Source organism: Streptococcus loxodontisalivarius (genome assembly GCF_016908645.1).
Taxonomy (GTDB): Bacteria; Bacillota; Bacilli; order Lactobacillales; family Streptococcaceae; genus Streptococcus; species Streptococcus loxodontisalivarius.
Map to the genome: position 1 here is coordinate 1 of NZ_JAFBEH010000001.1, position 57,671 is coordinate 57,671.

General features: G+C 39.8%; 55 protein-coding genes and 1 other annotated feature (1 of these 56 running past the window's edge). Of the genes, 50 read left to right on the forward strand and 5 right to left on the reverse strand.

All coding sequences use genetic code 11. The annotated features are described in order from the left end of the window. The first annotated feature begins 38 nt into the window (after window positions 1–38). The 11 genes from JOC28_RS10900 (at window position 39) to JOC28_RS00055 (ending at window position 11,782) form a co-directional block, all read left to right on the forward strand. Window positions 39–134 carry an IS3 family transposase gene (locus JOC28_RS10900; RefSeq protein ID WP_476715125.1) on the forward strand — a complete coding sequence of 32 codons (96 nt, stop codon included), beginning with the start codon at window positions 39–41 and terminating at the stop codon, window positions 132–134. Window positions 135–700: 566 nt separating this feature from the next. Continuing rightward, on the forward strand, window positions 701–1,702 hold the full coding sequence (gene trpX, locus JOC28_RS00010) for a tryptophan ABC transporter substrate-binding protein (RefSeq protein WP_205008599.1): 1,002 nt from the start codon (window positions 701–703) through the stop codon (window positions 1,700–1,702). A gap of 14 nt (window positions 1,703–1,716) precedes the next feature. Further along, the gene (locus JOC28_RS00015; RefSeq protein WP_205008600.1) at window positions 1,717–2,586 is read left to right on the forward strand and encodes an ABC transporter permease; all 870 of its coding nucleotides are present in this window, start codon (window positions 1,717–1,719) and stop codon (window positions 2,584–2,586) included. Further along, window positions 2,583–3,341, forward strand: coding sequence for an ABC transporter ATP-binding protein (locus JOC28_RS00020; protein ID WP_205008601.1), 759 nt, complete (start codon window positions 2,583–2,585; stop codon window positions 3,339–3,341). The genes JOC28_RS00015 and JOC28_RS00020 overlap by 4 nt, the downstream gene beginning before the upstream one ends. A gap of 210 nt (window positions 3,342–3,551) precedes the next feature. Beyond that, window positions 3,552–5,213: a ribonuclease J gene (locus JOC28_RS00025; protein WP_205008602.1), complete on the forward strand. Its 1,662-nt coding sequence runs from the start codon at window positions 3,552–3,554 to the stop codon at window positions 5,211–5,213. 321 nt (window positions 5,214–5,534) lie between these two features. Then, entirely contained in the window at window positions 5,535–6,317 is a 783-nt protein-coding gene (locus JOC28_RS00030; RefSeq protein WP_205008603.1) for an alpha/beta hydrolase, read from the forward strand. Window positions 6,318–6,827: 510 nt separating this feature from the next. Beyond that, complete coding sequence (locus JOC28_RS00035) at window positions 6,828–7,556, forward strand: matrixin family metalloprotease (RefSeq protein ID WP_205008604.1); 729 nt, start codon at window positions 6,828–6,830, stop codon at window positions 7,554–7,556. Between the two features lie 29 nt (window positions 7,557–7,585). Beyond that, a complete protein-coding gene (locus JOC28_RS00040; protein ID WP_205008605.1) occupies window positions 7,586–7,954 on the forward strand; it encodes a hypothetical protein in 369 nt (122 codons plus the stop codon). Between the two features lie 81 nt (window positions 7,955–8,035). Next, complete coding sequence (locus JOC28_RS00045; RefSeq protein WP_205008606.1) at window positions 8,036–9,946, forward strand: ABC-F family ATP-binding cassette domain-containing protein; 1,911 nt, start codon at window positions 8,036–8,038, stop codon at window positions 9,944–9,946. Between the two features lie 9 nt (window positions 9,947–9,955). Continuing rightward, on the forward strand, window positions 9,956–11,182 hold the full coding sequence (gene pepT / locus JOC28_RS00050) for a peptidase T (RefSeq protein WP_205008607.1): 1,227 nt from the start codon (window positions 9,956–9,958) through the stop codon (window positions 11,180–11,182). Between the two features lie 108 nt (window positions 11,183–11,290). Continuing rightward, a complete protein-coding gene (locus tag JOC28_RS00055; protein WP_205008608.1) occupies window positions 11,291–11,782 on the forward strand; it encodes an EbsA family protein in 492 nt (163 codons plus the stop codon). Here JOC28_RS00055 and JOC28_RS00060 read toward each other — a convergent pair. Further along, the gene (locus JOC28_RS00060; RefSeq protein ID WP_205008609.1) at window positions 11,769–11,966 is read right to left on the reverse strand and encodes a ferredoxin; all 198 of its coding nucleotides are present in this window, start codon (window positions 11,964–11,966) and stop codon (window positions 11,769–11,771) included. The genes JOC28_RS00055 and JOC28_RS00060 overlap by 14 nt on opposite strands. 47 nt (window positions 11,967–12,013) lie before the next feature. Here JOC28_RS00060 and JOC28_RS00065 point away from each other — a divergent pair, with 47 nt between their 5' ends. The 5 genes from JOC28_RS00065 to rplT all read left to right on the forward strand — a co-directional run bounded on the left by JOC28_RS00065 (window position 12,014) and on the right by rplT (window position 14,547). Next, the gene (locus tag JOC28_RS00065) at window positions 12,014–12,490 is read left to right on the forward strand and encodes an SAG1386/EF1546 family surface-associated protein (RefSeq protein WP_205008610.1); all 477 of its coding nucleotides are present in this window, start codon (window positions 12,014–12,016) and stop codon (window positions 12,488–12,490) included. 26 nt (window positions 12,491–12,516) lie between these two features. After that, window positions 12,517–13,197 (forward strand): (d)CMP kinase, encoded by a 681-nt coding sequence (gene cmk, locus JOC28_RS00070; RefSeq protein WP_205008611.1) that lies wholly within the window; start codon window positions 12,517–12,519, stop codon window positions 13,195–13,197. Between the two features lie 23 nt (window positions 13,198–13,220). Further along, window positions 13,221–13,344: a sequence feature (ribosomal protein L20 leader region), on the forward strand. A gap of 14 nt (window positions 13,345–13,358) precedes the next feature. Continuing rightward, a complete protein-coding gene (gene infC / locus JOC28_RS00075) occupies window positions 13,359–13,889 on the forward strand; it encodes a translation initiation factor IF-3 (protein WP_205008612.1) in 531 nt (176 codons plus the stop codon). Window positions 13,890–13,926: 37 nt separating this feature from the next. Continuing rightward, complete coding sequence (rpmI, locus tag JOC28_RS00080) at window positions 13,927–14,127, forward strand: 50S ribosomal protein L35 (RefSeq protein ID WP_205008613.1); 201 nt, start codon at window positions 13,927–13,929, stop codon at window positions 14,125–14,127. Window positions 14,128–14,187: 60 nt separating this feature from the next. Next, a complete protein-coding gene (gene rplT / locus JOC28_RS00085) occupies window positions 14,188–14,547 on the forward strand; it encodes a 50S ribosomal protein L20 (protein WP_000124839.1) in 360 nt (119 codons plus the stop codon). Between the two features lie 603 nt (window positions 14,548–15,150). On the opposite strand, the gene JOC28_RS00090 is transcribed toward rplT, so the two are convergent. Further along, a complete protein-coding gene (locus JOC28_RS00090) occupies window positions 15,151–17,307 on the reverse strand; it encodes an LTA synthase family protein (protein WP_205008614.1) in 2,157 nt (718 codons plus the stop codon). 266 nt (window positions 17,308–17,573) lie between these two features. Here JOC28_RS00090 and JOC28_RS00095 point away from each other — a divergent pair, with 266 nt between their 5' ends. The 13 genes from JOC28_RS00095 to JOC28_RS00155 all read left to right on the forward strand — a co-directional run bounded on the left by JOC28_RS00095 (window position 17,574) and on the right by JOC28_RS00155 (window position 30,091). Continuing rightward, on the forward strand, window positions 17,574–18,740 hold the full coding sequence (locus JOC28_RS00095; RefSeq protein ID WP_205008615.1) for a class I SAM-dependent rRNA methyltransferase: 1,167 nt from the start codon (window positions 17,574–17,576) through the stop codon (window positions 18,738–18,740). After that, window positions 18,737–19,414: a type I 3-dehydroquinate dehydratase gene (aroD, locus tag JOC28_RS00100; protein ID WP_205008616.1), complete on the forward strand. Its 678-nt coding sequence runs from the start codon at window positions 18,737–18,739 to the stop codon at window positions 19,412–19,414. The genes JOC28_RS00095 and aroD overlap by 4 nt, the downstream gene beginning before the upstream one ends. Beyond that, a complete protein-coding gene (locus tag JOC28_RS00105) occupies window positions 19,404–20,273 on the forward strand; it encodes a shikimate dehydrogenase (protein WP_205008617.1) in 870 nt (289 codons plus the stop codon). The genes aroD and JOC28_RS00105 overlap by 11 nt, the downstream gene beginning before the upstream one ends. Before the next feature lie 10 nt (window positions 20,274–20,283). Continuing rightward, window positions 20,284–21,351 (forward strand): 3-dehydroquinate synthase, encoded by a 1,068-nt coding sequence (gene aroB, locus JOC28_RS00110; RefSeq protein ID WP_205008618.1) that lies wholly within the window; start codon window positions 20,284–20,286, stop codon window positions 21,349–21,351. Continuing rightward, entirely contained in the window at window positions 21,352–22,518 is a 1,167-nt protein-coding gene (aroC, locus tag JOC28_RS00115) for a chorismate synthase (protein ID WP_205008619.1), read from the forward strand. A 69-nt stretch (window positions 22,519–22,587) separates the two neighbouring features. Continuing rightward, window positions 22,588–23,694 carry a prephenate dehydrogenase gene (locus tag JOC28_RS00120; RefSeq protein WP_205008620.1) on the forward strand — a complete coding sequence of 369 codons (1,107 nt, stop codon included), beginning with the start codon at window positions 22,588–22,590 and terminating at the stop codon, window positions 23,692–23,694. A 50-nt stretch (window positions 23,695–23,744) separates the two neighbouring features. Beyond that, window positions 23,745–24,089 carry a YlbF/YmcA family competence regulator gene (locus JOC28_RS00125; RefSeq protein ID WP_205008735.1) on the forward strand — a complete coding sequence of 115 codons (345 nt, stop codon included), beginning with the start codon at window positions 23,745–23,747 and terminating at the stop codon, window positions 24,087–24,089. A gap of 51 nt (window positions 24,090–24,140) precedes the next feature. After that, the gene (locus JOC28_RS00130; RefSeq protein ID WP_205008621.1) at window positions 24,141–25,061 is read left to right on the forward strand and encodes an L-lactate dehydrogenase; all 921 of its coding nucleotides are present in this window, start codon (window positions 24,141–24,143) and stop codon (window positions 25,059–25,061) included. A gap of 200 nt (window positions 25,062–25,261) precedes the next feature. After that, a complete protein-coding gene (gene aroA, locus JOC28_RS00135; RefSeq protein WP_205008622.1) occupies window positions 25,262–26,545 on the forward strand; it encodes a 3-phosphoshikimate 1-carboxyvinyltransferase in 1,284 nt (427 codons plus the stop codon). Then, complete coding sequence (locus tag JOC28_RS00140) at window positions 26,538–27,014, forward strand: shikimate kinase (protein ID WP_205008623.1); 477 nt, start codon at window positions 26,538–26,540, stop codon at window positions 27,012–27,014. The genes aroA and JOC28_RS00140 overlap by 8 nt, the downstream gene beginning before the upstream one ends. Next, window positions 27,011–27,835, forward strand: a complete 825-nt coding sequence (gene pheA / locus JOC28_RS00145) for a prephenate dehydratase (protein ID WP_205008624.1) — start codon at window positions 27,011–27,013, stop codon at window positions 27,833–27,835. Before JOC28_RS00140 ends, pheA begins: the two co-directional genes overlap by 4 nt. Before the next feature lie 94 nt (window positions 27,836–27,929). Beyond that, complete coding sequence (locus tag JOC28_RS00150; RefSeq protein ID WP_205008625.1) at window positions 27,930–29,348, forward strand: LCP family protein; 1,419 nt, start codon at window positions 27,930–27,932, stop codon at window positions 29,346–29,348. Between the two features lie 149 nt (window positions 29,349–29,497). Continuing rightward, window positions 29,498–30,091, forward strand: a complete 594-nt coding sequence (locus JOC28_RS00155) for a uracil-DNA glycosylase family protein (RefSeq protein WP_205008626.1) — start codon at window positions 29,498–29,500, stop codon at window positions 30,089–30,091. Window positions 30,092–30,128: 37 nt separating this feature from the next. On the opposite strand, the gene mnmE is transcribed toward JOC28_RS00155, so the two are convergent. After that, window positions 30,129–31,496 carry a tRNA uridine-5-carboxymethylaminomethyl(34) synthesis GTPase MnmE gene (mnmE, locus tag JOC28_RS00160; RefSeq protein WP_205008627.1) on the reverse strand — a complete coding sequence of 456 codons (1,368 nt, stop codon included), beginning with the start codon at window positions 31,494–31,496 and terminating at the stop codon, window positions 30,129–30,131. 51 nt (window positions 31,497–31,547) lie between these two features. Continuing rightward, entirely contained in the window at window positions 31,548–32,270 is a 723-nt protein-coding gene (locus JOC28_RS00165; protein WP_205008628.1) for a LexA family transcriptional regulator, read from the reverse strand. 182 nt (window positions 32,271–32,452) lie between these two features. Here JOC28_RS00165 and rpiA point away from each other — a divergent pair, with 182 nt between their 5' ends. The 15 genes from rpiA to JOC28_RS00240 all read left to right on the forward strand — a co-directional run bounded on the left by rpiA (window position 32,453) and on the right by JOC28_RS00240 (window position 49,732). After that, entirely contained in the window at window positions 32,453–33,124 is a 672-nt protein-coding gene (rpiA, locus tag JOC28_RS00170) for a ribose-5-phosphate isomerase RpiA (RefSeq protein ID WP_205008629.1), read from the forward strand. 56 nt (window positions 33,125–33,180) lie between these two features. Beyond that, window positions 33,181–34,392: a phosphopentomutase gene (locus JOC28_RS00175; RefSeq protein ID WP_205008630.1), complete on the forward strand. Its 1,212-nt coding sequence runs from the start codon at window positions 33,181–33,183 to the stop codon at window positions 34,390–34,392. Between the two features lie 11 nt (window positions 34,393–34,403). Continuing rightward, a complete protein-coding gene (locus tag JOC28_RS00180) occupies window positions 34,404–35,213 on the forward strand; it encodes a purine-nucleoside phosphorylase (RefSeq protein ID WP_205008631.1) in 810 nt (269 codons plus the stop codon). A 169-nt stretch (window positions 35,214–35,382) separates the two neighbouring features. Next, window positions 35,383–36,102 (forward strand): glutamine amidotransferase-related protein, encoded by a 720-nt coding sequence (locus JOC28_RS00185; protein ID WP_205008632.1) that lies wholly within the window; start codon window positions 35,383–35,385, stop codon window positions 36,100–36,102. 241 nt (window positions 36,103–36,343) lie between these two features. Further along, entirely contained in the window at window positions 36,344–37,060 is a 717-nt protein-coding gene (gene deoD, locus JOC28_RS00190) for a purine-nucleoside phosphorylase (RefSeq protein WP_205008633.1), read from the forward strand. Continuing rightward, window positions 37,050–37,811 carry a LytR family transcriptional regulator gene (locus JOC28_RS00195; RefSeq protein WP_205008736.1) on the forward strand — a complete coding sequence of 254 codons (762 nt, stop codon included), beginning with the start codon at window positions 37,050–37,052 and terminating at the stop codon, window positions 37,809–37,811. The genes deoD and JOC28_RS00195 overlap by 11 nt, the downstream gene beginning before the upstream one ends. A gap of 641 nt (window positions 37,812–38,452) precedes the next feature. After that, entirely contained in the window at window positions 38,453–39,910 is a 1,458-nt protein-coding gene (locus JOC28_RS00200; protein ID WP_205008634.1) for a flippase, read from the forward strand. A 3-nt stretch (window positions 39,911–39,913) separates the two neighbouring features. Continuing rightward, window positions 39,914–41,023, forward strand: coding sequence for a UDP-galactopyranose mutase (gene glf, locus JOC28_RS00205; RefSeq protein ID WP_205008635.1), 1,110 nt, complete (start codon window positions 39,914–39,916; stop codon window positions 41,021–41,023). Window positions 41,024–41,102: 79 nt separating this feature from the next. Next, window positions 41,103–41,498 (forward strand): glycerol-3-phosphate cytidylyltransferase, encoded by a 396-nt coding sequence (gene tagD / locus JOC28_RS00210; RefSeq protein WP_205008636.1) that lies wholly within the window; start codon window positions 41,103–41,105, stop codon window positions 41,496–41,498. Window positions 41,499–41,502: 4 nt separating this feature from the next. Continuing rightward, window positions 41,503–42,663: a CDP-glycerol glycerophosphotransferase family protein gene (locus JOC28_RS00215; RefSeq protein ID WP_205008637.1), complete on the forward strand. Its 1,161-nt coding sequence runs from the start codon at window positions 41,503–41,505 to the stop codon at window positions 42,661–42,663. Between the two features lie 9 nt (window positions 42,664–42,672). Beyond that, the gene (locus JOC28_RS00220) at window positions 42,673–43,509 is read left to right on the forward strand and encodes a LicD family protein (RefSeq protein WP_205008638.1); all 837 of its coding nucleotides are present in this window, start codon (window positions 42,673–42,675) and stop codon (window positions 43,507–43,509) included. Beyond that, window positions 43,499–44,659 (forward strand): glycosyltransferase family 4 protein, encoded by a 1,161-nt coding sequence (locus JOC28_RS00225; protein ID WP_205008639.1) that lies wholly within the window; start codon window positions 43,499–43,501, stop codon window positions 44,657–44,659. The genes JOC28_RS00220 and JOC28_RS00225 overlap by 11 nt, the downstream gene beginning before the upstream one ends. Then, entirely contained in the window at window positions 44,656–45,717 is a 1,062-nt protein-coding gene (locus JOC28_RS00230) for a glycosyltransferase (protein ID WP_465270019.1), read from the forward strand. Before JOC28_RS00225 ends, JOC28_RS00230 begins: the two co-directional genes overlap by 4 nt. Before the next feature lie 34 nt (window positions 45,718–45,751). Beyond that, window positions 45,752–47,020: an O-antigen ligase family protein gene (locus tag JOC28_RS00235; RefSeq protein ID WP_205008641.1), complete on the forward strand. Its 1,269-nt coding sequence runs from the start codon at window positions 45,752–45,754 to the stop codon at window positions 47,018–47,020. Window positions 47,021–47,323: 303 nt separating this feature from the next. Further along, window positions 47,324–49,732 (forward strand): MucBP domain-containing protein, encoded by a 2,409-nt coding sequence (locus tag JOC28_RS00240; RefSeq protein ID WP_205008642.1) that lies wholly within the window; start codon window positions 47,324–47,326, stop codon window positions 49,730–49,732. Between the two features lie 158 nt (window positions 49,733–49,890). Here the strand turns inward: JOC28_RS00240 and JOC28_RS00245 are convergent, their stop codons facing one another. Continuing rightward, window positions 49,891–50,802, reverse strand: coding sequence for a LysR family transcriptional regulator (locus tag JOC28_RS00245; protein WP_205008643.1), 912 nt, complete (start codon window positions 50,800–50,802; stop codon window positions 49,891–49,893). Between the two features lie 139 nt (window positions 50,803–50,941). Here JOC28_RS00245 and cpsA point away from each other — a divergent pair, with 139 nt between their 5' ends. From cpsA to JOC28_RS00275, 6 genes are all read left to right on the forward strand, one after another. Next, a complete protein-coding gene (gene cpsA, locus JOC28_RS00250; RefSeq protein WP_205008644.1) occupies window positions 50,942–52,417 on the forward strand; it encodes an LCP family glycopolymer transferase CpsA in 1,476 nt (491 codons plus the stop codon). A gap of 1 nt (window position 52,418) precedes the next feature. Beyond that, on the forward strand, window positions 52,419–53,153 hold the full coding sequence (gene cps4B, locus JOC28_RS00255; protein ID WP_205008645.1) for a capsular polysaccharide biosynthesis protein Cps4B: 735 nt from the start codon (window positions 52,419–52,421) through the stop codon (window positions 53,151–53,153). A gap of 15 nt (window positions 53,154–53,168) precedes the next feature. Continuing rightward, complete coding sequence (locus tag JOC28_RS00260) at window positions 53,169–53,852, forward strand: Wzz/FepE/Etk N-terminal domain-containing protein (RefSeq protein ID WP_205008646.1); 684 nt, start codon at window positions 53,169–53,171, stop codon at window positions 53,850–53,852. Window positions 53,853–53,865: 13 nt separating this feature from the next. After that, window positions 53,866–54,600, forward strand: a complete 735-nt coding sequence (locus JOC28_RS00265; protein ID WP_205008647.1) for a tyrosine-protein kinase — start codon at window positions 53,866–53,868, stop codon at window positions 54,598–54,600. Between the two features lie 131 nt (window positions 54,601–54,731). Continuing rightward, entirely contained in the window at window positions 54,732–56,120 is a 1,389-nt protein-coding gene (locus JOC28_RS00270) for a sugar transferase (RefSeq protein ID WP_205008648.1), read from the forward strand. 159 nt (window positions 56,121–56,279) lie between these two features. After that, window positions 56,280–57,671, forward strand: the 5' portion of a protein-coding gene (locus JOC28_RS00275) for a flippase (RefSeq protein ID WP_205008649.1). 63 nt of this gene lie beyond the right edge of the window; 1,392 of the gene's 1,455 nt are visible here — the first part of the coding sequence; it begins with the start codon at window positions 56,280–56,282; its stop codon lies beyond the right edge, outside the window.

The window sequence follows — 57,671 nt, forward strand, 5'->3', positions numbered from 1 at the left end:
ATCGCTGGAGAAACCTAACTAAAGATAGTATAACAGATATTGTCAAGAATTACATCACATTTTATAATAAAACTAGAGTTCAACAGAGATTAAACAACCAGTCTCCTGTAGATTACAGAAAACTGACCGCTTAAAAGTTTTTTCTTCTGTCCCATTTTTAGGGTGCAGTGCCAACCATTCTAGGAGTTTTTTAGTTAAGGATGAAATTATAATTTAGCTCTGCCATTTCCATGACACGCCAAACGCATGAAGAAAGTAACGTTTTTAGAAAGCCTGTTTTCTTAAAATATTGTAGATTTACGATACAAATTATGTTAGAATTTGGGTATAAAGTACGAAAAAGATGCTTTTGTAAGACAACTGCATATCAAAAAAATTGCCTCTCTAGTGAACTAGGGAGGTATCTTTTTTTCATGCGTACGACGTGTTTCCATGAAAGAAACGCTTGCAATTTTTAGAAAATACTGTATAATATAAGAAAATAACTGAAAGGGAGATTGATATGACTCAGACACAACTCATGACATCATGGCAAAGCTGGCGATAGATAAGTTGTATTTGTGTTTGCCATAGATACGACTTTTGTAGTACCACAAAATTAGTATCTATGCGCAGTGAATATCAGTCCATAAAAGAAGTGCGCCTAGTGAAAACTAAGCGCTTTTTGTTTCCAATCAGAAAAATAGAAAAGAGGAGTCTTATGAAAAATAAACGCTTAATCGGGACCTTGATTTTCTTGGTAATCCTGACAGTCGGATCAATTGTTTACGATCAATTCGGATCAAGTTCTAGCTCGAGCAGTAAGCAAGTCAAAGTCGGTATTTTACAGTACGTGACCCACGATGCTTTGGATGAAATTGAGCAAGGGATCGAAGATGGTCTTAAGGATGCCGGCTATTCAGGTGATAAGATTAAATTGACTGTTTTAAATGCCGAGGCTGATCAGTCAAAAATCCAAACCATGAGTAAGCAGCTTGTTGATGCTGGAAACGATGTGGTTATTGGTATTGCGACACCTGCTGCGCAGGGTCTTGCCTCAGCAACTAGCGAGATTCCAGTTGTCATGGGTGCTATCTCAGACCCTGTCGGTGCTAAGCTAGTCAGCAATTTGGAGAAACCAAATAAAAATGTAACGGGCACATCAAACCAAGTGCCAATCAAGCAAGAGGTTGAATTAATCAGAGACATTACACCAGATGCCAAAACAATTGGTGTTCTCTATGCCAGCAGCGAAGATAACTCGGTTTCTCAAGTCGCTGATTTCAAAAAGTATGCCGAGGCAGAAGGTCTTACAGTTGTGGAATACGCTGTGCCATCTACCAATGAAATCACAACAACCATGAGTGTTATGACAACTAAAGTTGATGCCATCTGGGTACCTCAGGATAACACCATTGCAAGTGCCTTCACAACAGTTATTTCAGCAGCAAATGAAGCAAAAATCCCTGTTTACAGTAGTGTTGATACCATGGTTGAACAAGGAAGTATCGCCTCAGTTGCTCAAAGTCAATACCAGCTTGGAATTGAAACAGCTAAGATTGCCGTTGAAATCCTAGAAGGTAAAAAAGTTTCAGAAATCCCTGTTAAGGTAATTGATACTGGAACACCGACAGTTAACCTTAAAGCTGCCAAGGAGCTAGGAATCACCATTCCAGACAGTGTTCTTGAAACAGCAACAGTTGCCGTTAAGGCTGATGAATAAGAGAGGAGTAGGACATGATTATTTCGTCAATGTCACAAGGATTGCTCTATGGTATCCTTGGGCTTGGAATTTATTTGACATTCCGTATTTTAGATTTTCCAGATTTGACAGCTGAAGGGTCTTTCCCGCTAGGTGGAGCAGTTGTTGTTACTCTACTTAATCTTGGTTGGGATCCTATTTCATCAACTATTGTTGCTGTTCTAGCTGGTTGTTTGGCTGGTTTGGTGACTGGTCTTCTCTACACCAAGGGGAAAATTCCAACTATTCTTGCTGGGATCTTGGTCATGACTTCTCTTAACTCTATCATGCTGATGATTATGGGTAGAGCCAATCTTGGTCTCTTGGATATTAAGTCTATTCAGGATTTACTACCTTTTGCGGACAAGTATAACTTGCTTATCGTTGGTTTGGTTGGGGTTGCTCTTGTTATTACAGGCTTGATTCTTTTCCTTAACACCCGTCTTGGTCAGGCTTATATTGCAACGGGTGACAATCGTGACATGGCGCGCAGCTTTGGGATTTCAACCGACCGTATGGAAGTTATGGGGTTAGTGATTTCAAATGGTTTGATTGCTCTTTCTGGGGCTTTGATTAGCCAACAGGATGGCTACGGTGATGTGTCAAAAGGGATAGGTGTTATCGTTATCGGTCTTGCTAGCATCATCATCGGTGAGGTAATCTATGCAACTAATCTTACCTTGATTGAGCGTTTGATTGCTATTGTGGTAGGGTCAATCTTCTATCAATTCCTGATTACAGCGGTTATTGCTCTTGGTTTCAACACTAACTACCTCAAATTGTTCAGCGCCCTTGTTCTGGCTATCTGTCTGATAACACCAGTCTTGCGTGAAAAAATCTTTAAGGGAGCGAAGGTGACACGATGAAAAAAAATGTTGAATTAAAAAATGCAACGGTTCAGGTCAATAATGGTTTCGATGAACTGAAAACGATTTTGGACCATGTCACACTGGATATCTACGAAGGTGATTTCTTGACAATTCTAGGTGGAAACGGTGCTGGTAAGTCAACGCTCTTCAATGTTATTGCGGGTACCTTGATGTTGACCAGCGGCAGCATTTCCATCATGGGTGAAGATGTGACGCATCTGCCTGCTGAAAAGCGTGCCAAATATCTGGCTCGTGTCTTCCAAGACCCTAAAATGGGGACTGCACCTCGTATGACGGTGGCTGAAAATCTTCTGGTTGCCAAATACCGTGGACAAAGACGTGGGCTTGTTTCACGAAAAATCCATGCCCACCGAGATGAATTTCAGAGTTTGATTGAAAAAATTGGTAACGGAATTGAAAAGCATCTGGATACCCCAACTGGACTGCTTTCTGGTGGTCAACGTCAGGCACTTAGCCTCTTGATGGCAACCATTAAGCGTCCAGAACTCTTACTTCTAGATGAACATACAGCAGCGCTTGATCCTAAGACAAGTCTGTCACTCATGAATCTGACAGATCAATTCGTCACAGGAGATAAGCTAACAGCTCTTATGATTACGCACCACATGGAAGATGCCCTCAAATACGGCAATCGCTTGATTGTCATGAAAGATGGGCAAATCATTCAAGATTTGGCTGCTGATGAGAAGGCTGAAATGACAATTACAGATTACTATTCTATTTTTGAATAGATTTGAGAGTTTGGAAGGATTTTGCTTCCAAACTCTTTTTAGTTTAGCTCTGCAATTTCCTTGAAAATATGATAAACTATTAAGGAATGTAGAATTTTCTACGAGCTGTAATTCGACTTAGATTTTCTAAGGACCGTTAGTATTAAAAATTTGTACTCGGAAGTTTTGATTTCTGAGTTTTGGGCATATGCCTAGATTGAAAGGAGTATCATGAGCGATATTAAAATCATCGCCCTTGGAGGTGTTCGTGAGAACGGTAAGAACCTCTATATTGCAGAAGTCAATGATTCGATTTTTGTCTTGGATGCAGGGCTGAAATATCCAGAAAATGAGCAGTTGGGTGTTGACGTTGTCATTCCTAACCTCGATTATTTGATTGAAAACAAGGATCGTGTTCAAGGGATTTTCCTAACGCACGGTCACGCAGATGCTATTGGAGCTCTGCCATATCTTATCCAGCAGGTCAAAGCCCCTGTCTTTGGGTCACAGTTGACGATTGAGTTGGCTAAATTGTTCGTCAAAAACAATGGCAATATCAAGAAATACAACAATTTCCACGTTGTTGATGCAGAAACTGAGATTGAGTTTGGCGATGCCGTTATTTCCTTCTTCAAAACAACTCACTCAATCCCAGAAAGTTTGGGTGTTGTTGTCGGTACTGACGAGGGAAATATCGTCTATACTGGTGACTTCAAGTTCGACCAAGCTGCGCGTCCTTATTACCAGACTGACCTTGCTCGTTTGACGGAAATCGGTCGTGAAGGCGTTCTTGCCCTCTTGTCTGACTCTGCCAATGCGACCAGCACTATCCAAACAGCCAGTGAGTCTGAGGTTGGTCTTGAGATCGACAATGTCATCGCTGACGCAGAAGGTCGTGTTATCGTTGCAGCTGTCGCTTCAAACCTTGTTCGCATTCAACAAGTCTTTGACGCTGCTGCTAAATACGGTCGCCGTGTCGTTCTGACAGGTTTTGATGTTGAGAATATTGTCCGCACAGCTATTCGCCTGAAAAAATTATCACTTGATAGCGATAAAATCATCATCAAGCCAAAAGAAATGGCCAAGTTTGAGGATCATGAATTGATTATCCTTGAAACTGGTCGTATGGGTGAGCCAATCAATGGGCTTCAGAAGATGTCTATCGGACGTCATCGCTATGTTCAGATTAAAGATGGCGATTTGGTCTTTATCGTAACGACACCAAGTATTGCTAAGGAAGCCGTTGTGGCGCGTGTTGAAAATATGATCTACAAGGCTGGTGGAACGGTTAAATTGATCACGCAAAATCTTCGTGTATCTGGACATGCCAACGGACGTGACTTGCAGTTGATGATTAACCTCTTGCAACCTAAGTACCTCTTCCCAATCCAAGGGGAGTACCGTGATTTGCAAGCCCACGCAGAGCTTGCTGAGGAGCTCGGCAAATTCCCAGAAGACATCTATATCGTTAAACGTGGTGATATCATGCACCTATCTGATCAAGGTTTCCTTCATGAAGGGGCTGTGCCAGCTAGCGATGTTATGATTGACGGAAATGCCATCGGTGATGTTGGTAATATCGTCCTTCGTGACCGTAAGGTTCTGTCAGAAGATGGTATCTTTATCGTTGCCATTACGGTTAATAAAAAAGAGAAGAAAATCATCTCAAAAGCTAAGGTTAACACACGTGGATTTGTTTACGTTAAGAAGAGTCGTGATATCTTGCGTGAGTCTGCTGACCTTGTTAATACCACCGTTGAAAACTACTTGGCACAAGATACCTTTGACTGGGGCGAACTCAAGAGTGCTGTCCGTGATGAAGTCAGCAAGTTCTTGTTTGAACAAACAAAACGCCGTCCAGCTATCCTACCAGTAGTTATGGAAGTACGTTAAATAGGAGACAGAGGCTGGAATTAGGTTCCAAGCCTCTCTTCTTTAATAAATTTATTTACTTTTTAGATTAGACTTTATTTTATCCTAAGAGCACCAGCTATAGGCGAACGTAGTGAGCTGCCTCCGATAGTCTCCGTTGCAGTGAAAAGAGGTTTAGCCATAGGCTAAACCTCGGGGTAATTCAAAAGACTTCGGCTTTTGAATTAGTCATGGAACGACAAAGTCGTTCGCTGACGACCCCATTGCTTAAGGAGACTATCATAATAAAGAGAAAAGCCAACAGTGTGGAGTAGCTCGATAATCAAATAAAAAGGAGAAATCATGGCATTTTTTCAAATCGAATACAGTTCAGAAGTACTAGGTCAATACCGTCAGGTTGATGTCCTCTATCCAGATATGGATCAGGTCAGTCCAGAAGAAGCTATGGATACCGATATTCCTGTCCTCTACCTCTTGCATGGTATGGGCGGTAATCAAAATTCCTGGACTTCTCGTACAAATTTACAGCGTCTAGTGCGTAAAACAAACCTTATCATTATCATGCCTAACTCTGACAATGGTTGGTACACAGACACACGTTACGGTGTCAATTATTACAGGGCCATTTGTCATGAACTGCCCAAGGTCATGAAGCGTTTCTTCCCTAATATGACGGATAAGCGTGAGAAAACCTTTATCGCTGGGCTTTCCATGGGTGGCTACGGAGCCTTTAAACTCGCCATGATCAGCAATCAGTTCGCATTTGCGGGGTCATTCTCGGGTGCTCTTTACTTGGATAAATCGCTGCGCAGCAATACGGAAGACGATCGTAACTACTGGTCTGGACTTTTCGGTAGTGATGAAGATTTTGATGCAAGTGCCAACAATTTACTTGAAGCAGCCAAAGAAGCCGACGGAAAGACAAAATGGTATGCCTGGTGCGGCTACGAGGACTTCCTCTATCCAGCTAATGAAAAGGCGATCGCCGATTTCAGAAAGTTAGGGATGGAGATTGACTACCGCAATGACCACGGTACACACGACTGGTATTATTGGGAGAAACAGGTGGAAGTCTTCTTGGAAATGCTGCCAATCAATTATGTCAAAGAAGAACGTTTGTCGTAACATGATACAAAGCCCGTAGAACACAAAGTTAAAATATGCGGTAAGTCCGAAATCTTTGATTTCGTAGACGCACCCACGTCAGGGCGACTAGGTACTTTAGTCCCAGACGCCTACGACGCAGAAACTTGACGACAGACGCTTGAGTCTTAGGAAAAACTATCTTTTTGACACAGTGTTCAGGGCGTGTTCAAATCTCATGATATAAAGGGCGTTATGCGTACATAGACAAAATAAGCGCTAAGGCCCTAGCTCGTGTTAAAATTCAAATGCACAATCCTTAATGTTCGGTGCAAACTCCATGATACAGTGGGATGACAGAAAGCGTAAATTTTAGTGACATTTATGACAGAAATGACAGCTAGTTTTCATCTTTGAGAGAGGCTGACTTTTGCTTGCATTTTGATTTTGGGCTTGCTATACTAAGTTTCACCCTAATAAAGTGGATTGTGTAAAAGAGCATTTTTTGAAGCTTTATGCAATCGACTATCATTTGAGAGGAGAGACCGCTTTATGAAAGCCTTCTTTAAATTTATCTTCTTTATTCCCAATCTTTTGGTGAGATTGGTTTGGGAGTTAATCTGGGGAACCTTTAAATTTTTCTGCTTATTAGCAATTATTGTCTTGTTGCTCTTGTTTTATGCTCAAAATAGTAATTCAGCCCTTGCTCAAAATATTTCTACGATTTCAAATAATCTTTCAACATATTTTAATTCTGCTGGTAATGGAGATGTCGCATCTGATATTTCGAGTGCCGTATCTAGCCTAGCTACAGATGAATATAGCAGTAGTAGTCAAGCACGTTGGTCAACTAATACAGCTAGTGTTTATATTGAGACGACAGACCAGACGCTGGTTTCAGCCTATAAAGAGGCCATTGAGAATTGGAATAGCACTGGGGCATTCACCTTTACTTTAACTGATAATGAAGCTGGCGCAGATATTGTGGCGACGGACTATTCAGATAGTTCTAGCCAGGCAGCTGGTTTAGCCAATACTACGACAGATGTTTTGACGAATCACATCAACCATGTTGACGTTATGCTTAATACCTACTATCTCACAGATAATAATTTTGGATATAGCTATGATCGTATTGTCAATACAGCAGAGCACGAGCTCGGTCACGCCATTGGTCTGGACCATGATGATAGTGAAGATTCCGTGATGCAGTCTTCTGGTTCTTACTACAGTATCCAAGATAGCGATATTCAAGCAGTGAAAAATCTTTACGCTGCTTAATCCTTTTCTAAAATAAGGAGTTTATAAAAATGTTACGTTCACTCAAAAGATGGGCAAAGCGTTATCCCGAACAAGCCTTTCTTTTCATCTTTAACACAGGTATCTTTGCCTGGTTGCAGACAACAGGTCTTCTGATTGCGGATAGAGTCGGCATTCACTTGCAGACAGTCCAAAATCTCATTCCAGAATGGCTGCGTGTCATGATTGGTAACTCGGTTCAATCACTGCAGTCCTATTTTGGTAATAGCGCCATTTCGTGGCTGGTCATGTCAATGATTTTGACAATCTTAATTCGATTTATCACAGGTATCCTTAAGACGATTCTTCTGATTGCAATTGTCCTTATCGGACTCTATCTGGTCTATAAGAACTATGATATCTTAACGCAATTATTATAAGAAAAAACTGGATTTCGCAAGAAGTCCAGTTTTCATTTGGCAAGGATACAAAAATGTCATGATTTTTGATAAAATAGACTTATGATCATTTTACAAGCTAATAAGATAGAACGTTCTTTCTCTGGGGATGTTCTCTTTGATAATATCAATTTACAAGTCGATGAAAGAGATCGTATTGCTCTAGTTGGGCGAAATGGTGCTGGAAAGTCTACCCTCTTGAAAATTCTGGTTGGTGAAGAGGCCCCGACGAGTGGTGAACTCAATCTCAAACGTGATTTATCCCTTTCCTATTTGGCTCAGGATAGCCGTTTTGAGTCAACTAATACCATCTATGACGAGATGCTACATGTCTTTGATGACCTTAGAAAGACTGAGAAGAGTTTGCGTCAGATGGAGTTGCAAATGGCGGAGCTGTCTGGACAGGAACTAGAAAAACTCATGACTGACTATGACCGTCTATCAGAGGAGTTTAGACAGGCTGGCGGCTTTACCTACGAGAGCGACATCAAAAATATTCTCAACGGTTTCAAATTTGACCAGACCATGTGGGATATGCCTATTTCTGACCTTTCAGGAGGGCAAAATACCCGCCTCGCTCTTGCTAAGATGCTGCTGGAAAAACCACAACTCTTGGTACTAGATGAGCCGACCAACCACTTGGACATCGAAACCATCGCTTGGTTAGAGAATTACTTGGTCAACTACCAAGGTGCCCTCATTATTGTCAGTCACGACCGCTATTTTTTGGACAAGGTTGCGACAGTCACGCTTGATTTGACCACGCATTCGCTGGACCGTTATGTGGGAAATTATTCCCAGTTTATGGATCTCAAGGCTGAAAAATTAGCGACAGAAGAGAAGAATTTTGAAAAGCAGCAGAAAGAAATTGCCAAGCTAGAAGACTTTGTTCAGCGCAATATCGTTCGTGCCTCAACAACCAAGCGTGCTCAAGCTCGCCGTAAACAGTTGGAGAAAATCGAGCGCTTGGACAAGCCATCAAGCAGTCAAAAGTCAGCTAATATGACCTTCCATGCCGACAAGCCGTCTGGAAACGTTGTCCTGACAGTTTCTGACGCAGCTATCGGCTATGAAAATGAGTTTCTAGCACAGCCCATTAATCTAGATATCAAAAAAATGGACGCCATCGCCATCGTTGGACCAAACGGAATCGGCAAGTCAACCCTTATCAAGTCCATTGTTGGAAAGATTCCTTTTATCAAGGGAGAATCTCACTATGGAGCCAATGTTGAAGCGGGTTACTATGACCAAAGCCAGTCTAATCTGACACGGACCAACACTGTTCTTGACGAACTCTGGAATGATTTTTCAACGACAGCAGAGGTGGACATCAGAAATCGTCTGGGAGCCTTTCTTTTCTCAGGGGACGACGTGAAAAAGACCGTCAGCATGCTTTCTGGTGGGGAAAAGGCTCGCCTGCTCCTTGCCAAACTTTCCATGGAAAATAACAATTTTCTCATTCTGGACGAGCCGACCAACCACTTGGACATCGACAGTAAGGAAGTTCTGGAAAATGCCCTGATTGACTTTGACGGAACCCTCCTCTTTGTCAGCCACGACCGTTATTTCATCAACCGTGTGGCGACCAAGGTGCTGGAAATCTCAGAAGAAGGCTCAACTCTCTATCTAGGCGATTACGATTACTATGTGACCAAAAAAGCAGAGCTGGAAGAACTTGCCCAGCTAAGAGCACCTAAAGAGGAAGTTGAAGTCGTAACAACATCTAGCGGCGCAAGCGATTACCAAGCTCAGAAAGCTAACCAAAAAGAACTCCGCAAATTAACCCGTCGCATCACAGAGATTGAAGAGAGATTGGAAGTCGTGGAAAATCGTGAAAGCGAGATCAACCAAGCCATGCTAGAAACCAATGATATCGGACAGCTCAGCGATTTGCAAAAAGAACTAGATGACCTCCAAGAAGAACAGATGCTCCTCATGGAAGAATGGGAAGAACTCAGCCAAGAACTAGAATAAGGAGAAACTATGACATATCAAAATCTACTTAACCGCTTTTTGACCTATGTTAAGGTCAATACTCGTAGTGACGAGACCAGCACGACAACACCAACAACTCAAAGCCAAGTTGACTTTGCCCTTAATATCTTGAAACCTGAGATGGAGGCAGTTGGCTTGACAGATATCCATTATCTAGCTTCTAACGGCTATATTGTGGGAACCTTGCCAGCCAACGACCCAAGTCTGACTCGTAAAATTGGTTTTATCTCTCATATGGATACAGCTGATTTTAATGCTGAAGGCGTTTCTCCGCAGGTTATTGAAAACTATGACGGAAATCCTATTAAACTGGGTCAATCTGGTTTTGAACTTGATCCCAAAGATTTTCCAAATTTGAACAATTATCTTGGACAAACCTTGATTACAACAGATGGGACAACCCTTCTTGGTGCGGATGACAAATCTGGTATCGCTGAAATCATGACTGCCATCGAATATTTAACAGACCATCCTGAAATCAAACACTGTGAAATCCGTGTCGGCTTTGGACCTGATGAAGAAATCGGTATCGGTGCCAATAAGTTTGATGTTGACGATTTCGATGTTGATTTTGCCTATACCATTGACGGTGGTCCGCTCGGTGAGCTCCAGTATGAAACTTTTAGCGCAGCGGCAGCCCAGCTCAGCTTTATGGGCCGCAACGTGCACCCTGGTACAGCCAAGGATCAGATGGTCAATGCTCTGCAATTAGCCGTGGACTTCCACAGTCAACTTCCAGCAGAAGATCGTCCTGAAAAAACAGATGGTTATGAAGGATTCTTCCACCTCATGGACCTTTCTGGGACTGTTGAGGAGGCTAGCTCAGCCTATATCATCCGTGATTTTGAGGAAGAGGCTTTTGAAAATCGTAAAGCTTTGATGCAGAAAATCGCTGATCAGATGAATGCGCAACTGGACCAAGACCGTGTCAAACTTCAGTTGACTGACCAATACTACAACATGAAAAAGGTCATTGAAAAGGATATGACGCCTGTAAATATCGCCAAGTCTGTTATGGAAAATCTTGAGATTAAACCTATCATCGAGCCAATCCGTGGTGGAACAGACGGCTCTAAGATTTCATTCATGGGAATTCCAACACCAAATATCTTCGCTGGTGGCGAAAATATGCATGGGCGTTTTGAATATGTCAGCCTCCAAACCATGGAAAGAGCAGTAGATGTCATCCTTGGAATTGTTTCTTTTACTGACTAAAAAGATGTATTCAAGTCAGCAAGGACACCCCACTTTTCAACTTTCTTGGGGTAATATCCTTGAAAATGCTTTAAAATATGATAGAATGGGTAAGATGGGAGAAGCAGTATGATCAAAATTTTTGGCAAAGTCAGATATCACTGGCAGCCTGAGTTGACATGGTTTATCATTTATTGGTCTATCACCATGATACCAATCTTTATAGGTCTGTCTCTCTTGTATGAGAGAACTAAGATACCAAATAGCGTCTTTTTCTTGTTTGCTGTCTTTATTATTTTGCTTAGCCTAGGCTTTCATCGTTATTTTTTGATACCAGGTGATGGGACACTGAAGGTGATTTCCTTAAATCCCTTTAAACCATCTAAAATCATTATCAGTGAAATCAAAAAAATTGAGGTTACAAAGTCGACAGTGACTTTTATCCTTTCAAACGGCAAAGAGCGTATTTTCTATATGAGAAAATGGCCTAAGAAGTATTTCTTAGATGATTTGGCCTTACAACCAGATTTTACTGGTGAGGTTGAGTTGACTGACCATTTAACCAAATTAGACTATTTCGAGAGTTATCGAAAGGACAAAAAAGCTCTTACAAAATCGTAAGAGCCTTGGTCGGACAGGTTTTTACAGCTGTCAATGTATCTGTGTCGGTATCTGGGGTTTCACAAACTAAGTCATCAGTTTGGCTAAAAGTGACGATACCGTCGTCATCATAATCAAAAAGTGGTGAATAGGTTTGGCAGAGCCCGCAAGCTATGCAACGTTCGGGTATAATTGAAACTTTCATACTGCTATTGTAATACGATTTGAATAAAGAAACAAGGGGGAACTAGGGTGAAACTACCAGGAAAAAAAGAAAGTAAGGTTGTTGAAAAGGTAAAGGAGACAGGTGCTAAGAAGCTATCATTTATTAGCACACCAGTTTTGACTTTGCTTTTGAGCCTATTCTTTATTATTGCTGTAACAGTGCTATTCTTTATGTTGTACATGTCTAACGGAGGAAGCGATGAGACAACAGCAACATCAGGTTTTTATTCATCTTCAACAGTAGCGCAAGAGTCATCTAGTCAAGATACAACTGAAGAGGCTTCAAGTCAAGAATCTTCAGATGAGACGACTGAAAGCTCAAGCGAAGCAAGTACTTCAACTAGCTCAAATGGAACAACAATCACAGTTCTTTCTGGAGAAGGTGCAGCTTCAATTGCAGCGCGTGCAGGAATTTCTGTAGAAAAACTGGAATCACTAAATCCAAGCCACATGACTATGGGTTACTGGTATGCCAACCCAGGTGACGAAGTTTACATTGACTAATGTTATAGATTTTTAAAGAGGACATCATGAAAAATATTACTATTGCAATTGATGGCCCAGCTTCAAGTGGAAAAAGTACAGTAGCCAAGATTATCGCTAAGAATCTTGGCTACACTTATCTTGATACTGGTGCTATGTATCGTTCAGCGACTTATTTGGCGCTACAAAATAATCTTACTGAAGCTGATGTGCCAGCTCTTCTTGAGCAATTGGCTGAGCATCCGATTTCATTCGGTAAGGCAGCAGATGGTAGTCAGGCTGTCTATGTTGGAGATGTTGAGGTAACTCATCCTATTCGAGACAATCAAGTGACGAATAACGTTTCTTGGGTTGCTGCTATTCCAGAAGTTCGTGAAGAATTGGTAGCTCAACAACGTCGTATTGCTGAGGGCGGAGCTATTATCATGGATGGTCGTGATATCGGAACTGTGGTTCTTCCAAATGCAGATTTGAAGATTTTCTTGGTTGCATCGGTTGAAGAAAGAGCAGAGCGTCGTTTCAAGGAAAATCAAGAAAAAGGTATTCCGACTGATTTTGAAACCTTGAAAAAAGAGATCGCAGAGCGTGATTATAAGGATAGTCATCGTAAGGTCTCACCACTAAAAGCAGCAGATGATGCAATCACGTTTGATACAACTGGTGTCGATATCGATGGTGTCGTCAACTTTATTCAAGAAAAAGCGAAGAAAATTATTGACAAGGGATAAGGCTCATGTTATACTAATAACAATGAGAAAAGCAGAAGTGAGAACTTCTCGCCTTGCGACTTAGGTTGTCTGGCCCTACATGTCAAATCCTTTATAGGATATAATGTGTGCGGGCTTGGTTTATCAGGTCCGCTTTTGGTTTTCTCTAAAAAAATGAAGAGGTGAAGATCATAGCTAAAAAAGATCTATTCATTAACGACGAGATTCGCGTCCGTGAAGTTCGTCTTGTTGGTCTTGAAGGTGAACAATTGGGTATTAAACCTTTGTCAGAAGCTCAAGCAATTGCTGATGAAGCTAACGTTGACTTGGTTTTAATCCAGCCACAAGCTACGCCACCCGTTGCTAAAATTATGGACTATGGTAAGTTCAAGTTTGAGTATCAGAAGAAACAAAAGGAACAACGTAAAAAACAAAGCGTTGTGACTGTCAAAGAAGTTCGTCTCAGTCCAGTTATCGATAAAGGTGACTTTGAAACAAAACTTCGTAATGGCCGTAAATTCCTTGAAAAAGGAAACAAGGTTAAAGTTTCTATCCGATTTAAAGGTCGTATGATTACTCACAAAGAAATTGGAGCAAAGGTATTGGCTGAGTTTGCTGAAGCAACGCAAGATATTGCGATTATTGAGCAACGTGCTAAGATGGATGGACGCCAGATGTTTATGCAACTTGCACCAATTCCTGACAAAAAATAATTGTCACAAGAACTATTTTAAGAGGAGAATTTTTAAAATGCCAAAACAAAAAACACACCGCGCATCAGCTAAACGTTTCAAACGTACAGGTTCAGGTGGATTGAAACGCTTCCGTGCCTTCACATCACACCGTTTCCACGGTAAAACTAAAAAACAACGTCGTCACCTTCGTAAAGCAGGAATGGTACATTCAGGTGACTTCAAACGTATTAAATCAATGCTTACTCGCCTTAAATAATAAGGTTTTCCAGTAAACATTAAACAGACAGATTAAAGAATTATTCGGAGGAAAATATAAATGGCTCGTGTTAAAGGTGGCGTTGTATCACGCAAACGTCGTAAACGTGTATTGAAACTTGCTAAAGGTTACTATGGTGCAAAACACATCTTGTTCCGTACTGCAAAAGAACAAGTAATGAACTCTTACTACTATGCATACCGTGACCGTCGTCAGAAAAAACGTGATTTCCGTAAACTTTGGATCACTCGTATCAACGCAGCTGCACGTATGAACGGTTTGTCATACTCACAATTGATGCACGGTTTGAAACTTGCTGAAATCGAAGTTAACCGTAAAATGCTTGCTGACTTGGCAGTTAACGATGCAGCAGCTTTCACAGCTCTTGCAGATGCTGCTAAAGCAAAACTTGGCAAATAATATGTAAAAAGAAGCTAGGCTATAAGTCTAACTTCTTTTTTTATGTCTTTTTAAATTTCTAGTATTGTGACTGAGGGTAAGAAGAGTAGAAGTAGGAGTCGTTTATCTCTATTTTATGTGTGGAATGTAGAAAACGTAGCTTTAACCAAACCAGTCTGATAGAATAAGCTGAAACCAAAAAAGCGAAGAGGCTTAAATGGAATTTTACTAATTCTTGAATTCACTTACTGAATAGTTTTACCTGACGTCCGGCGAAAGTATCTGAGGAATGCCTTTGCTAGCAAACAAAAAAGAGGTTTGGAAAAAACTCCTAGTCCTCTTTCTTGTTTTAGTCTGATGTGTAAGACGCAGTGGTTGGGAGAAACTCTGTTAGTTTTAACTAACTTAGAGTTTCCCCTGCACAGTTCATTAGGCACTTTAGTGCCAATGAACCACTGCTGAGTGGATAGGATGAAAGCTACGTTTTCCTTATTTCCCACCTCAAACAGTCCAGTGGATTGTTTGAGCATCAATAAATCAACTCTTACAGCCCTACTCAACTGTGCGGAGGTGGGACAAAATCGAATTCCTTCGGAATTACCGATTTTTGTCCCACTCTCTTTTTTAATTGCTTGAACTTGATGAGCTGCTGCTTGAGCTAGAGCTGGTTCCATGTAATTGCATATAGCTTGGAGCGTTGAAAAGGTCAACTGTAGATTGATTACCATTTTGACTATAGAGACTGGTTGAAGCAGTTCCGAGTTCTTTTTCGATATCTTTTTCCTGTTGGAATTGTTTTGAATAAGAAATGGTTGATGTATCAACTGTTTTGAGTCCATTGTCTGTGTCAAAGCGGAGCAGATCCCCTGTTTGAACGGCATCACTCATAGAAAGTTGAGTTGCTACAGCTTGTTTGATTTGGTTTGTAGCATCCTGAGTCGATTGGTCCGGATTAGTAATCTCTTGGCCAGTTTTGGTGTAGTAGAGATGTCCTTTGTAGCTTGTATACTCTGGCGTAATGTAGTATCCAGATGTTCTTAGTGCAACGGTCTGATCATTGTCTTTTGAAAGTAAATCTTGGCCCATTTGGACATAGTTACTTGTATCAACTCCAAGAATGTGAAGCAGTGTTGGTAGAGCATCGACTTCACCACCGTAGGTATCTTGGACACCACCACCTGTGTAGCCTGGGATGTGAATCATGTATGGAACACGTTGCATCATGGCATTGTCATATTCAGTCCATGTTTGAGAGTCTTTGCCCAATAGCGGAGCTAGACTTGTATTACGTGAATCTGAGATACCATAGTGGTCGCCATAAAGGACGATGATTGAATTATCATAGAGACCAGAAGCTTTCAAATAATCAAAGAATGATTTGAGTGCTGAGTCTAAGTAGTTAGCAGTTTGGAAGTAACCGTTGATGGTTTCGTCATCTGTTTGAGCAAGTGGGAAACCTTGTTCGCTACTTTCATTATCTAAACTTGTGTAGGGATAGTGATTTGAAACGGTGATGAACTTTGCGTAGAAAGGTTGTTGCATACGTTCCAAATATTTAATGGAATCTTTGAAGAAGTACTTATCATTTAGACCATATTGGAAGGAGTTGCTATCCGTTTGATCTTCAAAATAGCTGGCATCAAAGAAGTAGTTGTAGCCCCACTGTTTGTAGGTATTGTTACGATTCCAGAAAGAACCGACATTTCCGTGGAAAACAGCGCTGGTATAGCCACCAGTTTGAGCTAGGATTGAAGGAGCAGCAAAGGCAGTGTTATCACCACCATAGTTTACCATGTAAGATCCGCTATTAAGACCGAAGAGAGATGTCTCCATGAGGGTCTCAGCATCAGATGTCTTACCAGCTTTAACCTGGTTGAAGAAGTTTGAGAAGGCTAGGGTAGAGTTTGAATTATAGAGGGAGTTGAGGAAGGGCGTAACTTCATAAGATTGTCCATCAACCGTCAACTTGTAATTGATAAGGAATTGTTGGAAACTTTCTAAGTGAATAACAATAACATTCTTTCCTTTGGCAATTCCATAATACTGGTCATTTGGTGCGGCATAGTGCTCAGAAACGTAAGATTTAACTTCTGTCAGGTCATCAGCAGTAGCTGCGCTTCTTTCTTTTTGAGCCTGATAGGTCTGGTTAGCACTGTAAGCAGTGAAGGCGGGAAGACCGATAGAACGGACGATATAGTAGTTTGAGAAACCGCGTGTAAGAAGTTCAGGACGGTCAATTTCAGCCATAAAGAGATTGGCTGTGAAGAGCATACCTGAGAGAGCAGTCACCGCAAAACTTGCACGTTTGTTGAATGGTCTCTTGTCAGTCCTGATACGTTTAGTTAAAAATAAGATTGCTAGGATAACATAGTCAATAATAAAAAGTATATCCCAGAATCGAAGGAGGTTCAGAGCTGAATCTCCCAAACCAGCTGACGTTTTAGAACTAGCAAGCATGGCACTAATCGTAATGAAGTCTGAAAACTCGCGATAGTAGATAGCATTTGCAATAAGAAGAATATTGAGAATACTATAAAGAATCCAAGTAGTAATGTAAAATCCCTTTGTATTCTTGATATATAAAGCCAGTCCAATAAAGAGTAGTCCAATTGGAAGTGGATTTAAAATAGACAAAAAGAATTGATAAGGTGTCTGAATATCAAGGGTAAAATCAACATTGTAAGCCCAAATAGATTTTAGCCAATAACAAATAAGTAGGGTAAAAACGAAGCCGAGTCGAGTACTGATAATTCGACCTAAGGCGCTGCTTATTTTTTTCATGAGTTTTTTTCCTCGAGTATATTTCCTAAATAAAATCTCAATCTAAATTATACCATAAGTTAGGTCGCTGTCCCCTAAAAAAGTCAGATTTAGGACTTGAAACACTTTTGAAAATCGTTATTTTCATAATTGTTTTCAAATAGCATAGCTAAGCAATGTATAGGTTTGCAGATATGCTTCACAAGTTGACTTGTAAGTCAGTAAGGACACTTAGTTTTTCAAAGAGGATACTATCTTATTGTCAGAATTTTTGGTATAATGTTACCATGAAAAAACTATACATAGAATCGATTGCTGAAAAAAAGATTAAGAAAGGAATTCAGCTTCTAGACGGAAGAGATTTTCCGGATTTAGAAGTGACAGACGACCTTGTTTTGTTATACAGTCAGAAGTCAAGCCAGTTCTTGGGAACGGCCTATCTCTCAAAGCAGAATAAGGGTGTGGGATGGTTGATTTCCAGACAGGAAGTCACTTTAAATCAAGTTTATTTTGAAAATTTACTGAAAAAAGCTAAGGCCAAGCGTCAGCAGTTCAGAGAGTCAGACTTGACGACTGCTTATCGCGTCTTTAACCAAGATGGAGATAATTTTGGTGGTTTTACCATTGATCTCTACAATGACTTTGCCCTCTTTTCATGGTATAACACCTATATCTATGAGTATAAAGAGCTTATCTTGGATGCTTTCAAAGCAGTTTTTCCTGAGATTCTCGGTGCTTATGAGAAGATTCGTTTCAAAGGTTTGGACTATGAGTCAGCCTTTATATACGGGAAGGAGGCACCTGAAACCTTTACCATTCTTGAAAATGGCGTCAGCTATGAGGTCTTCCTCAACGACGGTCTGATGACTGGGATTTTCCTAGACCAACATGAGGTTAGGGATTCCTTGGTCAATGGGCTGGCGCTTGGTAAGTCGGTTCTTAATATGTTTTCTTATACCGCAGCTTTCTCAGTTGCGGCAGCTATGGGCGGAGCCAGTGAGACAACTTCGGTAGACTTGGCGAAACGTTCTGTTGAATTATCCCAAGCCCACTTTAGAGCTAATGGCTTTGACTTAGAAAATCATAAATTCATGGTCATGGATGTTTTTGATTATTATCGCTATGCCAAACGCCACGGATTGACTTATGATGTGATTGTCATCGATCCACCTAGCTTTGCCAGAAATAAAAAACAGACCTTTTCGGTCGCTAAAGATTATCACAAGTTGATTGCGCAGGCTCTAGAGATTCTTAGTCCTAAGGGCACTATTATCGCATCAACAAATGCATCAAATCTGACCATTAAGCAGTTTGAAAAACAGCTTGAAAAAGGATTTGGACAGGTCAAACATACTTATTTGGACCTCAAGCAATTACCAAGTGATTTTACAGTAAATAAGAAAGATGAAAGTAGTAACTACCTCAAGGTATTTACAATTAGGGTTAACAAATGAAGATTGTAGTTCCAATTATGCCAAAGAATCTTGAGGAAGCTAACCAGTTGGATCCTGCTAAGTTTGAACATGCGGATTTGATTGAGTGGCGAGCAGATTTTTTGGCTAAGGATGATATTTTAACAGTAGCGCCAGCGATTTTTGAAAAATTTGCAGGGCTAGAAATCATCTTTACTATTCGTACTGAAAGGGAAGGCGGACGCTTGTCGCTAACAGACAAAGAATATGTGGCTCTTATCAAGGATGTCGCTTCGCTCTACCAGCCAGATTATATTGATTTTGAATATTTCTCCTATCAGTCAGTCTTTGACAAGATGATGGATTTCCCAAATTTGGTTCTGTCTTATCACAACTTTGATGAGACACCTGAGAATTTGATGGAGGTCTTCTCAGAATTGACAGCTCTTGCACCACGAGTGGTTAAGATTGCGGTTATGCCTGAGAATGAGCAGGATGTGCTGGATTTGATGAACTACACTCGTGGTTTCAAGACGCTCAATCCTGAGCAGGCTTACGCAACCATGTCGATGGGCGAACTTGGTAAACTGTCACGTTTGGCAGGGAATATCACTGGTTCTTGCTGGACCTTTGCTAGCTTTGAACAAGCAAGCGCTCCAGGTCAAATTTCACTAGCAGAAATGAAACGTTTCAAGGAGATACTCGATGCAGATTGATGGACACACACGATTGGCAGCTGTTGTAGCAACGCCGATTAAACACTCTATTTCACCTTTTATTCACAATTATGCCTTTGACAAAACAGGTGTTAATGGTGTCTATGTTGCCTGGGATGTCCCAGAAGAAGATGTGGCAGTTTCACTTGAAAACGTCAAGCGTTACGACATGTTCGGTGTTAATATCTCGATGCCTTACAAGCAGACAGTTATTCCTTATATGGATGAATTGACAGATTCAGCTAGCTTGATTGGTGCGGTCAATACCGTTATCAACCGTGATGGCAAACTTATTGGGCACAATACTGACGGTATCGGCTTCTTTAGAAGCCTTGCAACCTTTGCGGATTTTGATGTTAAAGGTAAGGTCATGACCATTCTCGGTGGAGGCGGTGCTGCGACAGCTTTGATTGCACAGGCAGCTCTTAATGGCGCAACAAAAATCAATATCTTCAACCAGACTGAATTTTTGGATGCGACTCGTGAAAAAGCAGCAGAGCTCTCAGACAAAACAGGTGTTGAACTTGAGGTTTTCGCTGTTGAAGACCTAAAACTTATTCAAGAAAAAGTGCTTACTTCAGACCTTTTTGTCAATGCAACTAGTGTTGGTATGGATGGTAAGTCAATGATTATCAAGGAAGATTTTGAATTTCCTGCAGGTTTGACTGTGGCTGATGTAGTCTATCAACCATTTGAAACACCATTCTTGAAATTAGCACGCAGTAAAGGTTTGACAGCACTCAATGGTCTTGGCATGCTTCTTTTCCAAGCAGCGGAAGCCTTTGAACTTTGGACTGGACAAGCTATGCCAACTGATGAAATCTGGCAAGCACTCGAGGAAAAATACAAGGCTAACTAGGAGGTTATCTATGAAACTCAATGTTAATCTACCCCACCACCCTTATGATATTATTATTGAAAAAGGTGCCCTTTCTCAAGCTGGTCAGTGGGTTAAAGAACTATGGCAACCTCAAAAGGTAGCTATTATCACTGATAACCATGTTGGCTCACTTTATGCTGAAAAGGTTAAGTTGGCTATCGAAGATGCAGGTTTTGAAGTCATCGTCTTTGACTTCTTAGAGGGTGAATCAAGTAAGAATCTAACCACAGTTAACAAGGCTTATGAGTTCTTGATTAAGAATGGCATGACCAGAAGTGATGGTATTGTTGCTCTCGGCGGTGGCGTTGTTGGGGACTTGGCTGGTTTTGTTGCCTCAACTTATATGCGTGGTATTCATTTTTTGCAAATGCCAACGTCATTGACTGCTCAAGTTGATTCGTCAATTGGTGGTAAGACGGGTGTTAACACACCGCTTGCTAAAAATATCGTGGGAACTTTTGCCCAGCCAGACGGTGTCTTGATTGACCCAGAGGTACTCAATACGCTTGGTCAGCGTGAGCTGATTGAAGGTATGGGTGAGGTTGTCAAATACGGTTTGATTGATGACGTTGAACTTTGGGAACTTCTTGGTCAAATGGAAGGAAGCCCTCAAGCCATTCTTGATCATGCTGAGGAGATTATCTACCGTTCTTGTGACGTGAAACGTAAGGTTGTCGTCGATGATGAGAAGGAAGGTGGGGTTCGTATGTACCTCAACTTTGGTCATACCATCGGTCACGCCATTGAAGCGACAGCAGGTTATGGTAAGGTTATGCACGGAGAAGCTGTGGCAATTGGTATGGTACAGATTTCTCGTGTGGCAGAGCAAAAAGGTTTGATGCCTGCTGGTATCACAGAGCAGATTATTGCCATGTGCCAAAAATTTGGCTTGCCAGTTGACCATGAACCTTGGAAGATTGATGAGCTCTATGCGGCCTTGACACATGATAAGAAGGCTCGTGGTAACAGTATCAAGACAGTTATTGTTCCTGAGATTGGAAGCGCAGCTATTAATCAAATTCCTTTAGAAGAGATGAAAGATTATTTGGTGAAATAAATGAGATATTTAACAGCAGGTGAGTCGCACGGCCCACGTCTAACGGCAATTATTGAAGGTGTGCCAGCTGGTTTGCCTTTGACAGCAGAAGATATTAATAAGGACCTCAAACGTCGCCAAGGTGGATATGGTCGTGGCGGTCGTATGAAGATTGAGTCAGACCAGGTGGAAATCACAGCAGGTGTTCGTCACGGTAAGACAACAGGTGCTCCTATCACCCTTAATGTTACCAACCGTGACCACCAGAAATGGCTTGAAATTATGGCGGTTGAAGATATTGAGGATCGTCTCAAAACAAAACGTAAAATCACTCATCCACGTCCTGGTCATGCTGACTTGGTCGGTGGGATGAAATACCGTTTTGATGACTTACGTAACTCTTTGGAACGTTCATCAGCGCGTGAAACCACTATGCGTGTTGCAGTTGGTGCTGTCGCTAAACGTATCTTGGAAGAGCTTGATATTGAGATTGCTAACCACGTTGTTGTCTTCGGTGGTAAGGAAATCGATGTTCCTGAAAATCTGACAGTGTCTCAAATTAAAGAATTGGCACAAAAATCAGAGATTTCAGTTGTTAATCAAGAACGTGAACAAGAAATCAAAGATTATATTGACCAAATCAAAAAAGAAGGTGACACAATCGGTGGTGTTGTTGAAACAATCGTCGGTGGTGTGCCAGTTGGTCTAGGCTCATTTGTTCAATGGGATACAAAACTTGATGCCAAGATTGCTCAAGCGGTTGTTTCTATCAATGCTTTCAAAGGGGTTGAGTTTGGACTTGGCTTCAAAGATGGTTATCTCAAGGGTTCACAAGTTATGGACGAAATTCTTTGGAATGAAGAAGAGGGCTATACTCGTCGCACTAATAATCTTGGTGGTTTCGAGGGTGGTATGACTAATGGTCAACCAATCGTGGTCCGAGGTGTCATGAAGCCTATCCCAACACTTTATAAACCATTGATGTCAGTTGATATTGAAACGCATGAGCCTTACAAGGCAACCGTTGAGCGTTCAGATCCGACGGCTCTTCCTGCAGCAGGTGTGGTTATGGAGTCTGTTGTTGCAACTGTTGTTGCTACAGAAATCCTAGATAAATTCTCATCTGATAACTTGGAAGAATTGAAGGAAGCTGTTGCGGCTCACCGTGACTATGTGAAACATTTCTAAGATAGAAAAAGAGTGTCAGCTTGTCTTGTCTAGCAGTCAAGCCACTCTTTTTTGATAAAGGAAGAAAAAATGCCTAAAAAAGTAATTTATGTGGCTGGTTTGGGATTGATTGGTGGATCGCTGGCTTTGGGGATCAAACGTGATCATCCAGACTATGAGATTCTCGGTTACAACCGTTCTGATAAGTCACGAAACATCGCCTTGGAACGAGGAATCGTTGATCGTGCCACAGGTGATTTTGCTGAATTTGCACCGCTGGCTGATGTTATTATTCTAGCAGTACCTATCAAGCAGACCATTCAGTTTTTGGAGTTGCTAGCGGAGCTGCCTCTTAAGGAAAATGTCATTATTACAGATGCTGGTTCGACGAAGAAGGCTATTGTGGATGCTGCAGAGCAATTTCTCCAAGGGAAAGACATCCAATTCGTCGGTTCGCACCCTATGGCGGGCTCGCATAAGTCTGGTGCCATTGCAGCTGACGTGACCTTGTTTGAAAATGCCTACTATATTTTCACGCCTTCATCTTTGACCAAGGAGGAGACGATTCCTGAGCTTAAGGAGCTTTTTTCTGGGCTTTTGGCACGTTATGTCGAGATTGACCCAGCTGAGCATGACCGTGTTACCAGCCAAATCTCTCACTTCCCTCACTTGATTGCTTCAAGTTTGATGGAGCAGGCTGGTGCTTATGCTAAGGAGCATGAGATGACCAACCACTTTGCGGCGGGTGGTTTCAGAGATATGACCCGTATCGCCGAGAGTGAACCTGGCATGTGGACCAGCATTCTCATGACCAACAAGGAGGCGGTCAAGGATCGTATTGAGGACTTTAAGTCTCGTTTGGATCATATTAGTCGCCTCTTAGATCAGGATGATGAGGATGCTCTCTGGGAGTTCTTTGACAATGGCAGAGCGACTCGCAAGCAGATGGAAATCCATAAGCGTGGCGGAGTTGAGAGTTCATACGATATTTTCGTTGATGTTCCTGACGAAGAAGATGTTATCCTCAACATTTTGGAATTGCTACGTGGAACTTCAATCGTCAACATTCGAATCAACGAGGAAAACCGAGAAGATATCAGCGGTATCCTTCAAATCAGCTTTAAAAATCAAAAAGACTTGGCACATGCTGAGCAAGTTATTTCAGAAAACACCCCTTACTCAGTAGCCATTATTTAAAAACGGGCTCTGAAAAAGGATTGTATCACTAATGAATAAGGAGAAAAATGATGGCAAATATTTATGATTTGGCAAATGAATTGGAACGTGCTATTCGTGCACTTCCTGAGTATCAAGCAGTAGAAAAGCAACAAGAAGCTTTTCAAACAGATCCAGAAAGCAAAGCTCTTTTTGAAGAGTTTGTAGCTTTCCAACAAAAACTCTATACGCAAATGCAAACAGGTCAAATGCCTTCTCAAGAAGATCAAGAAGCTCTTCAAGACTTGGGTCAAAAAATTGAAGCGAAACCAGCTTTGAAAGCCTTCTTTGATGCTCAACAAGCGCTTGGTGTTTATATCAATGATATCGAACGCATCATTTTTAAACCTTTACAGGATTTGAATCAAGAAAATTAAAAATCGAAAGGCTGGGAATTTCCTAGCTTTTTTGGATAGGAGGGGTCGAAGATGGCTAGAAAAATCGGAATTATTGGGCTGGGAAATGTCGGAGCTGCTTTGGCGCACAGCTTAATTTGTCAAGGGATGGCAGAATCCTATGTTTTTATTGATGTTAGTGAGGAAAAATCACAAGCTGACGCCCTTGATTTTGAAGATGCCATGGCAAATCTTAAGCAATTTGCACACATAGAAGTTAATGATTATCAAGCACTAGCTGATGCGGATATCGTTGTTTCTGCTTTGGGAAATATCGCTCTACAGCACAATGCTGGTGAGGATCGCTTTGCTGAATTTCCCTTTACAAAACTTGCGGTTAAGGAAGTTTCCAAGCGCCTAGTCGAGGTTGGTTTTAAGGGGATTTTACTGGTTATCACGAATCCGTGTGACGCCGTTTGTGCTCTTTATCAGCACTACACAGGTTTTCCAAAGGAAAAAGTCTTTGGTACAGGTACGCTCCTAGACACTGCTCGTATGAAACGTGCTTTGGGTAAAGCATTTGAAGTTAATCCAAAGAGTGTCTCGGGTTACAATCTTGGTGAGCATGGAAATTCACAATTTGTTGCTTGGAGTCAGGTTAGTCTGAAGGGGCAGTCGATTATGGATTTGACAACTAGAGATCAACGTGAGGAGCTTAATTTGGCGGCAGTCAAGGGTGGCCATACCGTTTTTTATGGTAAGGGCTATACGAGTTTTGGAATTGCCGCTAGTGCTTGTCGCTTGATTGAGCAGATTCTAACGGATGCTAAGGAGGTCCTACCTGTTTCCTCTTATCAGGAAAAATTCCAGACCTATCTTGGTTACCCAGCTATTATTGGTCGTGATGGAATAGTTGAAAGAGTAGAACTCAACCTAACAGAGGAAGAAGAAATCAAGCTTGCTGCGTCAGCCAAACTGATTAAAGAAAGAGTAGAGGCTGTGCTTGCAGAATAAAGCTTGGATTGTCCAAAGTCGTTTTCAGAAAGCTGAATTGATACCTTTGTCAATTCAATAGAATAAGGAGTAGTCTGGATCAATTTGATCTGGACTCTTTTCTTGTAAAGGATTTCTTCTTGAATTTGTGACTACTCTCAAAATTTTCAGACATTTTATGGTATAATGGAAGTCAATAATGCTAGTATGGGAGTTCTGTCATGAAATTAAAAACCAATGTTAAACAGCTAAGAGGAACCATCCGAGTTCCAGGAGATAAATCAATCAGTCACCGTTCTATCATGTTCGGTAGTCTTGCTAAGGGTGTCACTCGTGTCTATGACATTCTTCGTGGTGAGGATGTCTTATCAACTATGCAGGTTTTCCGTGATCTGGGTGTTGAGATTGAGGACAAGGGCGATGTGGTTGAAATCCACGGTGTTGGTTTCGATGGTTTGAAAGCCCCTCAAAATAAGTTGGACATGGGAAATTCTGGAACATCAATCCGCTTGATTTCAGGTGTTTTAGCTGGTCAGGATTTTGATGTTGAGATGTTTGGTGATGATTCCCTTTCAAAACGTCCCATGGACCGTGTCACAATTCCATTGAGACAGATGGGTGTCGAGGTTTCTGGTCAGACGGATCGTGACCTTCCTCCGCTCAAAATGCACGGTAGCAAGTCATTAAAACCAATTTCTTATCAGCTTCCAGTTGCATCTGCTCAGGTTAAGTCTGCCCTTATTTTTGCGGCCCTTCAAGCAGATGGTGAGTCAGTCATTATTGAGAAAGAAAAAACACGTAACCACACAGAGGATATGATTGTCCAATTTGGTGGTCAGATTAGTGTTAATGACAAGGAAATCCGTATTTCTGGCGGACAGGAGTTCACAGCACAAGAGGTTACTGTACCAGGTGATATCTCGTCAGCTGCCTTTTGGTTGGTAGCAGGGCTTATTGTCCCAAATTCAAAAGTGGTTCTTGAAAATGTCGGTATCAACGAGACACGTACGGGTATTATTGACGTTATCAAGGCTATGGGTGGTAAGATTGAGCTATCAAACATCGATGATATCGCTAAGTCAGCGACTATCACAGTTGAAACTTCTGACCTTCAAGCTACTGAGATTGCAGGCGATATTATCCCTCGCTTGATTGACGAGCTGCCTATTATCACGCTTTTGGCGACTCAGGCAAATGGTAAAACAGTCATCAAAGATGCCGAAGAGCTTAAAGTTAAGGAAACAGACCGTATTCAGGTTGTGGCTGACGCCCTTAATGCCATGGGTGCAGATATCACACCGACTGATGACGGAATGATCATTCAAGGTAAAACTGCCCTTCATGGTGCAACAATCAATACTTTCGGTGACCACCGTATCGGAATGATGGCTGCTATTACAGGTCTGATCGCTGAGGAAGGTGAACTGACACTCGAACGTGCTGAGGCAATCAACACAAGTTATCCAAGTTTCTTCGACCACATGGAGGCATTGTCAAATGGCTAAGATTATTATCGGTTTTATGGGTTCTGGTAAATCTACCATTGCCAAGTTGCTAGATCCAAACTATATTGACATGGATGCTCTCATCACTGAGCGTATCGGTATGTCGATTTCAGATTTCTTTGCCAAAGAAGGTGAAGCGGCCTTTCGTCAGATTGAGAGTCAGGTCTTAGCTGAGCTTGCTGAGACAGATGCCGTCATCTCGACAGGTGGAGGCGTAGTCGTGACCGAGGCAAATCGTCAGATTTTGGCAAATAATGATCACACTATCTACCTTAAAGCTGATTTTGATACGCTTTGCGACCGTATCTCCAGGGACAAGGTCAACGTTCGTCCCCTTTTTGAGAACAATAGCAGAGCAGATTTCAAAGCTATCTTTGATGGTCGTCAAGACTGGTATCAAGAGGCGGCTAATAAGATTGTTGAGGTTGCAGGTAAAACACCTGAAGAAATTATCGAGGAAATCCGATGAAAGTTGGCTATTTAGGACCATCAGGTTCCTTTACGCATAATGCAGCATTGAAATCATTTCCAAATGAAGACCTTCTTCCCTTTGCTAATATCACTGAAGTCATCAAATCATATGAAGAAGGCTTGGTTGATTATGCCATTGTCCCTGTTGAGAATTCCATTGAGGGATCTGTTCATGAGACTTCAGACTATCTTTTTCATCAGGCAGACATTGAAGCGGTGGTAGAGATTATTCAACCAATCAAGCAGCAGTTGATGGCGACTGACAGTCAAAAGTCGATTGAGAAAATCTTTTCGCATCCGCAGGCCATTGCTCAAGGGAAGAAATTTGTAAAAGAAAATTATCCTGATGCTAAGATCGAATTGACAGCCAGTACTGCCTACGCTGCCCGTTTTGTAGCACAAAATCCCAATCAGCCTTACGCTGCTATCGCACCAGATGCAGCAGCGCGTGAGTATGGCTTGACCGTTGTGGCAAAGGATATTCAGGAAATTGAAGAGAACTATACTCGCTTTTGGGTTCTGGGACACGAGGCGCAGCCTATTCCCTTAACTCAGATCGATAGCAAGATTTCTCTTGCATTTACCCTTCCTGACAATCTGCCAGGGGCTCTTTATAAGGCTTTGTCTGTTTTTGCCTGGCGTGGGATTGACCTTACCAAGATTGAAAGCAGACCCTTGAAAACAGTTCTGGGTGAGTACTTCTTTATTATTGATTTTGAAAATCATAAGGAAGAATTAGTTGGCTATGCTTTAGAAGAACTATCTAGTTTGGGTATCGCCTATAAGATTTTAGGGCAATACGATGTTTATCGCATTTAGAGATTTATTAACAAAAGATTCTAGGAAAATCCGTAAGAATCTTTTGGTTTTTTGAGTTTTTAGGAAATAAAGAAGAAGTATAAGAGATTAAAAGATGAATAGAAATGATAGAAGTCGCTTAAGCCGACATGAGCAGCTGCGCTACGACTATCTCCTAAAGAATATCCATTATCTGAGTGATAAAGAAAGGGCAGAACTGGATTATTTGACTGATCGCATGAATGAGTTATCTTACGAAGAAGAGATTGCTTATTCTGAATCAGTCGACACAAGTTATCAGTCATACGATGACCCTTACTATGAGTCAGAACAGTTTGTCACAGATCCTTATTATGACAATCAAGAATCTCTTGATTATCAGGATAATTCTGCATACACGGATCAAGGCTTGCCAAAATATCCAGGTTCTGAATCAAGTCAGAAAGTGACAAAAGCAGCTCAGCCATTTTTACCAAAAAGAAATAAAAAAAGGAAATCCCAAAAGGCGCCAGCTAAAAAGGGAAGCAAGTGGAAAATCGTTAAGCGAAGTCTTTTAGCTATTTTCGCTATACTTTTTCTTGTCTTTGGAGTGCTTATTTTTAACTTTATCAAAGGGATGAATGAGGTAACTTCTGGTTCTAGCGACTACTCGCCAGCAGTTCAGGAAACTTTCAATGGTCAGGATACTAGCGATGGTGTTAATATCCTGATCTTGGGAAGTGACCAGCGTGTAACCCAAGGTTCGACTGATGCTCGTACGGACACAATTATGGTCTTGAATGTTGGTAACAAGGAAGGTAAAATCAAGCTAGTCAGCTTTATGCGTGATACCTTAATCAATATTCCAGGAGTCAGTTACAGCGATTATTCCTATGATCAAAAGCTGAATGTTGCCTTTAACCTCGGTGAGCAGGACAATGGTCAAGGTGCCGAATACATGCGTCAGGCTCTGAAAAACAACTATGATATTGATATCAAGTACTATATGATGGTTGACTTTGAGACCTTCGCTGAAGCCGTTGATACCATGTTTCCTAATGGTGTCGAAATTGACGCTCAGTTTTCAACCGTAGATGGTGAGGAAGTAACTTCTGTTGAAGTGCCTGATGACCTTAATATGAAAGATGGTGTGGTACCAAATCAGACTATCTCTGTTGGTAAACAGAGGATGGATGGTCGTACCCTGCTGAACTATGCACGTTTCCGTAAGGATGACGAAGGAGATTATGGTCGTACCAAACGTCAACAACAGGTTCTATCTGCTTTGATTAGTCAGGTGAAGAATCCAGCATCCTTCTTGAATGGAGCTACTGCCTTGGGTAAAATTTATGCCTTGACGTCTACAAATATGAGTTTTGGAGATATCACTAGTCTAGGACTTTCAAATATATCTAGTCTCTCTAAAGGTGTTGAACAAACGACCATTCCAGAGTACGGCGATTGGGTAGATGAATATGACATGTACGGTGGTCTAGGTCTTTCTATTGACTTTGATACCTACAAGCAGAAATTATCTGACCTCGGATTACGTTAATAGCGTAGAGGATTGAGATAAGGAAGAAACTTGGAAGTTGCAAAGCGACTTAACAAGCTTAAAGCTTTATAAGATTCACAAAGAAGAGATTGGGTCAATGTTCATGTAGAATAGGCTCAGTCTCTTTTATATAGATAGAGGAGAATATAATGGAAACGATTGAATCACTAACTGCAGCCATAATGGCTGATCCTCAGAATAAGGAGTTTACACAGAAAGGGATTGAACCACTATTCACTGTCCCTGAAACAGCCCGCATTAATATTGTAGGACAGGCTCCCGGCATCAGAGCTCAGGAATCAAGACTCTACTGGAATGACCCTAGCGGTGATAATCTGAGAAAATGGCTCGGTGTGGATAAGGACTTTTTCTACAATTCTGGCTTATTCGCAGTAGTTCCCATGGACTATTATTTTCCAGGTACTGGAAAATCAGGTGACCTTCCACCTAGAAAGGGATTTGCAGAGAAGTGGCATGAGAAGACCCTAGAGTTAGCGCCCCAGATAGAATTAATCCTTCTAATTGGAAATTATGCACAGCGCTACTATCTACATCAAAAATCCTCAGCCAAACTTACAGATACAGTCAGAAATTACCAAGACTATCTACCAGAATTTTTTCCGCTGGTTCATCCATCTCCAAGAAATAATATCTGGCAGGCAAAAAATCCATGGTTTATGGAAGAAGTTATCCCAGACCTGCAAAGACGGGTTGCAGAAATTATTGAAAAAAGTACAAAGTAAAAGAGTTTGGAATTTCAAACTCTTTTTATATTTATCTCTATTTACCAAGACAGAATTGGCTGAACAATTGTGTAATCAATTCATCTGGAGCGGCGTCACCAGTGATTTCACCAAGAATTTCCCAAGTACGGGTCATATCTACTTGGAGGAGGTCAACTGGCATACCAAATTCAAGACCTTGATTGACAGCTTTTAGACTTTCAACAGCCTGTTCAATCAAGCTGATATGACGTGCATTCGAGAGGTAGGTAGCATCTTTTTCAACTTCAGCAGCATTGTCGAAGAAGAGTTGATTGATTCGATCTTCAATTTGATCGATATTTTGATTTTTCAAGACTGAGATAGGAATGTAATCATCAGGTAGCAAATCAAGCTCAATTTGACTATCTAGGTCAGTCTTGTTCAGCAAGATAATTCGATTGCTGCATTGACTGATTTCAAGTAATTGTTTGTCTTGATCTGTTAATTTTTCAGAAGCGTTGAGGACAAGGAGAACGAGATCAGCTTCCTCAAGTGCTTTCTTAGAACGCTCAACACCAATTTTTTCAACAACATCATCAGTTTCTCGGATTCCCGCTGTATCAACCAGTTTAAGTGGAACACCTTTGATATTAACATACTCTTCGATGACATCACGAGTCGTTCCTTCAATATCGGTAACGATTGCTTTTTCCTCACGAAGAAGATTGTTGAGAAGGCTTGATTTTCCGACGTTTGGACGACCAATGATAGCGGTAGAGAGTCCTTCACGTAGGATTTTACCACGTTTTGCAGTACGCAATAAACCTTCCAGAAGTTCTTGGAATTCAGCAGTCTTTTCAGCCATGAGAGCAGTAGTCATCTCCTCAACATCGTCATATTCAGGGTAGTCAATATTAACCTCTACTTGAGCTAATGTATTGAGGATTTCTTGGCGAGTGTTATCAATGAGATGTTTTAAAGAACCGTCTAATTGTGAAACAGCGACAGCCATTGCCTTGTCTGTTTTGGCACGGATAAGATCCATCACGGCTTCGGCTTGGGTCAAGTCAACACGACCATTCAGGAAGGCACGTTTGGTAAATTCGCCAGGCTCTGCCATTCTTGCACCAGAACGGATAACAAGTTGAAGGATTTCATTTGTGACTGCAAGTCCTCCGTGAGTATTGATCTCGACAACATCTTCTCGAGTGAAGGTTCTTGGAGCTCGCATGAGGCTGACCATGACTTCATCGACGACTTGATCATTTTCAACGATATGACCGTAGTTGATGGTATGAGAATCAGTCTTTTCAAGATCTTTTCCTTTAAAAATTTTGTTGGCAATTGCAATGGCATCTGTACCAGAAATGCGGACGATACCAATAGCACCCTCACCGAGTGGAGTTGCAATAGCCGTAATTGTATCAAATTCCTTTGTAATCATTTTACTCCTTTAATATAGGTATTCCAGATTTTTTCTCGAACTTATAAGTTTCTAAATACTAATAGTTGAATCACGACCAATTACTGTAAAGATACGAATGTGGTCATCTTCATTAGGTGGGAAGGGAATGATAATATCATCGTAGTCTGGGTTAATAGAAACAAGACGGAGTTGCTCCTTTTCTAGATAAACTTTCTTTAAGAAGGTTTTGTCATTGACTGCAACAGCACAAACCTCACCATCATAACGAGAAAAGCCCTTGTCAACAAGATAGACAATATCTCCGTTTCGATAGTCAGGATACATAGAATCACCGCTCACAATAGATGCAAGGTCATAACGTGGAGGTTCCTGAGAGACCTGGACGGTTTGATAGTCGTAGTCATTGAAAGCATAGCCTAGCCCAGCAGCTAGTTTTGTAACTGCTTTGACAGTATAGACGGGTTCTTGATTTTCCTGAGAAAGCTGACGCTGGAACTCTTTTTGGACTAAATCCAGCACCTTTTCTTGTCTGTCTTCCTCTAATTGTTGATAGAGTTTGGTCAATGTTTCGGTCGCTTGATTATTCTCCATACCAAGTAGAAAATGGCAGTCGATGGAAAGTGCATCCGCAAAGTCTTGGGCACGATTCAAAGGGAAGTCACGATTACCATTGAGATAGGCAGAAACAGCAGACTTTGCCATTCCAACCTGTCTTGCCAATTCGCTCAAAGACATCCCCTGAGCCTCTTTTTCTTTGGAGATTAGGTTGATAATTTCTTGATTAGATCGCATAATTTACCTCATCAGTAAGATTCTGATACATTATAACACCGTTCTCAAAAAAGAACAAGAGAAAACTACTAAAATGATAAGATGGTTAAAGTTCGGATTTTTCTAAGTCTTTGCGTTACAAGTTTACGCTTTCATGATATAATTAGGATAACTATGTCAAAAGCTATTATTTGGAGGTAGTCATGGAAGAATTGAAAAAAATCGCTGGTGTAACAGCAGCGCAGTATGTCAAAGATGGCATGATTGTTGGTCTTGGAACGGGTTCGACGGCTTATTACTTCGTTGAAGAAATCGGTCGCCGTGTCAATGAAGAAGGTCTCCAAGTTATCGGTGTAACCACTTCAAGTCGTACAACTGAGCAGGCTCAAGGTCTCGGTATTCCTCTTAAAGCTGTCGATGATATCGATAGTATCGATGTTACTGTTGACGGTGCTGATGAGGTTGATCCAGACTTCAACGGTATTAAAGGTGGTGGCGGAGCCCTTCTTATGGAGAAAATCGTTGCCACACCAACTAAAGAATACATTTGGGTTGTTGATGAAAGCAAAATCGTTGAGAAACTTGGTGCATTCAAATTACCTGTTGAGGTTGTTCAATATGGTGCAGAGCGTATTTTCCGTGAATTTGAAACAAAAGGCTACAAACCATCATTCCGTGAGTACGATGGCGTGCGCTTTGTGACTGATATGAAGAACTTCATCATTGACCTTGATTTGGGTGTCATTGAAAACCCTGTTTCATTTGGTCAAGAGCTCAAAGCCATGACAGGTGTTGTTGACCACGGTCTCTTTAACGGCATGGTCAATAAAGTTATTGTCGCAGGTAAAGATGGCGTTAAGGTTTTAGAACGTTAAAATAATTTATTACAGGTCTTGGGTGCTAACCGTAACCACCCTTAGAAAGCAATATCATGAGTAAATTTAATCGTATCCACTTGGTTGTCCTTGATTCTGTTGGGATCGGAGCAGCACCAGACGCTAACAATTTTTCAAATGCTGGCGTACCTGACGGTGCTTCAGATACTTTAGGACATATTTCAAAAACAGTTGGTCTTAATGTGCCGAACATGGCTAAAATCGGTCTTGGAAATATTCCTCGTGAGACACCAATTAAAACTGTTCCAGCTGAAGAAAATCCAACTGGTTACGTCACAAAATTGGAAGAAGTATCACTCGGTAAGGATACTATGACTGGTCACTGGGAAATCATGGGACTCAATATCACTGAGCCTTTCGATACTTTCTGGAATGGATTCCCTGAAGAAATCTTGACGAAAATTGAAGAATTTTCAGGTCGTAAGGTCATCCGTGAAGCTAACAAACCTTATTCAGGAACCGCTGTTATCGACGATTTTGGTCCTCGCCAAATGGAAACTGGCGAGTTGATTATCTACACATCAGCTGACCCAGTTCTCCAAATCGCAGCCCACGAAGACATTATCCCACTTGATGAGCTCTATCGTATCTGTGAGTATGCGCGTAGCATTACCCTAGAACGTCCTGCTCTTCTAGGTCGTATCATCGCCCGTCCTTATGTGGGTGAGCCAGGTAACTTCACACGTACTGCCAACCGCCGTGACCTTGCTGTGTCACCTTTCGAAGATACTGTTTTGAATAAATTGGCTGACGCTGGTGTGCCAACTTACTCTGTTGGTAAAATCTCAGACATTTTCAACGGCTCAGGTATCACAAATGACATGGGACACAACAAATCAAATAGCCACGGTATGGATACTTTGATTAAGACTATGGGACTGGAAGAGTTCCAGAAAGGATTCTCATTCACAAACCTAGTTGACTTTGATGCTCTCTATGGTCACCGTCGTGACGCCCACGGTTACCGTGATTGCTTGCACGAATTTGATGAGCGTTTGCCAGAAATCATTGCTGCTATGCGTCAAGATGACCTTCTCCTCATCACAGCTGACCACGGTAACGATCCGACTTATGCAGGAACAGACCACACCCGTGAATACATTCCGCTTTTGGCTTATAGCCCAGCATTTACAGGCAATGGAGTCATTCCAGTCGGTCACTTTGCAGATATCTCTGCAACAATCGCTGACAACTTCGGTGTCGATACTGCCATGATTGGACAGTCATTCTTGGATGAATTGAAATAAAAGAGGTTTTTATGTCACTACTTGAAAATATTCGTGTTACACAAGCCTTTCTTGAAAGTAAAGGTATTGAAAAACCAGAATTTGGTTTGATTTTGGGTTCTGGTCTTGGTGAATTAGCTGAAGAAATCGACAATGCAATTGTCATTGATTACGCAGATATTCCAAACTGGGGTCAGTCAACAGTTGTTGGTCATGCTGGTAAATTGGTTTTCGGTGATTTGGCTGGGCGTAAAGTCTTGGCACTTCAAGGACGTTTCCATTTTTATGAAGGAAATCCACTTGAAACCGTTACTTTCCCAGTTCGAGTGATGAAAGCTCTTGGTTGCGAGGGTGTTATTGTAACCAATGCAGCTGGAGGTATCGGCTTTGGACCTGGTACTCTCATGGCAATCACAGACCACATCAACATGACTGGTCAAAATCCATTGATTGGTGAAAACTTGGAGGAGTTTGGTCCACGTTTCCCTGACATGTCAAATGCCTACACGCCTGCCTACCGTGAGACAGCGCATGCCGTTGCCCAAAAACTTGGCATCAAGCTAGATAATGGCGTTTATATTGGTGTGACAGGTCCAACCTACGAGACACCTGCTGAAATCCGTGCCTTCAAGACGCTCGGTGCAGATGCTGTTGGTATGTCAACTGTTCCAGAAGTTATCGTTGCTGCGCATTCAGGACTTAAGGTTCTTGGTATCTCTGCCATCACAAACTTTGCGGCTGGTTTCCAATCAGAACTCAACCACGCAGAGGTCGTTGCTGTGACTGAACAAATCAAAGAAGACTTTAAAGGTTTGGTAAAAGCTATCTTGGCGGAGTTGTAAGATGAAATCATTAAATTGGTGCTATATTGCAGCAGCACTTGCCTATCTTGTGGCAGTCATCAGTCTGTTTTCTGGCAATCGCACAATGGTCCCTGTTTGGTTCTGTATTGGCACAACTTGGCTAGGCGTCGCGATTTCACAGAAAAAGAAGTAAGTAAGGAGGGGCAGTATGCACATTCATTTTATACTTCACGAGTCATTTGAGCAGCCTGCTGCCTATCTTGATTGGGCTGAGTTGCGTGGGCATGAGGTCAGCATGACCAAGGTCTATCTGGAAGATCCTCTTCCTAGCTCGGCTATGAACTACGACATGTTGATTGTCATGGGAGGTCCACAGAGCCCTGATGAGGATTTGGAGAACTTTCCTTATTATCATCCGCTGGCGGAAATTGCTCTGCTGCAAGACTTCATTCAGTCTAAAAAGCCCATCGTCGGTGTCTGTCTCGGAGCCCAGCTCCTTGGAGTAGCCTATGGCGCAGCTTTTGAACATAGTCCAGAAAGAGAAATCGGAGTCTTTCCAATTGAATTAACTCAGGAAGGACTGGCTGACGCTCATCTGTCTACTTTTGAGCAAGGACTAAGTGTCGGGCATTGGCATGGTGACATGCCAGGTTTGACTGAATATGCTCAGGTGTTAGCGACTAGCCAAGGTTGTCCTAGACAGATTGTAAAGTATGCTGACAATCATTATGGATTTCAATGTCACTTGGAATTTAATCAAGAGGTTCTACCAGACTTGATAGCAGCAGAAGAAGATCTTGTAAAAATGAGTCAAGAGCTGACCTATGTTCAAAATGAAACAAGTATTATGCTATACGATTATAGTCAAATGAATCAAAGCCTCTTTGCTTTTCTAGATTCACTCACACATCAAAACAATAAAAAATAAAAAGAATTGAATACGGGCTAAGGACTATGCCAAAAAGTTTGTTTTTCCAAGAACGTTTAGGTTTTTCGTCTAAACTCTTATTTTGGCTATGTCCGCTTAATGCCCTTCGTATCTTATTAGAAAGGAATGGACATCGAATTCTTTTAAGAGGATTCGAACTGAAGAATAGTGTAATAAAGATAAATTGTCATATTGTCAGTTTTCTATTTTTACCATATTCCTCTCTTGTCCTAAATATCTTATGTCTATCCATATTGCTGCTGAGCAGGGTCAGATTGCTGACAAAATTCTTCTTCCTGGGGATCCCCTTCGTGCTAAATTTATTGCGGAGAACTTCCTTGAGGACGCTGTTTGTTTCAATGAAGTGCGTAACATGTTTGGTTACACTGGTACCTACAAAGGTCACCGTGTTTCTGTTATGGGTACTGGGATGGGTATGCCATCAATCTCTATCTATGCGCGTGAGTTGATTGTCGACTACGGTGTGAAAAAACTGATCCGTGTTGGTACAGCTGGCTCTCTTAACAAAGATGTACATGTTCGTGAACTTGTTCTTGCCCAAGCTGCCGCAACAAACTCAAACATCGTTCGCAACGACTTCCCAGAGTATGATTTCCCGCAAATCGCTAACTTTGATTTGCTGGACAAGGCTTATCACATTGCAAAAGACATGGGTATCACAACTCACGTCGGTAATGTCTTGTCTTCAGATGTTTTCTATACAAACATGCCAGAACGTAACATGAAATTGGGTGAACTTGGTGTTCAAGCTGTCGAAATGGAAGCAGCAGCTCTTTACTATTTGGCAGCGCAGTATCATGTTGATGCCCTTGCTATCATGACTATTTCAGACAGTCTCGTTAACCCAGACGAAGACACAACAGCTGAAGAACGTCAAAATACCTTCACAGATATGATGAAAGTGGGTCTTGAGACCCTCATTGCTGATGAAGCATAGAGAGATATTAGACATCCTTTTGGATGTCTATTCTTATAGTCACGCCTTGACAATCGCAGAGCAGTTAGATAATAGTAATTCTGATCTTCTATTTCTCCTAAAAATGATGAGTGAACGTAGGGAGTTGAATCTTGATTACAGTTTTCAACATCAAAATCGGATTGAGAAAATTGAAGCAAGCTATCATGTCAAACTCCTTTCCAATAATATAGAAGAAGAACGATTAGCTAACTACCTGATGGATTTGGAAGCAAAACTAGCTAATGATCAACTGATTGATTTTGTGAGGGCAGTCAGTCCGATTATTTATAGGCTTTTCTATCGCCTAGCGCAGCAATTTGTTCCAGACCTAAGTGACTATATTCATAATTCAAAAGACTACCATTATGATTCCTGGGATATTGAGAAGATGTCTCAAAGCAGCAATCCTTATATCAAGAAACTCATCTATAAACGAATCGATTCCAAAGTAAAAAGTCAGTCCTTGCTGGAACTCTTGCAATATTGTCAGCTTTCTGATGAGGTTCAGGCGAGTGTAAAAGAATTACGCAGACTAGAAAAGACAGTCAGAAATCCTTTGGCTCATCTAATCAAGCCATTTGATGAAGAAGAACTAGCAGCAACAACAGGATTCTCATCGCAAGACTTTATGTCTGCCTTGATTGTCTTAGCTCAGGAAACTGGAATCAACTATTCACGACAACCTTTTTACTATGATTATGTTAATCAATTGATAAAAACTATTCTATAATAAGAAAAAAAACTCAGTTACAAATAGATGTGGCTGAGTTTTTTTGCGGAAAGGAAATGAAAAGAAGAAACAAATAAAAGAAAATTGTGAAATTCAACGAAAATTAGACTTCTAAAAATATAATAAATTGCAAATATGCATAATTGGTAACGCTTTTTTATATAATTGTGTTCAAAATGGTTGATTTTCTAATCTTGAGATGATATACTAAGTACATAATTTGAACATTGAAAGTGTTGAAGAGATTATAACATTTAAGAAAATCTGATAAAAAACGTTAAGGTGAAACCATTTTGTTGATTTGGAGAGATTGACAAAAGGCTGACTAGGAGAGTCATATCAAGCTTTTAAAAGATTTTTATCAGTAAGATTTGGAGGAATTTTTAAAGGAAAGAAGTATTTTTAATAAGACAGAATACTCTCGAATAGTGTCTTGGAGAGGACATCTTTGAGTTGTCGAATAAGATTAAATTAACTGTTATTTTGCATATAAGTTTCTTAACTTTGGTAGAAAATTGACTTATTTCTGGTTTGGGATTGCTAGAATATCATTTTAGGTGACTAAAACATCCACCTATCCGCAAATAACAGAACCAAAATCAAATAAATAGTAGTAACAATTAGAATAAGTTGGAGAAAATATGTCTAAAGTATCTTCAGTCAGAGTGAACTTCATTATGAACTTCATTTTGACGGTATCGAACTTTGTCTTCCCCCTCATTAGTTTTCCTTATGCGTCAAGGATTCTGGGGGCAGATGGTGTTGGGACGGTCAATTTTGCCACATCCATTATTTCCTATTTCACCATGATAGGAATGCTGGGAATCCCCACCTACGGAATTCGGGCCTGTGCCAAGGTACGTGATGATAAAGACAAGCTTGCAAAAACTGTTCAGGAAATTGTTATCTTGAACAGTTTTGTTATGTTCTTATCAATTTTAGCTCTGCTAATTGCAGTGATGACTGTTGGTAAGCTTAACCAGGAGAAGTTTCTTTATCTGATCATGTCCTCAACCTTGATTTTCAATGTCTTGGGTGTTGAGTGGCTCTACAAAGCTTTGGAACGTTATTCCTATATTAGTATCAGGTCCATCATTTTTAAATTCTTGTCCCTTGTTTTACTCATGTTTCTTGTTAAGACAAGTCAAGACTATGTTCTCTATGGAGGCATTACAGTCTTTGCGGCAGTTGGTTCAAACTTGATGAACTTTATCAATCTTCGTCGAATGATTCCTTTGAAACCTTATAAGGATTTGGATATTTGGCAACATTTAAGACCGACACTTACTTTCTTTTTATTGTCAGTGTCATCGACGATTTACCTAAATGTTGATACAACTCTGCTTGGGTTTATCAAAGGGGACGCTGTTGTTGGCTATTACTCGGCAGCGACTAAAATCAAGGCTATTCTAGTGAGTGTTGTAACCTCATTGGGAACAGTTCTATTGCCAAGGTTATCCTATTATTATCAGGAAAATCGCTTGGATGAGTTTAATAGACTCGTTCAGAAGGCCTTGCAGTTTATCTTTGTTCTTGCCATTCCGATGGTGGTCTACTTCATTATTGAAGCCAAAGATAGTATCTTATTCCTTTCGGGGAATGATTTCTTGCCAGCAGTTCTGGCTATGCAGCTGATTATGCCAGCCGTTTTATTTATTGGCGTGTCCAATCTGACAGGGATCCAGATTCTGGTTCCAACCAACCGTGAGAAGTTAGTCGTTTATTCAACGGTTATTGGGGCGATTGCTGATGTTCTGGTAAATATGATTGGAATTCCTTTGTTTGGAGCAAATGGAGCAGCTTTTGCCAGTGCCTTTGCGGAGTTGGTTGTCGTCCTCGTTCAGATTTATTATCTGAGAGAGATGATTCTACCCTTATTCAAGGGGCTGGGTATCAGTAAGATTTTACTTGGGGCAATTGCTGGCGCAGTTGTAACCATTTTATTTAAAGATCTTGTAGATCTTGGTTTGTTTTTCAGATTAGTTTGGACAGCTTTGCTATTCTTTGCAAGCTATGGACTAGTTTTGATTATTTTAAGAGAGAAATTTGTAACAGAAGCCTTGGCTTCACTTTTAAAGAGACGAAAAAAGGAGAGATAATTCGTGTCACAATATGATTATTTAGTAGTAGGTTCAGGTTTGTTTGGAGCAGTCTTTGCTCACGAGGCAGCCAAAGCAGGAAAGAAAGTAAAAGTTATTGAAAAGCGTGAACACATCGCTGGTAACATTTACACGAAAGAAGTAGAGGGCATCCAAGTTCACCAATACGGAGCCCACATCTTCCATACCTCAGATAAGGAAATCTGGGATTACATCAACCAGTTTGCGGAATTTAACCGTTATACAAACTCACCAGTCGCTAACTATAAAGGAGATATCTATAACTTGCCATTCAATATGAATACCTTCAATAAGCTCTGGGGTGTTGTGACACCAGCTGAAGCACAAGCTAAGATTGAAGAACAAAAAGCAGTGCTTAATGGTAAAACGCCAGAGAATCTTGAAGAGCAAGCTATTTCATTGGTTGGTACAGATATCTACCAAAAATTGATTAAAGACTACACGATGAAACAATGGGGCAAAGAGTGTACAGAGCTTCCAGCCTTTATCATTCGTCGTTTGCCAGTTCGTTTCACTTATGACAACAACTACTTCAATGATACTTACCAAGGTATCCCAATCGGAGGTTATACTCAAATTGTTGAGAAGATGCTTGACCACGACAATATTGATGTTGAGGTCAATGTTGACTTCTTCGCTAACAAGGAAGCCTACATGGCAGAGTTTCCAAAGATTGTCTTTACAGGTATGATTGACCAGTTCTTCAACTATGAGTTGGGAGAGCTTGAATACCGTAGTTTGCGCTTTGAAACAGAGACACTTGATATGGAGAACTATCAAGGAAATGCGGTAGTCAACTACACTGATGCAGAGACACCATACACACGTATTATTGAGCACAAGCACTTTGAGTTTGGTCAACAGGAGAAGACCATCATTACGAAAGAATACTCGAAAACATGGGCCAAGGGAGATGAGCCATATTATCCAGTAAACAACGATCGTAACAACAAACTCTACAAGGCCTATAAGAACTTGGCAGCCCAAGAAGATAAGGTAATCTTTGGTGGACGTCTAGGTCACTATCGTTACTACGATATGCACCAAGTTATCGCAGCAGCCTTGCAATGTGTTAAGAACGAAATAAAATAAAGCTTTTATCATCAATAAAAACTGCATACGAAAGAAAGAGAGAGCTTTCAAGTGCAGTAGTATTAAGGAGAGAAATACTATGAAACGCGTCATTACTTATGGAACTTTTGATTTAATGCACTATGGTCACATCAACTTGCTTAAAAGAGCTAAAGCTCTGGGTGATTATCTAGTTGTAGTTATCTCGTCAGACGAGTTTAACTGGAACGAAAAACAAAAGAAATGCTACTTTACTTATGAACAACGTAAGGCACTCGTAGAAGCTTGTCGCTATGTTGATCTTGTTATTCCAGAAACTTCTTGGGAACAAAAACGTGAAGATGTACATGAATATCATATTGACACCTTCGTTATGGGGAATGATTGGGAAGGTGAATTTGACTTCTTGAAGGAAGAGGGAGTTGAGGTTGTTTACCTTGATAGAACGCCAGAAATCTCTACAACTCAGATTAAAACTGATTTGACAAACGGATAATAAGATGAAGAGTAGATTAATTTATCTTGTAAAACATAATCGCTTAGTGAAGTGGCTTTATGTTAATTTAGGAAGTTTGTTTTTAAGGTTTCTTGGACTTTTTATCAGGTTGGATGAGAATCTCGTACTTTTTGTTCCGAATACAGGTAAAACCTTTAATGGTAGCCCCAAAGATATCTATGACTATATGCAATCTCATGGAGAATATGCAGCTTATCGTACGATTTGGGCATTTGATGATCCAGAGAAGATGGCTAAAGAATTTCAATTGGAAACAGTTAAGCTTGATTCACCAGCTTATTTCTTAACTTGTTTGAAAGCTAAATACTGGGTAACAGATATCAATATTGAGCGTGGCTTACGATTCAAGAAGAAAAAGACAGTCTTTTTGAATACTTGGCATGGTGTTGCTATTAAGCGTATTGGAAATGATGATCCAAATTCAGCGCGATACGATTACAGAGATTTAGATTATCTCTGTGTATCAGGTGATTACGACAAGAAAGTTTTTGCATCAGCGCTGAAAGCACCAGAATCAAGTTTCTTGGAAGTCGGTATGCCTCGAAATGATAGACTGTTTAGAGCCAGCGCTAAAGAAAAGCTGGATCTGAGAGAGTCGCTTGATATACCAGCAGGTAAAAAGGTTATCGTTTATGTACCAACTTGGAGAGATAGCAAAGATAAAGGGAAGACCTTTGGTCTTGCAATAGAAGCTGATTTCAAGAAGTGGGAAGAGCAGTTGGGACAAGACTATGTCATTCTTTTCAGGGCTCATAGTAGAACAACTGATTTGATGTCAATCGAGTTTAACGATTTCTTGCGAGATTACTCTAACTATCCTGATCTCAATGATTTGTTGATTGTAGCTGATGTTCTCATTACTGACTATTCTTCAGTAGTGTTTGATTATGCTATTTTGGAGAAACCAGTAGTTTGTTTCGCTTATGATTACGATGACTATCTTAGTGAACGTGGTTGTTATTTCCAACCTAAAGAAGTCTTTCCTCAACCTATTTTCGAGCAAGAAGACTTGCTTTTGGAACATCTTCTGCATTTAGATGAACAAAAAGAATGTGAGTTGACAAGAGAATTGAAAGAGAATTTCATGAATCGAAGTCAAGGACAAGCAACGCGTATTTGCGTGGAAAAATTATTTAATAAATAAGGACTGAAAATGAAGAGTGAAGATTTAAAACTGATTCAAGATGAACAGTTGAAGATGGCTCAAGTCGTTATCTCTATTTGTAAAAAGCATGACATCCCTTACTATATTATGGGAGGAACGCTCCTAGGGGCAATTCGCCATCAAGGTTTTATCCCATGGGATGATGACTTAGATATTGGAATGAAGCGGGATAACTATGAGAAGTTTTTGGAAGTTGCACCCCAGGAACTTGAGCAACCCTATAGCTTACATCATTATCATAATGATCCAGCTTATATTTATCCTTATATCAGAATTGAAGATTCAAGATACGCTCTAAGACGAGAGCATACACGAAATAAGACAATACAACACTTGTGGGTTGATGTTTTTCCTTTGGATGGTGTACCGGAAAATGGAATCAAACGTTGGTACTGGGAGAAAAGACTTTATTTACTCAGGGGGCTAAGAAATCTTTCCTGTTTTGATCAATTGGTTAATGTCAATAAAGACTATACTGGAATCAAGAAGTTAGTTGTTGGATTAGCTTTAAGAACTAATATTCAAAAGTATTTCAATACTAATAAAATACTCAAGCAAATTGATGACTTTTTAAAGTCTTGGGATTTAAATACGAATCCAGAGATTGGAAATCCAATGGGGGGACACTGGTTTAAAGAAGTTTACCCTAAGGCTTATTATGAAGATAGTATTGAACTACTATTTGAAGGTGAGTTGATGAGCGCACCAAAGGAGTATGAAAAAATCTTAGTACAAATGTACGGTGATTACCAACAACTACCACCTGAATCAGAACGTAATTGGCATGGAACAAGCCTAGTAAAGGATGAGAAGAATGGCAGATAAACTTAGAGTCGCTTTTGTCACCCACCTACCCAACCTCTCTGGTGCCAATCAATCTCTGCTAGATCTTCTAGCTGGACTTCAAGAAAATCAGACAGTTGAACCATTTGTTCTCCTTGGGAGAACGGGTGTTCTGGAAGAAAAACTGAAAGAACTAAACGTCAAATATAAAGTAATTCGATACGGAAACCTTATTCAAGGTGATAATAGCAAATGGCGTACTTTTTCTAAAAATGTATTGAATCAGTTTGCTAAATTTCAAATTGCAAAATGGTTGAAAGAAGAGTCAATTGATCTGGTGCATAACAATTCTTATTTAGTTGGTATTGGTATGGAAGCAGCTAAGCTGGCCAAGATTCCCTATATTTGCCATCTCAGAGATTTTGTTTGGGAGGACCATGGGATTAAACTTGAAAACGAGGCTAGGCAAGAAGAGTTGCTAAATCAAGCTGATGCAGTAATAGCGGTTTCTCATGCAGTAGAGAAAAAATATGCACCGCTATCAGAGCGTATTAGAGTCATCTACGATGCCTTAGATAAAGAAAAATATCGTATTTCACCTGATGAAAGAGCTCCGCTATTTTCAAATGAGGAAGTTAATCTCTATATTGCTGGTAGAATTGTTCCAGGTAAAGGACAACTAGATGCTGTTAAGGCAGTAGAATTGCTCAATAAACGTCAAGAACGTCAGTTTAATCTAGAAATTATTGGGACGGCTACCAATCAAGAATATTTTGATTTTATCGCATCCTATATTGAAGAGAAAAAATTAGCTGATTTTGTAAAACTTAAAGAGTATTCTAGCGATTTAAGAAGCTTACGCTTAAAATCAGATATTGGACTGGTATGTTCACACAATGAAGCAATGGGACGTGTCACCCTTGAAAATATGTTGGCTGGTTGTTTAACCATAGGTGCTAATTCGGGTGGGACAAGTGAGTTGATTCAATCAGATCGCTACGGTTATCTCTATGATCCATCAAATCCTTGTAATCTAGCAGATAAAATCGAAGAAGCTATCGCAGATCCTGAAGAAGCAAGTCGAAGAAGAGATGCGGCTTATCAGTTTGTCGATGAAAGTTTCAATAGACAAAATTATGTAAAAGAGATTGTTGCTCTCTATGAAGAAGCAATAGAAAGGACAAAAAAGTGAGGTATTTTATTACCGAAAGAAAGCCTACTGAGAAGAATATGAAAAATGCTGCTAATAAGGCGCGTGCTGATGTAGAAGCAATTTTGACTGAAGAAGGTTTTCAAAATATTGAAATTGTTATTCCATTCAAAGGAAAACAAGCCCCGCTTAAATCACTAAAAGAGCATTGGGATAACTATGGTATCTGGAAAGAAAAACTATCACATCTTGTAAATGGAGATGAGTTGCTAGTCCAATTTCCTTTGATGTCAAAAAATATTATGGTTTCACGACTCTTATCACAGTTAGAGAACAAGGGTGTGAAAGTCACTTTGTTGATTCACGACCTAGAGAGTTTACGTTATATCAATCGACAGTCAAGTAGTTTCAAGGACAAACTTAGAATCCAATTTGAAGAAGAGTCAGTTTTGAAGGCAGGGTCCAAAGTTATTGCCCATAACCCTAAGATGATAAACTATTTGAAAGACAAAGGAATCAAAAGCGATGCCTTGGTCTCTCTAGATATCTTCGACTACCTTTTACCAAAAGATTTCCAGAGAAAAGAGCAGTCTTTAGCCAAGGAAGCAATTATAGCTGGAAATTTGGATGCTAGCAAGGTTGCTTACTTAGCCTATCTAGATCAATTATCTGATATTAATTTTCAACTCTATGGTGCTAATTTCCAAGAGGAAATGGCTCCAGAAAACACAGAATACCACGGCTCATTTATGCCAGAAGATCTGCCAAATAATCTTTCAGGAAGTTTTGGTCTTGTCTGGGATGGAGAAACGATTGAAACCTGTTCAGGTATGTACGGAGACTATCTTCGCTTCAACAATCCTCACAAAACATCACTTTATTTGGCCTGTGGAATACCAGTTATCGTTTGGGAAAATGCTGCGCTAGCAGAATTTGTCAAAAAACATGGTGTTGGTATTGCAGTAGCAAATCTTAAGGAACTAGCTACTAAAATCGACCAACTGACTCAAGAAGACTATAACCAGATGGTAGCCAATACAGCTCAACTATCAGAGCAGCTTAAAAATGGCTACTATCTAAAGACCGCCTTAAAAAAATAAGGCTAGAATTGTATGACTTATGTTAAGGGAATCATTGAAATTTTCAATTAATATTGCAAAACTGCTAGATGTATTGGTAGTTCTACTGATTATCCTGAGCACTCAGTCTGTTTATTATGTATCTATTTCACCAGACTTTCATATTCTGCAGTTGACCAATATCGTATTGGCAGTTCGAGTTTTTTATAGCCTACCAGGAATTGCAAAGCATTTTAAATCGTCTTTGCTATTGGGTTTGACCTTCTGGGGGATGTATTTGGGCTTGTTCTACTATGTTTCTGCAAATGGTAGTTCTGGTTTTGTTCAGCGCTTTATTCTATTCCCTTTGATGTTGATGCTGTATTTGTGGCTCTACCTCAAAGAAGGAAAACTTAAAGAACTGTTAGCTATTTATACAAAAATCATTAGCATTATCGCTGGTTTATCCCTCTTCTTTTGGTTATTTGGATCAATCTTAGGAGTCATGCCATCAAGTGGTAGTATGAGAATTTACTGGGGAGCAGATCGTTTTATCACCTCTTACTTTGGTCTATACTTTCAATGGCAAAATGATGCAGAATTTATGGGGCATGTCTTCTTTCGAAATATTGGTATTTTCGCCGAAGCACCGATGTATAGCTTACATTTGAGTATTGCCTTCCTCATTGATTTCTTTATTCTAGGACAGAAAAGTAAAAAGAAAATCTTATTGTACGCAATTACGATTTTAACAAGTTACTCAGTTACTGGGATACTTTTGATGATTATGAGTTTGTCGATGAATGTCTTTTTTGATTCGTTCTATCAATTCTTGAAAAATAGAAAATTAAATGTAGTCATTCTCTTGTTACCGTTTTTGGTGTTAGCTGTTCTGTTACTAGGTTCGAATCTCTTGGGTTCAAAATTGACAAGTGCATCGGGATCTTCTCGAATGGAAGACTATGTAATTGGTTTCAAAGCCTGGAAATACCACCCGCTATTTGGATCTGGTTATGGTAACATGACCTTGGTTAACTCGTTGAAGAGTAGAGTAAGGTATGCACGTTCTGCTACTGGTTTTACAAATTCACCAACAACGATTTTAGCTGAAGGTGGCCTATACTTTATCATGCTATATATATATGCATTTTGGCATTTTATAAATAAAGCAATAAATAAAGTTGATAAGAATCTCTTTATTTTTGGGACAATGTGGTTGTACCTCTTTTTGACAACAACCTTTGAACACTCAACACTTATGATTGCCTTTCTAGTCTTTGCTGTTGTCGATAGAATGGCAGATCTAAAAAGAACAAAAAATTCACATAAAATGAGAATTAAATAACTAAATAGACCCTAAAATATAAGAAATAAAATAGTAGATATTTTAATAAATTAGATAAAATTAAAATGTAAAGTTTTTTTAAGAAAACGGTTGAAAAATTTTCTTATTTGCAGTATTATTAATATATAAAACTTCACGAAAAAAATGGAGTGGAGGATTTTGTGAGAAATACTCGTTGGAGAGCCTGTAGATCTTGCGAAAATTCAGTAAATCTTAGATTTACATTGTGTCGTCATTATCTGAGTTTGGAGACTCAGGTTTAGTTTATATTTTTTAAATAGAAGTAGAGGAGAGAGACTACTTATGAAAAAGAGTACTCAAACTAAAGGTTTTGGAACCTTTAAAAAAGCAAAAGGCTATGGACTTGTAGGAGTTCTTGCGCTTTCAGGTGCACTTGCTGCATCAATGAACGGAACAGCAGTAGCTGCCGATGAAGTTACAACTACAGATGCAGATAGCACTACAGTATCACTTGCTGTAGAAGTATCTGAAGCACCTGCAACAACTACTGCAACTATTAGTGAGTATGTTGAAGATGAAACTACTGCTGATGAAACAGCATCAGAAGAAGTTACAACTACAGCTACTGAAACTGCAGCTACATCTGAAGAAGCAGTTGCAACTCAAGGTCAACCTGTTGAAGTTAAAGGTGATTCAGTTGTTGATAACACTACAACAGCAACAATCACAACTAACGATTCATCATCTACTGAGCAACGTGTTTCTGTAACTGTTACTACAGACGTAAATGAGCCAGTTAAATCAGGTCAATATATTGAGTATACTTTGGAAAACCTTCCTTCAGGTGGTTTGAAAAATTCTGATGTTAAACTTGAAGATGGAACAGTAATCGGTAAAATCGAACTCGTTTCAGAAGCAACACCATCATACAGCGAAGAGCAAAATAACACTATTGCTAACGATAGCGAACACGATACAGCACTTTCTGCTGAAAGCATGAACAAAGCTACAGTTCTTCGTGTTGTTTTCAACGAAACTGCTGAAAAATTGGTTGACTTGAAATATAGCTTCAGCTACACTAACCAATACTTTACACATTTCATCTCAACTCTTGAGTATGCTTATGTATCAAAAATCTCTATCGGTGGTGTAACAGTTGCATCAAATACTGTTAATGTACCTGCATACAACAAAACACCAATTAAAACAACTACTGCAAACATTCAAAGTTCATTTAACTCTGTAACATCAGCAAAAAACGGTCTTTCATTGACAAAAGGTCAATTTACAGTTGGTCTTTACAACAGCACTAAGTCACCAGTTACTGAAGGTTCAACAATCACTGTTAAAGTTGATGGAACTGCCCTTGTAACATTGACTAATAAAGTTGGAGATATTATTTCAACTCCTTCACAACGTGGTTACTACGATGATACAGTTGTTAACGGCAACAACATCATCTTGAATGATCTTGAAACAGCTAAATTTGAAGTTGTTTCAAACGATGGTGAAACTATCGTCTTGAAATCATTGACAAACATCGAACACACAAATAAATTCGGTATTACTTTGTCAGCTAACTACACACCAAGTTCTGATGAAATCAGTGCTGATGGTTCAAAAATCATTGGTATCAACAATACTTCAGTAACAATCCAAGATGCTGAAGGAAAATTGATCTACACAACTCTTGATAGCAATGACTATGCTAACATCTACGGAAATAGCATTTCAGCAGCTGCAGCCTTCACAGGTAAACTTGTTGTTGTTCACCAATCTACAACTGGTACTGTTCTTGAATCAGAAACTCCAATCGCTGGTAAAGAAAACGAAGCATATACTACATCAGCTAAATCATTTGATATATACCGTTTGGTATCAACACCTTCAAATGCATCAGGTAGCTTCACTCGTGGAACTACAACTGTAACTTACCTCTATGAGCAAATCGTTGGTGACGTTATTGAACGTAACGTTACAACTGACGGTACAGTTCTTAGCGAAGAAAGCGTAACTGGTGGTAAAGTTGTTGTTGGTTCAAAATATGACACAAGTGCTCAAGCAGCTTCAATCGTTGCAGAAGATGGTACTGTATACAACCTTGTAAGTATCGGTGAAAACTCAGTTGGTACTGTTGTTGAAGGTACAACTGTAGTTACAAACGTTTATGAAAAAGCTCCAGTTATCAAATACGGTAACGTTATCGAAAAAGATGTTACAACTGATGGCGAAGTATTGAGCAGCCTTGATATCACTGGTCAAGTTGAAGTAGGTACTGCTTACGATACAACTGATCAAGCTAGCGATCTTTACACTGAAGATGGACGTCACTTCCACTTGGAAACACGTGCTGCTAACTCAGTAGGTACAGTAGTAGAAGGTACAACTGAAGTTGTGAATGTTTACCGCCTTGTTGAAGACGATAAGACTGTTGATCCAGTAGATCCTAAAGATAACGATCAACAAAAACAAGAGCCACAAAAACCACAACCACAAAAACCAACTACAACTAATTACTGCTACCCAGTATCTTACAACTGTAACTACTACTACCGTTACAACCCATGTGTAACATACAGCGTTGTTTACTACACTGTTCCTAGCTACACTTACTGCTACACAACATCATACTCACGTTCATACACAACATCATACTCACGTTACTCATCAGTTTACAACTATGCTAACCGTTACCAACCAACATCATACCGTAGCTACAGCTATAGCTACAGCAGCTATTCATTCTGCTAATCGGTAAATTCTTCTAAAGAATCTGGAATCTGAGAGCTTGTATCTCAGATTCTTTTTTTTTGACCAATGGTTCTTGGAAAATAGCAGAGCATTTTATATAAGAAAAAGTAGTAGTATATAGAAAAAGAGCTTGAAACCTAAGTTTCAAACTCTGACTGTTATTCAGTTTCGAACTTGACCTCTTCGAGGAGGTATTCGATAAATTTTTCTCCCATTTTAGAGAGGTTTGCTTTTTCATGCTTGATATAGATGATGTCAATTTCATCTTCTACATCAAGAGGAATAGAAACGATATTATCACCGTTGAGATTACTGTTTAGGATACCGGTCGCAATAGTATAGCCATCCAGTCCAATCAAGAGATTAAAGAGTGTCGCACGGTCGCTGACCACGATAGATTTCTTATGAGAAATCTGAGACATGATCTCTTCAGAGAAGTAGAAGGAATTATGAATCCCTTGGTCATAGCTGAGGTAAGGAAAATCTTCCAAATCACTTAAGCGAACGACAGTCTTATCTGCCAGTGGATTTGATTTGCTGACAAAGATATGAGGATGTGCTCTGAAAAGACTTGTATAAGTCAGGCGATTATCATCGAACATCTTTGTGAGAACATCTCGGTTATAGCTATTAAGGAAGAGAACACCGATTTCCGAACGAAAATTCTTAACGTCATCGATAATCTCCCAGGTACGAGTTTCACGTAAAAAGAGCTCGTAGCGAGACATGTCAGCATTTTTTAGAAGTGAGACGAATGCGTTGACTACAAAGGCATAGTGCTGGGCAGAGACGCTGAAAAGTTCTCTGGTCTCTGATTTACTCTTATAACGTTCTTCAAGGAGGGCAGTTTGCTCAACAACTTGACGAGCGTAGGAGAGAAATTCGACACCGTCTTTTGTCAGGGTGATTCCTTTAGGGTTTCGAATGAAAATCTCGATTCCCATCTCTCTTTCTAAATCACGCACAGCGTTGGAAAGACTGGGTTGAGTGATAAATAATTGTTTGGCAGCTTCATTCATGCTACCTGTTTCGACAATTTTGATAATATAATGTAATTGTTGGATACGCATATACTCATTGTATCACAAAATGTTCGTGTATTCCGCAAAGTTGCATATATTCACAAGCTTTTTGAAAAAGAATTGCAATTCTAATGTAAAATGTTATAATTAAAGTATTGATTTTAGTAAAAATAAGATGGAGAAGTTTATGACAAAAAGGTCTAGGAGTACCAGTCGTCGTAAGACTGTGAAACGACCAAGTAAGACTTTGACAATTGTCAATATTGTTCTACTTGTAGTCTTCACACTTCTTTCAGCGATTGCCCTCTTTTTAATGTTTAAATACCAATTTTTGGCTTTTAGACATCTCAATATAGCTTTAACAGCGGTTTTAGGGGTCATTTTTGTTGTCAGTTTATTACTAATAATTCTGAAAAAATGGCAACTGGGGACATCTGTTATCCTAGTTCTTAGTTCTCTAGTCAGCAGCATGCTATTGTTCGGATTTAACTCTGCGATCGGTGTTGCTAACAAAATGAACGAAACAGCATCCTATTCAGAGGTTGAAATGAGTATTGTCGTACCAAAAGACAGTAGCATTTCAGATGTCTCACAGCTCACATCTGTACAGGCTCCGACGAATAATGATGCATCAAATATAAATGCACTCATAGAGCAGATAAGCAAAGATAAGGGAGTCACTCTGACAACAGAAACTGTCGATTCTTACCGAGCTGCCTATGAAAATCTGATTGCTGGTAGCAGTCAGGCTATGGTTATGAATAGTGCCTACTCAGGTTTGTTAGAGTTGTCCTATTCAGATTATGCGGATAATGTTAAGTCTATCTATACCTATACGGTAAAAGTAGCTAAAGAGTCGGATGACAATACATCTACTGATGCAAATGTCTTTAACATCTATATCAGCGGTATCGATACCTATGGGTCAATCTCTACGGTATCTCGTTCAGATGTTAATATCATTCTGACGGTTAATATGAATACCCATAAGATTTTGATGACAACAACACCTCGTGACTCTTATGTTCAGATTCCAGATGGCGGAGCAAATCAATACGATAAATTGACTCACGCTGGTATCTATGGTGTTCAAACATCAGAGAAGACCTTGGAAAATCTCTACGGTATCCCAATCGACTACTATGCAAGGATCAACTTCACATCCTTCTTGAATCTGATTGATGCGGTCGGAGGAGTAACGGTCTATAACGACCAAGCCTTCACTAGTCTTCACGGTAATTATCAATTTGAGGTTGGTAATGTAACCTTGAACTCTGATAAGGCACTAGGATTTGTTCGTGAGCGTTACAGTCTTCAAAACGGCGATTACGATCGTGGTGAGAATCAGTTGAAGGTCATCCAAGCGATTATTAATAAATTGACCTCTTTGAGTTCAATCTCAAGCTACTCAACAATCATTACTAGTCTTGAAAATTCTGTTCAGACTGATATGTCTCTAGATAAGATGATGGAACTGGCAAATGCACAGCTCGATTCAGGAAAATCATTCACCATTACGTCTCAGGAGGTAACTGGTACTGGTTCGACAGGTACACTGGTTTCTTATGCGATGCCAACTGCTAGTCTATACATGATTCAATTGGATCAAACAAGTGTAGCGACAGCTTCACAGGCAATCAAGGATGTCATGGCAGGTAAGTAAGATGATTGATATTCATTCACATATTATTTTTGGTGTTGATGATGGTCCCAAGTCAATTGAACAAAGTCTTGCTCTGATTGATGAGGCCTATAATCAAGGTGTTCGTGAAATTGTAGCAACGTCCCATCGTCGAAAAGGAATGTTTGAAACGCCAGAGGAGACGATTGCGCAGAATTATGCTAGTCTAAATGAGCAGGTTGAAGAACGTTACTCAGGTGATTTGAAACTTCATTATGGTGGTGAACTCTATTACAGCTCCGATATTCCACAAAAACTGGATGATGGTCTAGTACCTCGTATGGCAGGAACACGCTTTGCTCTGATTGAATTCAGTATGAATACACCATGGCATGAGATTCAAACAGCACTGAGAAATGTGATTATGATGGGAGTGACTCCTATCGTTGCTCATATCGAGCGTTATGATGCTCTTGCCTTTAAAAAGGAGAGAGTAGAAGAACTCATTAAACTTGGTTGCTATACTCAGATTAATAGCTCGCATGTCTTGAAAGCTAAGCTTTTCGGAGATAAATACAAGGTCTTCAAAAAGCGCGCAGCCTATTTCCTAGAAGAAAATCTAGTTCACTGCGTGGCAAGTGATATGCATAATTTAGATAGTAGACCACCTTTTATGAGTCAAGCTCAGCAATTGATCGAAAAACGCTATGGTAAGAGACGAGCAGATGATCTCTTTTACAACAACCCAAAAACTTTGCTTGAAAATACCTTTATTTAATAGGAGAAAATCTTAATGGAAAACGCAAATCTTGAAATTGATGTTCTGTATTTGTTGAAAAAATTATGGAATAGAAAATTTCTCATCGTCTTCATCGCAGCATTAGGAGCTGCTGTGGCACTTGTGGGAAGTATCTTCCTCATCACTCCACAATATACATCAACAACCCGTATTTACGTGGTAAATAACTCTAAAGATGGAAACAGTATTACAACATCTGACCTTCAAGCAGGGGATTATCTTGTAAATGACTACAAGGAGATCATCACATCAAACGAAGTTCTACAAACTGTTGTTCGTAATGAAAATCTCTCAATTTCATCAGGTCAACTTTCTAGCATGCTTTCAGTATCTATCCCTTCTGATACACGTGTGATTTCCATTTCTGTTGAAAATGAAAATCCTCAAGAAGCTAGTGATCTTGCCAATGCGATTCGTGAAGTTGCTTCAGAAAAAATTAAATCAGTTACAAAAGTTCAAGATGTAACAACGCTTGAAGTTGCAGAAGCATCAACAACACCTTCATCACCAAACGTGAAACGTAACGTTGTTATCGGTCTTTTGGTAGGTGGCTTTGTTTCAGTAGTAATTATCTTACTTGTTGAAGTACTTGATGATCGTGTGAAACGCCCAGAAGATATTGAAGAAGTACTTGGCATGACTCTACTTGGTGTTGTTCCAAATACAGATAAGTTGTAAGAGGAGATTTTAAATGGCTCAGCTTGAATTAGTCAGAAACCAAGCGCTTCAAATGAAGCAAACAGAAGAATATTATAACAGTATTCGAACAAATATCCAGTTTAGCGGAAGTGACTTAAGAACTATCGTTATCACGTCAGTACAACCAGGTGAAGGTAAGTCAACAACTTCTGTCAACCTTGCGGTTTCCTTTGCACGTGCTGGATTTAGAACACTTTTGATTGATGCCGACACACGTAACTCAGTGATGTCAGGTGTCTTCAAAGCAACTGAACGTATTGATGGCTTGACTGCTTATCTTTCAGGAGCGGTTGAATTGTCAGATGTTATCACTACAACAAATGTTGAGAATTTGATGGTGGTTTCAGCTGGAAAAATTCCACCAAATCCAACAAGTCTTTTGCAAAATGCTAACTTTGATTACATGATCGAAACAACACGTAATCTTTACGATATTGTTATCATCGATACACCGCCAATTGGCTTGGTTGTTGATGCTGCTATCGTGGCTCAGAAATGTGATGCAAGCCTAATCGTTACAGAGGCTGGGGCAATTAAACGTCGTTTCGTTCAAAAAGCTAAGGCTCAAATGGAACAAAGCGGAGCTCAGTTCCTTGGTGTTATCTTGAACAAGGCTGATATCAAAGAAACTAGCTATGGCTCTTACGGAGCCTATGGCGATTACGGTAAGCAGAATGACTCTAAGTCAAAAAGCAAATCAAAAAAACGCCGTAAAAAAGAAAAATAATAAGAAATAAGAGTATTGATTTTAAAGAATCGGATACTTTGATAAATCTAATAAGATTGAGTTTGAAAGGACTTTGCTCCCAAACTCTTTCTTTTGAGTTTAACTAAATTAAGAATAGGAAAATTTTAATAATGTACAGTAATCAATCTTCAAGGAAATTATTTTTCCTGTTATCTGATATTTTGTCATCGCTAATCCTATTTATCTTTTTACCTTTTATTGCACCAAATTATGATACAACTAATTTTCTATTGATCTGTTTGGTTACCTTGCTGACGTCAGTTGCTGTTGTTTGGACCAATGGTTATTCAACCATTGAAACGATGAGCATTCGCACGCGTATCAAAGGAGCAGCCAAGTTTGCAGTTATCTATGCCATCATCTTGCTAGCGGTAGAGTTTTTCGCGAAGCCGTTTGGTCTATCTATGATGCACAAGTTGGAGTCAACTGAGCTAATCAAGATGATCTTGTTCTTGGCTATTGTCGTCTTCTTGCTTCGTACAATAACGAGATATGCGACTGGTTACTTTTTCACTTATCAAAAAAATGTCTTAGTCGTTACAAATTTCTCTGAAGATGTGCAGGGCTTGACTACAAGATTGAAAGCGTCTAGCATGAATGTCATTGGTTTCTTCAGCTCAAAAGAGGTTGATGTTCAGGCAACAACACCAATTCTAAATAGCTTTGAAGAAGTACGCTATCTCTTGTCACATACTGAGGTCAATGAAATCTTTGTAACAGCGGATGCTATTGAAGATTATTTTGATGAACGTGACTACTTTGTCATGATGGGTGTACCCGTTTCTGTCGCTATGAATAGCGGTGAAGGAAATGATGTTTTCTTCAAGAGTAACTTTATTCAGGACTTGGGAGACTATACAGTTCTTACGTCATCATTAAATGCAAGTAACTATCGTAATTTGTTTATCAAGCGTGCTATTGATATCGTTGCAGCCTTGTTTGGTCTTCTCCTTACAGGACTTGTGGCGCTCTGCATTTACCCGATTGTTCAAAAACAATCTAAGGGTCCCTTGATGTTTAAGCAAAAGCGTGTTGGTAAAAATGGTAAGGTCTTTGACATTTACAAATTTAGAAGCATGTATCTGGATGCTGAAGAACGCAAAAAAGAGCTTATGGCTCAAAATGAGTTGACATCAGATCACATGTTTAAGATGGAAAATGACCCTAGGATTTTTCCTTTTGGGCAGAAAATCCGTGACTGGTCTATTGATGAGCTACCACAGTTTATCAATGTCCTAAAAGGAGATATGTCTCTTGTGGGAACTCGTCCACCAACCTTGGATGAATACCACAAATATGAACTTCACCACTTCAAACGCTTGGCCATGAAACCTGGTATCACAGGAATGTGGCAAGTCAGCGGTAGAAGTAATATTACAGATTTCGAACAAGTTGTTTCTCTTGATATGTCATATATTCAAAACTGGTCAGTGTGGCTAGATATGAAAATTATCTTGAAAACTTTTGCCGTAGTCTTAAAAAGGGATGGAAGTAAATAGCCTTCTCGTGTTATAATATAAATAAGTAAAATGCTGTTCAGATATTTTATCTCGAACAGCATTCTCGTATATGTCACATAATACGCAATCTGTCTTGCTTTTATGTGATTGAAGAATATTAAATTTTACAATTTTAAGTCTGGAGTTGGTTGTAAGTAAATGAAAAAGACTAGTTCGGTAAGAATGAATTTCATTATGAATTTCATTCTTACTATTTCGAATTTTATTTTCCCTTTGATAACATTCCCCTATGTTTCTAGAGTGCTAGGTGCTGATAGAGTTGGAACTGTTACTTTTGCTACCTCGATAATTTCGTATTTCTCTATGGTTGGGATGCTTGGTATTCCGACTTATGGTATCCGAGCTTGTGCTAAGGTGCGGGATAATAAAGAGAATTTAGAGAAAACTGTACAAGAAATTGTCGTTTTGAATGCAATAGTAATGCTAGTTTCAATTGTTTTCTTAGCTTTTTCCATTTTCTTAGTTCCTAGACTAGCTCAGGAAAAATTATTGTATTTGATTTTATCTTCAACATTATTATTTAATGTTACTGGTGTAGATTGGCTTTATAAGGCTCTTGAAAAGTATTCGTATATCACTGTTAGGTCAATCATATTCAAATTTTTATCACTTGTTTTCCTTTTACTATTAATTCATTCAAAAAGTGATTATGTCATCTATGGAGCTATATCTGTTTTAGCTAGTGTTGGATCAAATTTTTTGAATTTTATTAATTTACACAGATTCATTTCTCTCAAATTTAGAAATGATTTAAATATAAAACAGCATATAAAACCAACTCTTAGTTTCTTTCTATTAAATATTTCTACCGTTGTTTACAACAACTTAGATACAACTATGGTTGGATTTATAAAAGGAGATACTGAAGTAGGATACTATTCTGCAGCAGTCAAAATTGAACAGATACTTGTTAGTGTGGTTACCTCTCTGGGAACAGTTTTATTACCTCGGCTATCTTACTACTATGGTCAAAATAAGATGGATGAATTTAGAAGGTTAGTCCGAAAAGCGCTCAATTTTGTTTTAGTAATTTCGATACCTCTAACCTTATACTTTATTATTGTTTCAAAAGAGAGCATTTTATTCCTATCAGGTCAAGATTTTCTCCCGGCAGTTCTTCCAATGCAACTTATATTGCTGTGTGTAGTTATGGTAGGATTATCTAACTTAATGGGAATTCAGATTTTAGTTCCAACCGGCAGAGAAAAGCTAGTTGTTATTTCTACGGTTATTGGGGCTTTGTTTAATATAATTGTTAATAGTGTTGCCATTCCATATTTTGGTGCGGCGGGTTCTGCATTTGCAGGTAGCGTAGCAGAATTAACAGTAACAATAGTACAGTTTTACTTTTTGAGAGATTTGATGTTACCAATGCTTAAATCAATTTCTTTCTGGAAAATCCTAATTGCAGCACTAGTTTCTGTCCTTGGCACACTATTTGTTTTATTTAATTTTACAGCAAGTACTTTTATTATATTAGTAATAACAGCTATTGTATTTTTTGGAATCTATGGAATTTGTTTGCTTCTT

Coding starts and splice junctions, on each gene's coding strand:
- trpX (WP_205008599.1), top strand. CDS start 701: ATGAAAAATAAACGCTTAATCGGGACCTTGATTTTCTTGGTAATCCTG.
- JOC28_RS00015 (WP_205008600.1), top strand. CDS start 1,717: ATGATTATTTCGTCAATGTCACAAGGATTGCTCTATGGTATCCTTGGG.
- JOC28_RS00020 (WP_205008601.1), top strand. CDS start 2,583: ATGAAAAAAAATGTTGAATTAAAAAATGCAACGGTTCAGGTCAATAAT.
- JOC28_RS00025 (WP_205008602.1), top strand. CDS start 3,552: ATGAGCGATATTAAAATCATCGCCCTTGGAGGTGTTCGTGAGAACGGT.
- JOC28_RS00030 (WP_205008603.1), top strand. CDS start 5,535: ATGGCATTTTTTCAAATCGAATACAGTTCAGAAGTACTAGGTCAATAC.
- JOC28_RS00035 (WP_205008604.1), top strand. CDS start 6,828: ATGAAAGCCTTCTTTAAATTTATCTTCTTTATTCCCAATCTTTTGGTG.
- JOC28_RS00040 (WP_205008605.1), top strand. CDS start 7,586: ATGTTACGTTCACTCAAAAGATGGGCAAAGCGTTATCCCGAACAAGCC.
- JOC28_RS00045 (WP_205008606.1), top strand. CDS start 8,036: ATGATCATTTTACAAGCTAATAAGATAGAACGTTCTTTCTCTGGGGAT.
- pepT (WP_205008607.1), top strand. CDS start 9,956: ATGACATATCAAAATCTACTTAACCGCTTTTTGACCTATGTTAAGGTC.
- JOC28_RS00055 (WP_205008608.1), top strand. CDS start 11,291: ATGATCAAAATTTTTGGCAAAGTCAGATATCACTGGCAGCCTGAGTTG.
- JOC28_RS00060 (WP_205008609.1), bottom strand. CDS start 11,966: ATGAAAGTTTCAATTATACCCGAACGTTGCATAGCTTGCGGGCTCTGC.
- cmk (WP_205008611.1), top strand. CDS start 12,517: ATGAAAAATATTACTATTGCAATTGATGGCCCAGCTTCAAGTGGAAAA.
- rpmI (WP_205008613.1), top strand. CDS start 13,927: ATGCCAAAACAAAAAACACACCGCGCATCAGCTAAACGTTTCAAACGT.
- rplT (WP_000124839.1), top strand. CDS start 14,188: ATGGCTCGTGTTAAAGGTGGCGTTGTATCACGCAAACGTCGTAAACGT.
- JOC28_RS00090 (WP_205008614.1), bottom strand. CDS start 17,307: ATGAAAAAAATAAGCAGCGCCTTAGGTCGAATTATCAGTACTCGACTC.
- JOC28_RS00095 (WP_205008615.1), top strand. CDS start 17,574: ATGAAAAAACTATACATAGAATCGATTGCTGAAAAAAAGATTAAGAAA.
- aroD (WP_205008616.1), top strand. CDS start 18,737: ATGAAGATTGTAGTTCCAATTATGCCAAAGAATCTTGAGGAAGCTAAC.
- JOC28_RS00105 (WP_205008617.1), top strand. CDS start 19,404: ATGCAGATTGATGGACACACACGATTGGCAGCTGTTGTAGCAACGCCG.
- aroB (WP_205008618.1), top strand. CDS start 20,284: ATGAAACTCAATGTTAATCTACCCCACCACCCTTATGATATTATTATT.
- aroC (WP_205008619.1), top strand. CDS start 21,352: ATGAGATATTTAACAGCAGGTGAGTCGCACGGCCCACGTCTAACGGCA.
- JOC28_RS00120 (WP_205008620.1), top strand. CDS start 22,588: ATGCCTAAAAAAGTAATTTATGTGGCTGGTTTGGGATTGATTGGTGGA.
- JOC28_RS00125 (WP_205008735.1), top strand. CDS start 23,745: ATGGCAAATATTTATGATTTGGCAAATGAATTGGAACGTGCTATTCGT.
- JOC28_RS00130 (WP_205008621.1), top strand. CDS start 24,141: ATGGCTAGAAAAATCGGAATTATTGGGCTGGGAAATGTCGGAGCTGCT.
- aroA (WP_205008622.1), top strand. CDS start 25,262: ATGAAATTAAAAACCAATGTTAAACAGCTAAGAGGAACCATCCGAGTT.
- JOC28_RS00140 (WP_205008623.1), top strand. CDS start 26,538: ATGGCTAAGATTATTATCGGTTTTATGGGTTCTGGTAAATCTACCATT.
- pheA (WP_205008624.1), top strand. CDS start 27,011: ATGAAAGTTGGCTATTTAGGACCATCAGGTTCCTTTACGCATAATGCA.
- JOC28_RS00150 (WP_205008625.1), top strand. CDS start 27,930: ATGAATAGAAATGATAGAAGTCGCTTAAGCCGACATGAGCAGCTGCGC.
- JOC28_RS00155 (WP_205008626.1), top strand. CDS start 29,498: ATGGAAACGATTGAATCACTAACTGCAGCCATAATGGCTGATCCTCAG.
- mnmE (WP_205008627.1), bottom strand. CDS start 31,496: ATGATTACAAAGGAATTTGATACAATTACGGCTATTGCAACTCCACTC.
- JOC28_RS00165 (WP_205008628.1), bottom strand. CDS start 32,270: ATGCGATCTAATCAAGAAATTATCAACCTAATCTCCAAAGAAAAAGAG.
- rpiA (WP_205008629.1), top strand. CDS start 32,453: ATGGAAGAATTGAAAAAAATCGCTGGTGTAACAGCAGCGCAGTATGTC.
- JOC28_RS00175 (WP_205008630.1), top strand. CDS start 33,181: ATGAGTAAATTTAATCGTATCCACTTGGTTGTCCTTGATTCTGTTGGG.
- JOC28_RS00180 (WP_205008631.1), top strand. CDS start 34,404: ATGTCACTACTTGAAAATATTCGTGTTACACAAGCCTTTCTTGAAAGT.
- JOC28_RS00185 (WP_205008632.1), top strand. CDS start 35,383: ATGCACATTCATTTTATACTTCACGAGTCATTTGAGCAGCCTGCTGCC.
- deoD (WP_205008633.1), top strand. CDS start 36,344: ATGTCTATCCATATTGCTGCTGAGCAGGGTCAGATTGCTGACAAAATT.
- JOC28_RS00195 (WP_205008736.1), top strand. CDS start 37,050: ATGAAGCATAGAGAGATATTAGACATCCTTTTGGATGTCTATTCTTAT.
- JOC28_RS00200 (WP_205008634.1), top strand. CDS start 38,453: ATGTCTAAAGTATCTTCAGTCAGAGTGAACTTCATTATGAACTTCATT.
- tagD (WP_205008636.1), top strand. CDS start 41,103: ATGAAACGCGTCATTACTTATGGAACTTTTGATTTAATGCACTATGGT.
- JOC28_RS00215 (WP_205008637.1), top strand. CDS start 41,503: ATGAAGAGTAGATTAATTTATCTTGTAAAACATAATCGCTTAGTGAAG.
- JOC28_RS00220 (WP_205008638.1), top strand. CDS start 42,673: ATGAAGAGTGAAGATTTAAAACTGATTCAAGATGAACAGTTGAAGATG.
- JOC28_RS00225 (WP_205008639.1), top strand. CDS start 43,499: ATGGCAGATAAACTTAGAGTCGCTTTTGTCACCCACCTACCCAACCTC.
- JOC28_RS00240 (WP_205008642.1), top strand. CDS start 47,324: ATGAAAAAGAGTACTCAAACTAAAGGTTTTGGAACCTTTAAAAAAGCA.
- JOC28_RS00245 (WP_205008643.1), bottom strand. CDS start 50,802: ATGCGTATCCAACAATTACATTATATTATCAAAATTGTCGAAACAGGT.
- cpsA (WP_205008644.1), top strand. CDS start 50,942: ATGACAAAAAGGTCTAGGAGTACCAGTCGTCGTAAGACTGTGAAACGA.
- cps4B (WP_205008645.1), top strand. CDS start 52,419: ATGATTGATATTCATTCACATATTATTTTTGGTGTTGATGATGGTCCC.
- JOC28_RS00260 (WP_205008646.1), top strand. CDS start 53,169: ATGGAAAACGCAAATCTTGAAATTGATGTTCTGTATTTGTTGAAAAAA.
- JOC28_RS00265 (WP_205008647.1), top strand. CDS start 53,866: ATGGCTCAGCTTGAATTAGTCAGAAACCAAGCGCTTCAAATGAAGCAA.
- JOC28_RS00270 (WP_205008648.1), top strand. CDS start 54,732: ATGTACAGTAATCAATCTTCAAGGAAATTATTTTTCCTGTTATCTGAT.